The following is a 54,877-nucleotide window of genomic DNA, read 5'->3' on the forward strand; positions in this document are numbered from 1 at the left end:
AGGATGAGAGCGGCGCTGCGCATCTTCGTCATTTGGACTGTCTCCCGAATCCGGCAAAGCCGGCCTCGCCGGGCCCGGGCTCGCGGGGAGCCGGGCCGAACAGGAACGACTGCGGCGTGTTGTCCACACGGCGCAGGGTAACGGCCGCGCCCCGCGCGGCCTCGCTGACGTTGGCAGCCATGCCGGTGATCGCCGGCAGGGTCTCCCCGTCCAGCCGCGAGGCGGCCAGGGCGATATCGTTGAGGCTGCTGGTCGCGGCGGACAAGGCGCCGCCAGGCGCCGTCAACCGCGCCAGCGACTGCCGGGTCTGCAGCGCCAGGTCGCCCACTTCGCGCGCGGCGCGGTCCGCCTGGCGCGACGTGTTGCCCAGCGAGTCCATCAGCGGCCCCAGCTTGGCCATGGTCGGGCCAAGGTTGCGGCTGGCCTCTTTCAGGGACTGCGTGAGGTCGGTGGCGTTCTGCAGGCTGGCCGTCAGCGCCTGCACGTTCTGCTCGCTCAGGACGCGGCGCAGCTGCTCGGTGACCTCCTCCACGTTCGAGATGAGCTTGCCGCCGCGCTGCTCGATGCGGTCGAGAAAGCCGGGGCGCAGCGGAATGGCGGCGGGATGCGCCGCCGACGAGACCAGGCGCGTCATCGAGGTACCGTCGTCGCGCAATTCCACGTTGGACATGCCCGTCACGCCCTGCACGCCCAGTTCCGCCCAGGTCGATTCGGTGATCGGGGTGTTGGGGGCGACACCGATGCGGATGCGCACCTGCCCCGGCTTGTTCGGGTTCAGCGCCAGCGACTGCACCTTGCCGACGGGCACGCCTTGATAACGCACGGTCGATTGCGGGTTCAGGCCGCTGACGGCGGTGGCGGAGATGATTTCGTACGGTTGCAGCTGGGTCCGGTCCCGGCCGATCCAGACGGCCGCCAGGGCAGCGGCGGCCAGCAAGACCAGCGTGAAGATACCGGCCATGAGCGCATGACTACGGTTTTCCATGATGCAATCCCTTCGGCGCCAGATCCCCCAGGGCGCGCAGGCCGCGCTCGCCCAGGAAGAACGTGTGAATGAACGGGTGATCGACCTTCAGTACTTCCGGCACCGTGTCGCACACGATCACCCGCTTGTCGGCGAGCACGGCGACACGCGTGGCCAGGGCCAGGAGCGTGTCCAGGTCGTGCGTCACCATGACCACGGTAAACCCCAACTGCCGGTGCAGGCTGCGCACCAGGTCCACGAATTCGTCGGACCGCAACGGATCCAGGCCGGCCGTGGGTTCGTCCAGGAACAGCAATTCCGGGTCCAGGGACAGCGCGCGCGCCAGCGCCACGCGCTTGACCATGCCGCCGGACAGGTCCGACGGCCGCTTGTCGGCGTCGCGCTCGGACAGGCCCACCATGGCCAGCCGGCACATCACGACGTCACGCACCAGGTCTTCCGGCACCGTGCGCAATTCCCGCAAGGGCAACGCCACATTGTCGAATACGGACAGCGCGGAAAACAGCGCCCCCGCCTGGAACAGCATGCCCCAGCGATACGACAGGCGCCGCCGCTCGGCGGGGCTCAGATCGAACAGCGAATGGCCCAGCACCTTCACCGTGCCCGCCGCCGGCTGGTCCAGCCCGATGATCTGGCGCAGCAACACGGTCTTGCCCGTGCCCGACCCGCCCACCAGCACCAGGATTTCCCCCGGGAAAACCGTCAGGTCGAGATTGTCGTGCACGACGTGGTCGCCGAACGCGGTGCGCAGGCCGCGCACCGTGATGACGGGTTCGACGGTAACGCCGTCTTCCTCGAACAGCCGGTGCTGGGTTGCGCTGTTCATCAGATGCCCACCGAGCTGAAGATCACCGCATACAGCGCATCCAGCAGGATCACGCCGGTGATGGACGTAACGACGGACGTGGTGGTGCCGCGCCCCAGGCTCTCCGTATTGGGCTGGATGCACAGGCCGAAATGGCAGGCGATCAGCGCGATCAGGATGCCGAAGGTCACCCCCTTCATGATCCCGATCCAATAGTTGGTGAGCGAAATCGCGTCCGGCAGCGACTGCAGGAACCATTGCGCCGACACGCCCAATTGGACCTGCGCGGCCAGCATGCCGCCCAGGATCGCCATGGCGTCGGTCCACAGGACCAGCAGCGGCATGGTCACGGCCAGCGCGACCACGCGCGGCAGGATCAGGCGCTGGCCATGGGAGATGCCCATCACCAGCATCGCGTCGAGTTCCTGCGTCACGCGCATCACGCCGATCTGCGCCGTGATGGCCGAGCCCGAGCGGCCGGCGACCAGGATGGCGGCCAGCACGGGCCCCAGTTCGCGCACGATCGACACGCCCAGCAGGCGCACGATGAAGCGGTCCGCGCCGATCATCTGCAGCTGTTGCGCCGAAAGATAGGACAGGACCACGCCAATCAGGAAACCGACCAGCGCCGTGATGCCCAGCGCCTGCGCGCCGGTGCGGTAGACCTGAGCCGAGATTTCGCGCCACGGCCCCAGGCGCGGGCGCAGCAGCATGCCGCCCAGGTCCAGCACCAGTTGCCCCAGCATGATGAGGAGCGCCCGGCCATTGTCGGCCGCCCTGAAAACCGCGCTGCCCACCGCGCGCAGCCAGGCCCAGGGGTCGCCCCTGGGCGCCGCGGCCGGCGTTCCGCCCTTGTTCATCGCCAGCGCATTGAAGACGTCCTGCTGCCCCGGCGACCAGCGCACGCGCTCGGGCAGCCTTTCGCCCCAGGCCTGCCAGATCAGCAGGGCGCCGATCGTATCCAGCCGGCCGATCGCGTGCAGGTCCCAGCGCGCGCCATCATTGGCCGCCCGCGACAGGGCCTGGCGCCGGCGCTCTACCTCGCCGGGCTCGGCCAGCGCCAGCACGCTCCAGTCGCCGGCCACATGGCAAACGCCCCCTTCATGGCGAAAGGGCGCGGCGGCAGGTGCGGACGAAGCGGAATGCGGCATGCAGAGAGAGTACCAATGCAAAATGTATCGTCAATGATATACGCACGCGGGCCGCGGGCGCGGCCGCGTGCCCTACAATCGCCGCCATGCCCGACCAAGTCCGCCCAATCGACCTGCCCGCGCCGGAAGCCCTGGCCCGTGAACTGGCAGCGCGCCTGCCCGCCTTCCAAGACATCGCCTGGAGCGGCAGCACCGGGTCGACCAACGCCGATCTGCTGGCCCGCGCGCGCGCCGGCGCCATCGGCAAGCCCTGGCTGCTGGGCACGCACCTGCAGGAAACGGGGCGCGGACGCGCCGGCCGCCCCTGGCAGAACCGCTCGGGCTCCACCCTGATGTTCTCCTGTGCCTTCGACGTGCGGCTGCCCGCCGCCCAACTGCCCGCCCTGTCGCCGCTGGCCGGCGTCGCCGCGTGCGAAGCCTTGCGCGCCGTCGCCGGCCCGGACGCGGCCGGCCTGTGCATGAAATGGCCCAACGACGTGCAGTGGCACAACGCCAAGCTCGCGGGCGTACTGGTGGAAACCACCCGCAACCCCGGAGGCGGGGAAGCCGGCTACACCGTCGTCATCGGCATGGGCGTGAACCTGGCCGACGCCGACCGGCTTTCGCTCGCGCTGGGCCGCGAGGTCGCCGATTGGAGCCAGGTGCAAGCGCATTCCTCGCGCGCCGCCACCGCCGCCGACCTGGCCTGCGCGGCCGCCACGGCCTGGCATGAGGGGATCCAGACCCTGGAACGCGAAGGCTTCGGCGCGTTCAAGCGGCGTTTCGACCGGGTGGACGCCCTGGCCGGCCGCAAGGTCAACGTCCTGGACAAGGGCGCTATTCTTCTAAGCGGCACCGCTTGCGGCGTGGACGACCACGGCCGCCTGCTGGTGCAAACGCCCGAGGGCGCCAAGCCGATCCTGGTCGGTGAAATCTCGATTCGACGCCAAGCATGATTATTCTCATCGACTCCGGCAACAGCCGTCTCAAGGTGGGCTGGCTGGACGCCGCCAACCCCGACGCGCCGCGTGAACCGGCGGCGATCGCCTTCGAGGGCGTGGACCTGGACGCCCTGGACCGCTGGCTGGCCACGTTGTCGCCGCGGCCGGCGCGCGCGCTGGGCGTGAACGTTGCCGGCGAGGCCCGCGGCGCCGCCATCGCCGCCATCCTGAAAAAACACGGTTGCGCCGTCACGTGGTCGCCGTCCCAGCCGTCCACGCTGGGCCTGGTCAACGGCTACCGCGTGCCCACGCAATTGGGCGCCGACCGCTGGGCTTCGCTGCTGGGCGTGCTATCCCACCTGCCCGCCGCGCACCCGCCCTTCGTGCTGGCCAGCTTCGGCACCGCCACCACGATCGACACCGTGGGCCCCGACAATGTCTTTGCCGGCGGCCTGATCCTCCCGGGCCCGGCCATGATGCGCAGCGCGCTGGCGCACGGCACGGCCAACCTGCCGGTGGCCAACGGCCAGGTCGTGGCCTACCCCACGGACACGCACGAAGCCATTGCGTCGGGCATCGCCGCGGCGCAGGCCGGCGCCGTGGTCCGCCAATGGCTGGCGGGCCGCCAACGCTATGGCCAGACGCCGCAGATCTACGCGGCCGGCGGCGGCTGGCCCGAAGTGCACCAGGAAATCGAGCGCCTGCTCGCGGATGCAGGAGGCGCGTTCGGCGCCGCGCCCGTGCCGGTCTACCTGAACCACCCCGTCCTGGACGGACTGGCCGCGGTCGCGCGCGCCACCCTGGACGCCAACGCCTGAGCGAGGCCCGGCATGCGCGTGCTCTTCATCCTGATCCTGCTCGCGAACCTGGGCGTCTATGCGCTGGGCCAGGGCTGGCTGGGCCTGCGCCCCGAGGACGAAGGACGCGACACGCGCCGCTTCGCCCAGGAATTGAATCCGGGCGCCGTCACCCTGGTCCCCCGGGCCTCTCCCTAGGGCCGCGCTCCGGCATCCAGCCAGGGCGCCAGGGCGTCCAGCGTGCGCCGGGTGGCGCCCGCGTGCGCGCCGAACCAGGCCCGCGCGGCCTCGCCTCCCCGTTCCCGCCGCGCCTCGTCCGCCAGCAGCTCCATTGCGGTATCCACGGCCTGCCCCGCGTCGGGCACGCGTTGCGCGGCGCCCGCCTCGATGGCATCTTCGGCCGCCTGCTTGAAATTGAACGTGTGCGGCCCCACGATGACCGGCACCCCCGCCGCGCACGCCTCGATCAGATTCTGGCCGCCCAGCGGCGCGAAACTGCCCGCAACGATCGCGACCTCCGAGGCCGCGTAGTAGAACGCCATCTCACCCAGCGTATCGCCCAGCAGCACGACGGTGTCCGGAGAGGGATCCACGCCTTCGGAGCGCCGGGTGAACGCCAGTCCGGCGGCCGCTAACAGGCCGGCCGCCTCGTCAAAACGCTGGGGATGGCGTGGAATCAGGAGAAATAGCGGAGAACCATGCGTCCCTGAATTGCTCGCGTGACGCTTGATCGCGTCGATGAAACCGCTGTCCTCGCCCTCGCGCGTACTGGCCACGGCCACCACGCGCCGGCCCAGCCGCTCGCGCCAGGCCTGCCCGGCGCGCATCTGCGCCTCCGGCAAGGCCAGATCGAACTTGAGATTGCCCGTCACGGCCGGCGGACGCGCGCCCGCCTCGGTGAGCCGCGCGGCGTCCTCGGCGGTCTGCGCCAGCACCGCGTCCAGGCCGGCCAGGGCTTCGCGCATCACGCTGCCCATCCTGCCCGCCTGCCGCAGGGAAGAAGCCGAGAACCGGGCGCTTACCAGCGCCATGGGCACGCCCGCCGTCCGGGCTGCGGCGAGCAGATTCGGCCAGATCTCCCGCTCGATCAACAGCCCGCAACGGGGTTGGCGGCTCGTCATGAAGCGGCGCGTCGCGCCGGGGAAGTCGTAGGGCAGCCAGGCCTGGCACAGCTGTCCCCGCGCGATCGCGTCCTGGAACAGCCGCGCCCCCTCGGCCCGGCCGGTGGCCGTTACATGCGTCAACAGCACCGGCAAGCCGCGATCGAGCAGCGCCTGCAGCAAGGGTTGGGCGGCCCGGGTCTCGCCCAGGCTGACGGCGTGCACCCAGACGGGAGCCGCCTGGGGCGCGGCCGGATGAGAGGCCGGCAGGCGGCCGAAGCGCTCCGGGGAGAATATCTCCCATTGACCGCCCGCCCGCTTGGCGCGGCGGCCCATCCACAGCCAGATCAGCGGAGACAGGGCCCGGAGCGCCAGGGTGTAGACGCCGCGGTTCATGTCACTGGGCGGCCAGCGCCTGCTCCACCGACGCCATCACGGCCTCGCGCGAGGGCGAAGCGCCGCGGTCGCCCAGGCTGGCGGTGTAGTTCGAGCCGACCAGCGGCGTGCGCACCGGGGTCGATGCCCGGTAGATGCCGATGGTCGGGCGGCCCAATGCCGCGGACAGATGCGTGAGGCCGCTGTCCAGGCCCACCATCAGGCGCGAACCGGCCAACAGGCGCGCCACCGACGTCAGGTCCATGCGGGGCATCACCTCCGCCCCATCCATGCCGGCCACGAGCAGCCGGGCGCGCTGCGCCTCCTGTTCGTTGCCGCACAAAAGGCGCAAGGTGCAGCCCGCGTCGCGCAGCCGGCGGAACACCGCGCGCCAATCGTCCTCGGGCCAGAGTTTGTCGTCGCGGCTGGCAGAGGGCATGATGACCGCGTAGCCGTGATCCGTGTCCACATGATGCAGGCGAGGCGGCTCCGCCTGGCCGTTCTCATCCCCGGCCTCGCCCTCGCGCGCCTGCGCAACCTGGCGGGAAAAGCCCTGCAGGCCGAAATCGGGCTGGCCGGCGTACTGGTAGCCGAACGTCAGCGCCGCCAGCTTGCGCTGGCGGATGACTGCGGGCTGCCAGAACTCCACCCGATGGCGCACGTTATAGAACAGCGACGCCAGCGGTTCGCGCGCGGACCGCCAATCCAGCCCGTGCCGCACTCCCCGCGTCTGGCGGACCAGCCAAGCGGACTTCAGCAAGGCCTGCATATCCAGCACCACGTCGTACTGCTTGGACCTCAGCCGCTCCTTCAGCGCATGCCGCTCGGCCCGGACCTCGCTCGACCACCACGCCTTGCGCCAGCGCCGATGCGCCACCTTGATCACCTCATTGACCGCGGGGTGCCAGCTGGGAATCTCGGCGAACGCTTCTTCCGCTATCCAGTCGATCTCCGCGTCCGGGACATGGCGGGCGATGTCGGATATCGCCGGCAGCATATGGACGAGGTCGCCTAGGGACGAGGTGCGGACGATGAGGATTCGAGTGGGCATGTGCAGAGATTCTTGCTTGGCGCGACTCTTGGCCTGATAGTGGCAGACGCCGCTCAACGCAGCCCGAACTTTACAACAACATTGCGCGTTCCCGCGATCTGTCGCATGCCGCTCCGCGGGTCCTTCAAGCAGACGGTTATTGTCCGCAGAACGCTGTCAACGGCCCCTCTTCTTTTTCTTCAAAATCATCCATTTCGGCATGCGGAATAGTACAAGGCGGCGATAAAGGACGATGTAGGTGGTCGAAAACACCGCTGTGAAGAACATTAGCAGGTAGGGTTGCTGCCAAAACAGTACCGCCGGAATCACGGCTAGTGACGAAAGCAGCCACAAATATGGGGACGTCATGGCGTTGCGCTGCGTCTGATGGCGCGCCTCGCGGGACCCGATGGCCCATCGCACTAGACGCTTATAAATCAGCATATGAAGATGCACGCCGTCGGGTGCGCCAGGCGAACGCCCTCTCAGCCATTTTTTCCGATAAATAGAAAAGAGCGTTTCGAAAACGGGATATATGCACAGCAAGAGCGGAAACCAGGCCGACACCTCGGGGTGCCGCGCCAACATAAGCACCGACAACTCTCCGATAATAAATCCCAAGAAGTACGCGCCGCCGTCGCCCAGAAAAACATGTCCGTGCGGGTAGTTCCATACCAGGAACCCGACGATACCGCCGAGGGTACTTAATGCCACTATCAGCAAAAAACGATCGCCCAAATAAAACGATACGTATGCGAAGCCGGCGAGTATCATCGCAGAAACGACTGCGGCCAATCCGTTATACCCATCTATGATGTTTATCGCATTGGCCGCGCCACCGATTGCCACGGAAGTAAAGACCAGCGATACGAACCAGAACTGCAAGAACCAATCTATTCCGATAATATCTACTCGGGTTACTGCCGCACCCAAGAAATAATAAGCCGCTGCTCCAGATAGCATTGCCAATCCCAGGCGGACTAAAACCCTGACCTGCTTGGTTAGGTCTTCCGCAAATCCCCCTAAAAAGGCGGGCATGGCAGCCGCAAGCAAGAGCACCATATCCGGCAGCACGTCGGGTTCGCGTATCGCAACAAGCGCGCAGGTGACTCCACTCGCCATCAATAGAGACAATCCGCCGATACGAGGAACGGGAATGGAGTGATATTTCTGCACCCCATCCAAATCATGGTCAGCTGTCAGGCCGTCATGCCAGGACCGGTAGCGTACGATCAGCAAGGTGGAGATGAGCGAAACCAAGAACGCTACAAGAACGTACAGCATGGAAGGTGGGCCAGAAGGAGAAGTGGCGAGATTGTAGCGTCAGACGAAGTAAAGCAATGCAAACAAATGGCCGCTTCTGCAAGAAAAGGGAAACGGGGCTTGCAAAATAAAAAGGGCCTCCGTCCTTAACCGCCAACCGGCTAAACTCACGGACCTGCCTGCGACAGGAACGTTGACATCTCGGACTGGGCCGCATTTGAATATCTCGATACGCACTAAGACGCATTCTCAAAAAATGAAACTTTTAGCCCCGGCTATACAAGCAAATCTGTTGCAAATGCCCGAATGGCGGGCCTATGCCAGCGCTCTTCAAGCCGCATCGTTTCGTACGGATGAACTCCGTCTGATCGAGGCGGCCAGCCTTGCGGTCGACTTAAGCGCACAGGTTACGTCTGCAGCCACACGCGCCGCAGGCGCCGCTTTGCTTGCTGCTCGAGGCTTCGAACGAGCGCGCTCAGCGTTGTTGGCCGGCGAACACGTCAACGAAACGGAAGACCGGGCCGCTTGGCACACCATGCTGCGGGCGTCCGACCCTATTGAGTCGGTGGCGCGCGAACGCCAACGCGTGCGCGAGTTCGTAAGGCAAGCCGATATCAATGACGAGTGGAAATCTATCATCCACATCGGGATTGGCGGCAGCGATTGGGGTGTACGGCTGGTGACCGACGCTTGCGGCGGTAAAGGGGCACGTCGGACCTTGAGATTCGTCGCCAATATCGACGGGCATGCCCTTGAAGATGCAATTCTGGGCCTGGATGCACGAGACACCCTGATCGTTGTTACGTCTAAATCCTTCACGACGACGGAAACTCTAGCCAATCTGCGGCGCGCGATCTGTTGGCTCGAGCAGTCCGGCATCGAGCATCCCTACCAGCAGGTCGTCGCCATCACCGCTCGGCCGGCAGCGGCGCGCGCTTTGGGCGTACCTGCCGGTCAGGTCTTCGAGTTCTGGGACTGGGTGGGCGGACGCTACTCATTATGGTCGGCCGTCGGTCTGCCCATCGCAATGGCGGTAGGCATTGACGTCATCGAGGATATTCGCGCCGGTGCGGCAGCCATGGACGCGCACTTCGCCCAAGCCCCCATCGCCGAAAATGCCCCTGTCCAACTCGCGCTTGCGGGCGTGGGCAACCGTAGCTTGCTGGGTTACGGGTCACTCAGCATCGCCGCCTATGACGCTCGCCTGCAATTTCTGGCGCCCTATCTGCAGCAATTAGACATGGAGTCTCTCGGGAAGTCCGTGAACATGGGCGGCCAACCCGTGGGCGTGCCGACTGGCCCAGCCGTTTGGGGCATGCCCGGTACGGATGGCCAGCATACATTCTTCCAATGGTTGCACCAGGGCACGGATGGCGCCGCCGTGGACTTCATCATGTGCCGTGAAGCTGACCATCAATGGATAGAAGAACACGCCATGCTGCTGGCCAACTGCCTCGCCCAGCGGCAGACCTTGCTACAAGGCACTTCACTCGAAGCCGATCGGGAAAACATGCTGACCCAGGGTATGCCTACCGACAAAGCCGAGTGGCTGGCCCGCCATCGTAAGCATCAAGGCGGCCGCCCCTCCACTCTGATCGTGCTCCCCCGCCTGACCCCCTACGCGCTGGGCGCGCTGCTGGCACTCTACGAACACAAGATTTTCGTACAGGCCCTTATCTGGGGTATCAATCCGTTCGATCAGTGGGGCGTCGAGGCGGGCAAGAAGATGGCCGGCGGCATTCTTCAGGAACTTCACGGCTCTGCCCAATCCGCCGCCCACGACATTTCAACGCAGCATTGGATCTCGGTTTTGGCCCAAAAGCGCTAGCTAAGCCGTCGGCCATGCATCGTAGGAATAAAGCGATATAATATTGTTTCTATTTGTGTCTAACGACGGAGCCCGTATTCCCTATTGAAAATTTCCGTCGATTAAAAATATTAATCGATTGCATTAGAAGCTTTCTAGGCAGCGGCTAACTGACATCTCTTTGCTCTCGCACCCCATCATGGCCTTTCTGCCCTATATTCTTGTAATCCTCTTGGGCGTGATGCCGATTGCCACCATGACTATCGGCGGTGGCAGTGCATTGTTTTACTTGATCTTCTTGCTGTGCCTGGTTCGATGCTTCACTCGAACCGGGGGATGGCGAGCGACCTGGGATAGTCTGAAAGGCTACACGGGCGTCATAGCAGCTCTGCTCGTGCCTCTGTGCGCAATTGGACTCAGTCAGTATGCGCATGGCATCGCTCACGGCCCTTCCCTGGAACGAGGCCTGCGAATCAGCATAGGCTTTCCTATTATCTTGGGTGCATTGCTGAGTATTAACCCGACGTCGCTTCGGAACGTACTCTGGGGAATAGTCGCCGCGGGGTGGGCTTCAGCCGGAATAGTTTTCTGGCTGGTTTTCCCCACTTGGAGTCGTCCCAATACCCCTCAATACAATGCGGTCGGCTATAGCAATCTGATGATGCTTTGGCTCTTCATCGTCCTTTGCGGCATCGGATGGACGCTGTCCAAGCGGCCGAAATTCGAAAAGCACTTTAAAGCCCTGACCGTCGTTGTCGTTTTTACTGGTTTTGTATTGACACAGACGCGCACAGGATGGATGGCCATCCCCCTTTTCCTGTTTATCGGCATGTGGCTGTTCGGCCAACTACGACACCCTGCCCGCGCATTCGCCCTCTTGATAACAGGCGTTGCAGTCCTGGTCGCACTCGGATCCACCAACGAAGCCTTGCGCGGCCGTGTTGCGCAAGGCGTCAACGAATTTCAGGCATGCCAGGGCGCCAACGCGACGGCGGACACCTCCGTTTGCATCCGATTGCAGCTATGGCGGGCCACCAGCCAGATGATTGAAGCTGAACCGATCTTCGGCCTGGGAAGCCCAGCCAGATTCGGCCCGGAACTTCAGGCGCGAGTAGCCACCGGCGTCGTCTCTCCATTTGTTGCACAAGACTTCGGCGAACCCCACAACGACATGCTTCAGATGCTAAGCAGCTATGGACTGCTCGGTGGCCTCGCTCTTGCGCTTCTTTATATTGTTCCAGCCTCCGTTTTCTTACGAAGAATGGCCGCGACAAACTCGACACCGGTGCGTGTAGCAGCTGCCATGGGAACCGCTCTTACGCTGGGATTCGCGATATTCGGGCTGACGGAGCTTATGTTTCGTTCGATGCACAATGTCTCGTTATATGTAACGTTGCTGGCTTGGCTGCTCGCGTTGAGCCACCGAATGCGAGGCACATAAGGCTTCGAGGCGTGGCTGAAGACTCCTCGGGCCATCTTGCCCATGGCCAAAACGCATAACTGGAGCCACAATGGCCATATGACTCTCCCAAGGAGACAGCCATGCGCATTGCAGATGCCCAGTGGATTCCTTCTACCCAGCACCAGACTTGGGATGCGTTGACAGATCCGGCCGTGCTGCAGCGATGCATCCCCGGTTGCGTGGAAGTCGCCCGGCTCAGTCCGACCGAGTACGCGGTGAAGCTCCGTGCCAAGGTCGCCGGGATCGACACCGACTACGACGGCGAAATCCTGATGTCCGACGTGGATCCCCACAATAGCTGTACGCTGGCCTTCGAAGGCAAGGGCCGCGCCGCCTGCCTGGCCATCGGGACCGCGCAGATCAATCTCAGCACGAAGGACCAAGGCACGCGGGTCGCCTATACCGTTGCGTGCATGGCCGGCGGCAAGCTGGCCGAATGCGGCGAAAGCCTGCTGCTGAAAACAGGCGACAAGATCATCCAGAAGTTCTTCGCCGCCTTCATCGACCATATGGCCGGTCAGCCCCGGCTCGCGCCGCCTCCCCCGCCCCCCGAGCCGGAACCCCGCGGGCTGTCCAATTCGCGCTGGTCCTGGATCATGGTGATCCTGGTCATCGCGGTGTTCTGGGGCTATCACACCTTCTACAAGTGAAAACCCTGACTTGCCGGTGATATGCTCTGCGGCATGACGATGCCGCCCGACCCGCCCGCTTCCCCTGCTCCCCCCGCCCACTCGCGACGCGACCTCCTGATGGGGATGGCGGGGGTATCCGCCACCGTCGTCCTGGCCGCGCTCGACTCCACCATCATCAGCACCACCCTGCCGCGCGTGGCCGAGGCGCTCAACGGCATGGCGCTGTACGCGTGGGTCGGCACGGGCTATCTCCTGGCCACCGCGGCGTCCATCCTGGTTTTCGGGCGATTGGGGGACATGTTCGGACGCAAACCCCTGATGCTGCTGTCGGTGCTGATCATCGCGCTGGGCTCGATCGCCTGCGGCCTGTCGCAGACCATGGCCCAGTTGATCGTCTTCCGCTCGCTGCAGGGGATCGGCGGCGGCATGATGATCGCCACGGCTTTCGCCGCGCCCGCCGATCTGTTCCCCGACGCCAAGCAACGGGTGCGCTGGATGGCGCTGGTTTCGGCCGCCTTCGCCATGGCCAGCGGCATCGGCCCGGTCCTGGGCGGGGCGGCCACGCAGGCATTGGGGTGGCGCGCGGCCTTCTTCATCGCGCCGATTGCCGCCGCGGGCGCGTTTTTCCTGCTGGCCCGCTACTTTCCCCGCATCCGGCCCGTGCACGACGGCAGCCGCAAGATAGACTGGCTGGGCGCGATCCTGCTCGTCGTCGCCGTGGGCGCGCCGCTGGCCGCGCTGGAGCTGGCGTTTGCCAGCGGCGACCATGCGCACCCGTTGCTGGGCGCGCTGCTGGCGGTGATGGGCGTGGCGGCCATTGCCGTCCTGATTCCGATCGAACGCCGCGTGCGCTCGCCCATCTTTCCGTTGCGCGTGCTGGCCGCCCCGGAATCGCGGCTGCTGAATGTGGCGGCGATGATGGTGGGCGCGGTCATGTTCGTGCTGATCTTCTACAGCCCGCTGCTGCTGCAACAGGTATTGAACTACACGCCTAGCGAGGCCGGACTGTTGCTGACCCCGCTGGTCGCCGCGATATCGGTCGGCAGCATCATCAATGGCCGCCTGTTCCCCAAGCAGTCCGAACCCCAGCGCCTGATGGTGTTTGGCGGAGGGCTGCTGGCCGCCGGATCGCTGATGGTGCTGCTCATCTCGCCCGGTACCTCCGCCTGGTGGATCCTGGCGACGTTCTTCGTCAACGGCTGCGCGCTGGGCTTCCTGCTGCCGAACCTGACCCTCTTCATGCAAATGCTGAGCGAGCGGCGCGACGTGGGTGTGGCTTCTGCGCTGGTGCAGACCACCCGCGCCATCGGCAGCGCGCTGGGCACTGCGGTGGTCGGCATCATCATTTCGCACAGCACGGTACTAAACGGAGTGCGAGCCGGATTGATCCTGTGTATCGTCCTGTCACTGACCGGGGCCCTGCTGGCTCATCGGGTCAAGATGAAGAACCTTGCCACCAGCCGGAAATAAGGCACGACCGGGACCGAACATGCGTCAACGCAATCTGCTGGATCTGCTGCTCCTGGCCGCCGTCTGGGGCGGCTCCTTTCTCTTCATGCGGGTGGCGGTCGCGGACTTCGGTCCGGTGGCCCTGATCGAACTGCGCGTGAGCCTGGCCGCGCTGTTCCTGCTGCCCGCCGCCATGTGGCGCGGCAAGCTTCCGCTGATCGCCAAGCACTGGAAGGCGCTGCTGATGGTCGGCGTGCTGAACGCCGCGGTGCCGTTCCTGCTGTATGCCTACGCCGCGCAATCGCTGGGCGCGGGATTCCTGTCGGTCGCCAATGCCGTGACCCCGGTATGGGGCGCCGTCATCGGCTGGCTGTGGCTCAAGGACAGGCTGGCCTGGACGCGCTCGCTGGGCCTGATGATCGGCGTGATCGGCATCGTCGTTCTGGTATGGGACAAGCTGAATTTCAGCGACGGCGGCACGGGGCCCGCCGTGCTGGCCGCCGTGTCGGCGCCGGTGTTCTATGGCATCGCCGCCAACTGGACCAAGCGCTTCCTGAGCGGCGTGGACGCCCTGGCCAACGCGACCGGCAGCATGGTGGGCGCATCGCTCGTGCTGCTGCCGCTGGCGATCGCCTTCTGGCCCGACACCCCGGCCTCCGCGCAGGCCTGGATCTCCACCATCCTGCTTGCCGTGGTCTGCACGGGCGCCGCCTACATCATCTTCTTCCGCCTGATCGCGAACGTCGGGCCGACCGGCGCCGTCAGCGTCACCTTCCTGGTGCCGATTTTCGGCGTGGTGTGGGGAGCCTGGCTGCTGGACGAACGCATCACGCCGTCGATCGCGGCAGGCGCCGCGATCATCCTGATCGGCACGGCGCTGGCGCTGGGCCTGCTGAGGCGTCGCGCCTGAGGCACGGGCCGCTCAATACTTGTCCGACGTCCCGGTCAGCGCCACCCCGATGCGCAGCAACGTGTAGGACACGGCGTCGACCCAGCGCCGCAGCCATCCGCGGCGCTGGTATTCCAGCGGCCGGATGAAGCGCCCGCCCTCGCCGATGGCCGCCTCCAGCCGTTCCTGCAGATCCCAGGCGAAGGGCTGATCGTCCACCACGACGTTGGCCTCGCGCGCCAGCAGCAGGCTGAAGGGGTCCAGGTTGGACGAGCCCACGGTCGCGACGTTGTCGATGACGGCCACCTTCGCGTGCAGATAGCTGGGCATGTATTCGTAGATCTCGATGCCGTCGCGCAGCAGTTGATCGTAAAGCGAGCGCGTGGCGTGGTACTGCATGCGGTATTCCACCTTGCCCTGGAGCAGCAGGCGCACGCGCACGCCGCGCGCGGCGGCCTTCGCCAAGGCGCGGCGGAACTGGCGCCCCGGGAAGAAATACGCATTGGCGATCAGGATGTCGCGGCGCGCCTGCGTGATGCCGTAGAGATAGGCGCGCTCGAAGGTCTGGCGGAACCGCAGATTGTCGCGCAGCACCAGCGCGGCGCGCAGGTCGCCGCAAGGCGCGACCGAGGCGTGGCGCGGCTTCAACAGCCGCATGCGGTTCCAGTCCCGCGGATGCCGGCGCAGGCGCGCCCAGTTCAGGCGCACCCACAGCAGTTCCTGCGCATAGGCGGCTTCGGTCACTAGCGGCCCCTCCACCTGCACCGCGAAATCGAAGCGCGGCCCGGAAATGCCATCCGTAGGGTCCCGGTCGTCGTAGTCGTCGATGATGTTGATGCCGCCGATGAAGGCGATGCGCCCGTCCACCACCGTGACCTTGCGGTGCAGGCGCCGCAGGCGGCTGCGCGACGGGATGTAGCGGGCGAACCAGCGCGGCTCGGGCCTGAAGATGCGGCACTGCGCGCCGGCGTTGGTCAGCCGCGTGCGCAAGGGATCGACGAAGCCTGCGCTGCCGAAGCCGTCCAGTACGACGCGCACCTTGACGCCGCGCCGGGCGGCCGCCTCGAGGCGGTCCAGCACCTGGGAACCGGTGCGATCCGGAGTGAAAATGTAGGTTTCCAGATGCACGCTGACCTGGGCCGCGTCGATCGCGGCGCACAGCGCCGGGAAAAAGTCGGAACCGTTCTGCAGCAACCGGATGTCGTTGCCTTGCGTCCAGTCCAACTTGACCTGCTCGGCCCTCACGGCAGTTCCAGCTCGGCCAGCAAAGGAGAGTGATCGGAGAGCCTCGCCCATTCCCGACCGCGCAGCACGCGCGCGCTGCGCACGGCGAAACCGCGCTGATAGATGCGATCCAGGCGGAACCACGGAAACACGGCGGGGAAGGTGCGCGGAGGAGGCAGCAACAGGCGCGAACTGCCGTCCATGCCCAGCTGGTTGTTGCGTTCCATGACGGAAATGCCGCCATTGGGCAGCCCGCGCAGCGCGTTGCTCAGGCGCCTGACCGAATCGCGCAGGCGGGGCAGCTCGCCGCCATGGCTGCGCGGCGCGTGGGAGAACACTTCGTACAGACCCAGCTGCTGCACGAACAAGGGCGCCAGCCGGTCGCCCCAGTCATTGAAGTCGCCGGCGATCAGGATGGGCTCGCCGTCGGGCACCATGCGGCGGATGCGTTCGGTCAGCGCCAGGATCTGGCGGCTGCGGCTGCCCGCGAACAAGCCCAGGTGGACGACGAAGCAATGCACCGCGCGCCCGTCGAGCTCGATGCGCGCATGCAGCAGGCCGCGCTGCTCCAACCGATGGTCGGAGATGTCCTGGTTTTCGTGGTCAAGAATGGGGAAGCGCGACAACAGCGCGTTGCCGTGGTCCGTCTCGTGGCGGATGGCGTTGCGGCCATAGGCCACGTCCAAGCGCAAGGCGGCGGCAAGGGATTCGTGCTGGGCATCGAGCAGGGATTTCTGCTCGTTGCGGCCCTGGACCTCCTGCAGGAAGACCAGGTCCGGGCGCAGGCCGTAAAGGCCCAGGCGCAATTCATTCAGCGAGTCGCGCCGCCCCAATGCCGAGCGGCCCTTGTGAATGTTGTAGCTGACGACGCGGATGAGCGACATGGAAAATGGCGCCTTTCAAAACTGGGGAACCGCCGGCCGCAGCAAAAAAATAAACCCGGCCAGCGCCGCCCATAAGCAAGCGGCGTTTGCCAGATTACTCCAATTCAGAAGACAGTTGCTGCGCTTGCGACGCACAGCTGCCTTCCAGGAACAACTGCTTTCGTTCACTGCGCAATCGAGGCACGAACGCCGCAAGCGAACAATGCCCCCAAGCCGGGCCGCACGGATCCGGGCTCCGCCGGTCCGTAGCGGCGCCCCCCCTGGGGGAAGCGCCTCCGGCGTTTCAGGGGGGGTCTACTTCTCTACGTTGCGCAAGCGGATGTGCAGTTCGCGCAGCTGCTTCTCGTCGACCTCCGACGGCGCTTGCGTCAGCAGACACTGGGCGCGCTGGGTCTTGGGGAAGGCGATCACGTCGCGGATCGATTCGGCGCCGGTCATCATCGTCACGATGCGGTCCAGGCCGAAGGCGATGCCGCCATGCGGAGGCGCGCCGTACTGCAGCGCGTCCAGCAGGAAGCCGAACTTCTCGCGAGCTTCCTCGGCGCCGATCTTCAACGCGCGGAACACCTTGCTCTGCACTTCCTCGCGGTGGATACGGACCGAGCCGCCGCCGATTTCCCAGCCGTTCAGCACCATGTCGTAGGCCTTGGCGAACGCCTTGCTGGGATCGGATTCCAGGAAGTCCTCGTGGCCGTCCTTGGGGCTGGTGAACGGGTGGTGGGCGGCGGTGTAGCGGCCGTCTTCCTCGTCGTATTCGAACATCGGGAAGTCGACCACCCACAGCGGCTTCCAGCCGGCCGTGAACAGGCCCGTCTTCTTGCCGAATTCGCTGTGACCGATCTTCACGCGCAGCGCGCCGATGGCGTCGTTGACGACCTTCTCGCGGTCCGCGCCAAAGAAGATGATGTCGCCGTCCTGCGCGCCGGTGCGCTTGACCAGTTCAGCCAGCGCGGCGTCGTGCAGGTTCTTGACGATGGGCGATTGCAGGCCGTCGCGGCCCTTGGCCACGTCGTTGACCTTGATGTAGGCCAGGCCCTTGGCGCCGTAGATGCCGACGAACTGGGTGTAGCCGTCGATCTCGCTGCGCGACATCTCGGCACCGCCCGGCACGCGCAGGGCGACCACGCGGCTGCCCGGGGCCGTCGCTGCGGCGGCGAACACCTTGAAGTCCACGTCGCGCATGACGTCGGTCATGTCGGTGAACTCCAGATTCACGCGCAGGTCCGGCTTGTCGGAACCATAACGGCGCATGGCTTCGGTCCAGGGCATGATCGGGAACGGCGAAGGCAGCTCGACGTCCTGCACCACCTTGAAGACGTGGCGGATCATGCTTTCGAAGATTTCACGGATCTCGACTTCGTTCAGGAACGAGGTTTCGCAATCGATCTGGGTGAATTCCGGCTGGCGGTCGGCGCGCAGGTCTTCGTCGCGGAAGCACTTGGTGATCTGATAGTAGCGGTCGAAGCCCGACACCATCAGCATCTGCTTGAACAGCTGCGGCGACTGCGGCAGCGCGAAGAAATGGCCTGCGTTCACGCGCGAGGGAACCAGGTAGTCGCGCGCGCCTTCGGGCGTGCTCTTGGTCAGCATCGGGGTTTCGATATCGATGAAACCCAGCTGGTCCAGGAACTTGCGGACTTCGATCGACACGCGGTAGCGCAGCATCAGGTTGCGCTGCATCTGCGGACGGCGCAGGTCCAGGACGCGATGCGTCAGGCGGGTGGTTTCCGACAGGTTGTCGTCATCCAGCTGGAACGGCGGCGTGACCGACGCATTCAGAATCTCGACTTCCTTGCAAAGCACTTCGACTTCGCCCGAGGCCAGCTCGGTGTTGGCGGTGCCCGCCGGACGCTCGCGCACCAGGCCGGTGACGCGGATGCAGAATTCGTTGCGCAGGCGCTCCGCGGTGGCGAAGGCGGCGTTGTCGGGATCGAACACGATCTGGGCCAGGCCCGCGCGGTCGCGCAAGTCGATGAAGATGACCCCGCCGTGGTCGCGGCGGCGGTTCACCCAGCCGTACAGGGTGACAGTCTGGCCGAGATGGTCACGGCAAACCTGGCCGGTGTAGCAGGTACGCATGCGGGATGACTCCGTTTATGTGCTTGGTTGTAGCGTAAGGGTTACGAATCGGCGCGAGGCGTGTTCTGTTCGCCGGGCGCCGGGACGGGCGGCGCCGGCCGGCTCGCAGGCGCCGGGGCCTGGACCGGGGCGACGACGCCCATGGAAACGATGTACTTCAAGGCCGCGTCCACGCTCATCTGCAGGTCGATGGCGTCGGCGCGCGGCAACATAAGGAAAAAACCCGATGTGGGGTTCGGCGTTGTCGGCACGTACACGCTGATGTGGTCGCCGGGCAACCGGTCGGCCACTTCGCCGCTGGGCGTGCCGGTGACGAACGCGATGGTCCAGCTGCCCGCGCGCGGGTACTGCACCAGCACGGCTCGGCGGAAGGCCTGCCCGTTCGGGGCGAGCACGGTATCGCTGACCTGCTTGACCGAGTTGTAGATGGACCGCACCAGGGGGATGCGTCCCAGCAGGCTTTCCCACTGGTCCACCATCGTGCGGCCGATCAGGTTGGCGGCGAATATGCCCGTCAAAAGCACCACCGCCACGACCAGGACGAAGCGGAAACCGGGAATGTCGATGCCGAACAGCGATTCGGACGACAGGAAGCCGGGCACGAACCCTTCCAGGGTGGCGACCAGCAGGCCCAGTACCCACACCGTGATGACCAGGGGTACCCAGATCAGCAGGCCGGTGATGAAGTACTTCTTGATGACGCGCATACGCATCGGACGCGCTCTAGGAAGCGGGGCTGCCGGCGGCGGGTGCCGCGGGCGCCGCCGCAGCGGCGGGTGCCGCGGGCGCCGCCGCAGCGGCGGGCGCGGCGGCGCTTTCGGCAGGCGCCGGCGTGCCGGTCGAGGCGCCCTGGCCGGAGCCGCCGCCGTTGCCACGGAAGTCCGTGACATACCAGCCGGAGCCCTTGAGCTGGAATCCAGCCGCGGTCACCTGCTTGGAAAACGTGCTCTGGCCGCATTCGGGGCAAACCGAAAGCGGCGCATCGGAAATCTTCTGCAAGACGTCTTTGGCATGGCCGCAGGCGCTGCATTTGTAAGCGTAGATGGGCATCGAGGGCTCCCAGGCGCGGGCCCGGCATATCAAAAGCCGCCTGGCGCCGGACGGAATATCCGGGGTCGGATCAGGTCGCAAACCGGATCCGGGCCAAAGCGGCGGGTGGGCGAGGCCGGAAAAATACGGGGAAAGTCTTGAATTTTAGCGGTTTTTCATGAACCCTCGGTGTCCGCCCCTGGCTGCCCGCCCGGCGGACCTCCCGGGGGCCCCGCCGACCTATACGGGAAGCAGGAACATGACGGCCGCGACCAGGGTCGGCGCAAGGGCCGACAGGAACAGCCTCCCGGAAGAAATGCTGCCGTCCGGGAAGTGGTTCTTGAGGATGGCGAAACCCGCCGGATTGGGCGCGTTGGCGATGACGGTCAGACCGCCTCCGGTCACCGCCCCGGCCACCAGCATATAACGCCACGCCTCGTGGGTGCCTTCCACCAGCGAGCCCAGATAGGTCAGCGCGGCGTTATCGGTAATGGCCGTGAGCGCGGTGGCGCCCCAGAACAGGACGAAGGGTTCGAGGCCGCCCAGCAGATCCTGCAGCCACCATTTCTGCAGGCCCCCCAGCACCACCAGCCCGGCCAGGAAGAAGCCCACCATCAGCCCCTCTTTGATCATCAGGCGGCTCTGGTGGCGCTTGTAGGCTTCCGAAAAACCGATGAACATCATCAGCAGGCCCAGGAAGATGGCCGGATGGTGCGCGCTGAGCACCACGGCGACCAGGAAGCCCAGGTGCACCAGCATGACCAGCACGGGAACCGGGGGACGCGAATCCGCGCCTTCCGGCGCGTCCACGCCGCCGCCCGTGCCCACCGAACGCTCCATCAGCGCCTTGCGGCAGACCAGCGTCAACAAGCCGGCGTTCAGGCAGACGGCCACGGCCGCGCGCCAGCCGAAGTGCTGCATCATGAAGGTGGAATCCCAACCGAAGGTGGATGCCACCATCAGCACGGGCGGCGCCGCATAAGAGGTCAGCACACCGCCGATGGAGACGTTGACGAACAGCACGCCCAGCGTCAGGTATTTGAAGCCCGCGCGTCCGCTGGTGCGGAAATAGGCGTCGCGCAACAGGATGGCCGCCAGCGTCATGGCGGCCGGCTCCGTGATGAACGAGCCGCCCAGCGGAACCAGCGACATCACGACGAAGAAAGTGGCCAATTCGCGCGGCAGCGGCAGCGCGCGCGCCGCCAGGCGCACCAACAGCCCCACCAATTCCAGGATGGGCCGGCTGGCCGCCACCACCATGATGACGAAGACGAACAGCGGCTCGGTGAAGTTGCGCGTGTCCATGTACTCGATGGCATGCGACGGCCCGGACAGCGCCGCCATCGCCACGATCAGCACGAACGCCCATACGCCGAAAACGGCCTCGACCTCGGAGAACAGGTGCCAGAAACCCGCATGCGGCCCGCCGCGATGCGCGAGCCGCGCGAAGACGGGGACCGAGAATGTATGAAGAACCGCCACGGCGAACAGGAGGGTGGCGATGACTTCAAGTGTCTGGGGCATGTAAACGGCTTCCGGAAGAAAAGTTCAAACCGCGCGGACGCCGCCCAGCGGGGACCTGCGGACAAGGGTCGCAATATAGCGCAAGCCCTCCGCCGTGTAACGCAGGGTCAACACCAAGACCCCTGGGCTACCTCCTACGCGATCGGCGCCGGCGGTTCCCCGCCCTCTTGCGCCGCCTTCATTTCCATCAGCAGGCTATGCAGCATTTCGGTGGACAGTCCGTGCAGCACCAGCCGATATCCCGCGCGCAACGTCGACATCGGCACCAGCGGATGGTTGTTATTGACCAGGATCAGATGCTGCGGCGCGCCCAGCAGCTTGGCCGCGTAGATGCCGATGGTCTCGTCCAGCTGCAGCGAATTCGCCGCGCGCCAGAAATCGTTGTCGGTCAGCATCAGCTGGTACAACGGGGTGAACAGTTCGATGGCGCTTTGCAGGTCCAGGAAGTTCAGCTTGCGCTGGGGCATGTCCTCCAGCAGCAGTTCCGGATCGCGGATCATCGAGAAATCGACGCTTTCCGGCGCATGCATCTCCATGCCCGCATCGCGCAGCGCCTGGTTCAGGCGGATGACGAAGTTGAAGAGGTTCAGGTCGTGTTTGACGAAAAGCTCGTCCTTCAGGTCATCGATGTTGCGTGGCTCCAGCGGCGTGGTCGTGACCGGCACCGGCGAATTGGCCGCGATGAAGGACAGGATCTGCGCGCCCAGGTGGAAGTGGCGCAGGATCAGCCAGTTGGCCTCGGGCGACACGAAGCGCTTGAGTCCCCACGCCAGGATGCGGTGCAGCAGCCTGGAATGCGACCAGCGGCGCGGCAGGAAGGTCTTGATGACCTGGATCAGGATGATGAAGGCGCGCGCCAGCGGCCGCAGGAACGGCAGCAGGTACTGGCGCGAGGCGCAACTGGAATCCGTCAGCCACGCCTTCTTCACCTTATCGGGCAAGGGCGTGCTGCGGTCCAGGTAGAGCGCCAGCCAGGGGCTGGGGTCGGCGGGATCGTGCGCCTTGGCAAGGAATTCGGGCTCTTTGCTCATGAGGCGTCGCCTTCCATCACGTGGTGAAACTGCATCAGGTACAGCGCCGCCGTGCGGCGCGCGGTGTCGACGATGCGCCGTTCCGCGCGGCCGTCCTCGTCGCAGTCCAGCGCCAGCTCCACCGCCGACAACCAGCGCGCCAGGTGATGTTCGTCGTTGTGGCCGTGGTATTCCAGGAAGCGGAAAGCGTCGGGCGGCAGCTTCAGGCTGGCCCTGAGCAGCGGCAGCAACGCCGGCACGATGCGCTGGCCCGTGCCTTCGATGATGTAGATGGCGCCCAGCAGCCCGATGGGATCGCGCGTGGCGGCCAGGCCGTGCAGATAGGCATTCAGCGCTTCGCCGCCGGGGTTGCGGCGCAAGGCGTCGATGTCGGCCACCTCGCCGCCCGCATTGCGGTAGTCCTGGAACAGGATCTGGAAGTCGTTCTGCTCTTCGCCGGCATGCGTGTCGATCAGCGCGGCCAGCGGCGCGTACTGCTCCGACAGCGAGGCCGCGCCTTCGCGCATCCATTTGCTGCCCTCGCGCACCTGCGGGATCCAGTGCTCCATCCAGTTCAGATAGTCGGCCGTCTGGAATTGGCGGTTGCGCAGGCGCCGCACCACTGGCGTGCGCCACACGCGCGAACGGTAGTCGTGCCAGATGGCGGCCAGTTCGGTCAGCAGCTGGCCCAGGCCCTGCGGCGCCATGTCCGGATCGTGCGGCGGCGCGATCGCGTCGGCATCGCCGCTGTGCGCGTCGTCGCGCGGCGCGGCAATGGCCGTCGCCGCTGCGGCAGGCGCGCCCGCCGCGACCTGCGGGGCGTGGACGACCTCGGCTTCCAGCAGCATGTAGGCGGCCATGAAGCGGCCCGATTCCGGGATGTAGCAGAAGATCTGCTCGCCCGGCTTCACCTCCCGCGTTTCCAGGAATTCCGCCAGCATGATCAGGATGGACGCCGCGCCGGTATTGCCGCGCCAAGCCAGGTTGCTGAACCAGCGTTCGCGCGGGATCACCAGCCCGGCCTTCTCCATCAGGTCTTCCACCACCGGAATGAATTTCTCGGACGAGTAATGGCACAGGAAGTGGTCCACCTGGTCCGGGTCCAGCCAGCCATCGCGCACCAGCTTGGCGTATTCATGGATGCCGATGTCGAACAGGTGCGGCAACAGGCGGATGTCCTGGCGCAGCGACAGCGCGCCATCGGCCTCCGCCTCGTTCCAGGAGGGATAGTCCAGGTGGCCGCGGGCGCGATCGGCCGACAGGCCCAGTTGCATGCATACCGGATAGTCGCCCGAGAACGAACGCTGGTGCACCCATTTCAGGCGCAGGCGCACGCCCTGCGAAGCGCCCGGCAGCGGCTGCCCGGTATTGCCCAGCAGCACCGCTCCCGCGCCGTCCGACAGCATCCAGCGCAGGAAGTGCGCGTCGAAGTCGGCGTCGTAGCCTCGGGCCGCGAAACGCGAACGCTTGAACAGCCGCGAAGGCAGTTCGCTGGCCACGGCCAGCGCGCGCGCGTGGCCGCCCAGTTCCACGCCCTGCGCGGCCGTCTGGATGGCCGACACGCCGGCCGCGCAGATGCCGTGCACCGAGACGGTTTCCATGGGCTGCGCGGCCAGCTCGCCTTGGATCATGTTGGAAAACCCCGGCATCAGCGCGTCGCCGCCCGATGAGCCGCTGGCCAGCAGGGACACGTCGGACAGGTCGCTGTCGTGGCGCCGCAGGCAATCGCGGATGGCGTTGGCCGCCAGCTGCGCGTTGGTAAAGACCGTGGCGCCTTCGGCATCGATCGCGTAGTAGCGCTGCTTGATGCCGTTCTCGGCCAGGATGCGGCCCTTGATGCGGCCGGACATGCGGTTCAGCGGCGCGATGTAGCTGTCCATGGCGTCGTTGGACACGGGCTCGCCCGGCATGAAATAGCCGGCGCTTTCCAGATAGACACGATGAAACGCAATGGGCATGGGAGGCCTCTGGTTGATGTATGGATTGCGGCGCTAGCGGATGTGTTCGGGCGCCATGCACGGACGGCTGCGGAAGCGCGGCAGGAACGTCCCCAGCACGAAAACACGGAACATATAGGGCGCCAGCCCGCGTTCGTTCAATGCCGGATTCACGCGGCCGCGGTAGCGCTCGCGATGCAGGCGGGTCAGCTCGGCCCAATGCACGCGCGAATGCTCGTGGTGCGCGGTGTGCAGGCCGATGTTGAACAGCAGCGGATTGACCAGCCCTTCGAAATTGCGGGCGTAGTTCAGGCCGGCGACCGCCCGGGGGCCGCCATCGGTGTGCGCGTGCTGCAGGTAGTTCGTGGCCAGCAGCCAATGCAGTCCGTGCAGCTGCGGAATGATGACGAACACCAGGGCCTTCGTGGGATTCGCGGCCAGCAGGCCGCCCCACAGGCCCAGCCAGGCGCCGTACTGCGCCATGCAGTAGCGCCATGCGCCCGGCCAGTGGCGGCGCAGGCGGCCCAGCCATGCGAAGAACAAGGGGTACAGCACCCGGACGGCCTGCGCCGGGTGGATCAGGTACCCCCACAGATGGTTCGTATCGCCCCCGAAACGGTAGGTGCGCGCCACGTCCTGCGCGCCATGACGATAGCGGTGGTGGTTCGCCACGTGCGCCGGATAGAAGACGAAGGTGGGGTGCCCTTGCATCAGGGTGATCCAGAAATCGGTGGCGCGATTGGCCCAACGGCCCCGCCACATCCGAAGATGGGTGTGGTTGTGGTGGATGACGCCCACGCCCAGGGTCAGGAACAGCATCAGCCCGTACAGGGGCCACCAGAACCCATGCACCCATTGCCAGGCCGCCAGCGCGGGCAGGGCGGCCAGATAGGCCAGGCTCTGCCAGTCGCGCCGGTTGCGCAGCGCCGGCCGCCAGCGCGGCGCCTCAGGCCCGCCCGCCAAGCGACTCTCGCTGCCGGAAAGCATCCAGCTGGGGCGCGGCCGCCTCGGCCTTGAGCCGGGTGCGGAACAGGCGGTCCATGAAGGTGAACTGGAAACCGTAGTTGCCGTTGTAGCAGGCGTGGTGCAGATGATGCCGGCGGCTGGCGGCGAACCAGTGCGCGTAGGAAACGCGGGGAAAGAAATCGTAGTTGGCGTGCCCGATGCAATTGAAGAACAGGCTGAACAGCGGCACGGACGCCAGCGACCAGAAGCTGAAATCGTGCAGCACCATGGGCAGCAGGATCACGTTGCCCAGCATCAGGGCTTCGATGGGATGGAAGCTGTATGTGGAGAACGGCGTGGTCACGACGGACCGGTGGTGCGGGAGATGGAAGCGGCGCAACGGCTTCGTGTGCAGGAGCCGGTGGTTGATCCAGAAATGCACGTCGTTCCAAGCCACCAGCACCAGGATCTCGACCAGGATCTGCCGCCAGCCAGCATCCGGGTCCAGGTGCGCCCACCCCAGCTGCAGCAGGCCCCACGGGAAGATCATGCCGGTGCCGAACAGCAGGATGGACAAGCCGGATTGGGCGAATTCGCGCCGCAGCTGCCCGGGCGCGAGCGGACGGGGATCCAGCGTGCGCCCGATGCCCAGCGCGGGCAGGAGATAGTGCGTCAACAGCCAGGTGGCCGCGCCGAAGACCAGGTAAATGCCACCAAAGAACAGCAGGCCCGCCAGCATGACCTGCCAGGCGGACAAGGCTTCAAAAGCTTGGGCCATGAACGTTTTGTTTCACCCGAGGAATGGCCGCATCATAAGCAATCCGTCAGCTTCCGGGTGAGCCATTCATTACAAAATGAATCAGAACACCACAAAGCTGGCGGGTTGCTCACGAACGCCGCCGTCTACTGATAAGGATAGCGGCGGTTCAGGCCGCTCACCGCCGCGTCCATGCGCGCGGCCAGGGCCTCGCTGGCCCGCGGCATCGGCTGTCGCAGCTCCGCGCTCAGCAGGCCCTGGCGCCCCAGTTGCGCCTTCACGGGACCGGGATTGGGCTCGGCGAACGTCAGCTGGATCACCGGGACCAGCGCATGGAAGAGCTGCCGGGCCTGATCCAGCTGCTGGGCGCGCAGCGCCCGGTACATGGCCACGAACAGGTCCGGGCGGATATGCGCCGCCGCCGCGATCATGCCGGCGCCGCCCATGCTCATCACGGACAGCGATTGCAGGTCCTCGCCGGCCAGCACGTTCATATTGCCGTCGGCGATCAGCGCGACCGTCTTCTCCAGCGAGCCGCCGCAGTCCTTGATCGCCGCGATGTTCGGATGCGCCGCCAGCGCAAGCAGGGTCGAGGTGTCCAGCGTCGCGCCCGTGCGGTACGGGATGTCGTAGAGCACCAGGGGAAAGCGCGAGGCGTCGGCCAGGCAGCGGAAATAGGCGGCGGCGCCTTCCTGGCCGGGGCGCACGTAATACGGCGCGGGCGCCAGGATGCCGGCCAGCGGGCGCGTGCCGAACGCCGCCAGGCGCTGCAACACGTGTCCCTGGTGGTTGCCGGCCAGGCCCATGACGACGGGCAGCGGGCCCGCTTCCGTCAGCACGGCGTCAAGCACGGCCAGCTGTTCGGCGTCGTCCAGGGACGCGGCCTCGCCCGTGCTGCCGCACACGACCAGCCCGTCCACGCCGGCGGCCGCGTAATGGCGCACCAGGCGGCGCAAGGCACCGCCGTCCACGGCGCCGCCGGAAAACGGCGTGACGAGCGGCACCCAGACGCCCTGGATCGGAGATTGGTGAGATTGCATGAGAACACTCCTTCGGTGTAAGCGGACCGTGGTTGGACCGTACAGAAGTGCTCGGGATATCAGGGGGATGCGCGGACGGCGCCAAGCGCCGCCAGGAGGCCGCTGTTCCGTCGCCCATCTGACGGAACAGCATGCTCCGGTCAGATGAGCGGCTGTTTTTTGGATTTCAGGCCAGCGCAAGCCAGCACCACGCCCACGGCGCGGAACAGGAAAGCGGATTGGTAGGCCTGACGAATCATGGATTGGGAAATGCGGTTGGCGGCAAGCGCGAAAATCGCTGAAGCGGAAATCTACCGGGAGCCCGCGGCCGTGTCAACGGCGCCGGATCAGCCCAGGCTGGCCAAAAACACCGCGCACAGCGCTTCCATGCCCTTGCGGTCGTCTTCGTCGAAGCGGCCCGGCAGGGGGCTGTCCACATCCCAGACGCCGATCAGCGCGCCGTCCAGCACCAGCGGCACGACGATCTCGGAACGCGAGGCCGCGTCGCAGGCGATATGGCCGGGAAAGGCGTGCACGTCGGGCACCAGCTGCGTCTGGCGCTGGCTGGCGGCGGCGCCGCACACGCCGCGATGCAGCGGAATCCGCACGCAGGCAGGCTTGCCCTGGAATGGCCCCAGCACCAGTTCGGCGCCGTCGAAGAAATAGAAACCGGCCCAGTTCAGGTCGGGCAGGGCCTGATAGGCCAGCGCGCTCAGGTTGGCGGCATTGGCGATACGGTCTCGCTCGCCTTCCAGCAGGGCGCGCGCCTGGGCGGCCAGCTCGGCATACAGGGCGGTCTTGGAATCTGCGGTGATCGGGGCGGTTTCGAACATGGAAATGTAACTGTACAGGCGATTATCGGCACAGGTGATTTTAGGGGGTCCGCGCATTATGGGGGCCGGGCCGCCGCCGTGTGGGACAATACTTTTCGCCACATTTTTCAACCGGGCCTCCCGAAGGGAAAAAAACGCCCGACCTTTCCTACCCCTTCTTGATCAAGAAGCACTCCATGGACAAGCCTCTCGAACCTGCGTTTTCCTTCTCGGAACGCGCCCAGCAACTCACCAGCTCCGCCATCCGCGAGATCCTCAAGGTAACCGAGCGTCCCGAAGTCATTTCGTTCGCCGGCGGCCTGCCGGCGCCGGGCGGCTTCCCGGTAGAAGTGGTGCGAGAGGCATTCGACAAGGTATTGGCCACCAACGGCCGCGCCGCCTTGCAATACGGCCCGACCGAAGGCTACGCGCCGCTGCGCCAATGGGTCGCCGACGACCTGAACAGCGCGGGCGCGAACGTCACCGCCGACCAGATCCTGATCGTGTCGGGCTCGCAGCAGGCGCTCGACCTGCTGGGCAAGGTGCTGATCGACAAGGACAGCAAGGTGCTCGTCGAGGACCCCAGCTACCTGGGCGCCCTGCAATCGTTCAGCCTGTACCAGCCGACGTTCACGCCGGTGCCCACCGATGAGGGCGGCCTGATCCCGGAAGCCATCACTCCCGAACTGGCCGACGGCGCCCGCTTCCTGTATGCGCTGCCCAACTTCCAGAACCCCACCGGCCGCACGCTCAACCTGGAACGCCGTATCGCGCTGGTCAAGCGCGCGGCGGAACTGGACCTGACCATCGTCGAAGACGATCCCTACGGCGAACTGCGCTACGCCGGCGAGCCGCAACCCGGCCTGATCGCGCTGGCCGCCGAGCACGGCGCCAACGTCGTCCGCCTGGGCACGTTCTCGAAGGTGCTGGCCCCCGGCCTGCGCCTGGGCTACATCGCCGCCGCGCGCCCGCTGATCAACAAGCTGGTCCAGGCCAAGCAGGCCACCGACCTGCACACGCCCACCCTGACCCAGATGGCCGTGTACGAGATCGTCAAGGGCGGCTTCCTGAAAGAGCACCTGCCGAACGTGCGAGAAATCTACCGCGCGCAGGGCAGCTGCATGCTGGAGGCCATCACCCGCGAATTCCCGTCGACCGTCACGTGGACCAAGCCGGAAGGCGGCATGTTCATCTGGCTGACGCTGCCCGAGCACATCGACAGCACCAAGCTGCTGGAGAAGGCCATCGCGCAGAACGTGGCGTTCGTGCCGGGCGCGCCGTTCTACTGCGGCGCCGGCAAAGCCAACACGCTGCGCCTGAGCTTCGCCACCGTGCCGGAAGACAAGATCCGCACGGGCATCGCCATCCTCGGCAAATTGCTGAAAGAGGAGGCTTGAGCCTCCTTCCCCGAAGCGCCCGCGGCGCCTCCCCCCAAAGGGAGGCGCCGGCGACGGACCGGCGGAGCCGGATCCGTGTCGCCTCGCTTGGCGGCATTTGCCGCCAATGACGCGGGCGCTCGTGGCAGATCAAGCGGCGGTCAGGCTGGAGCCTGGCCGTTGTTGTTTTATGCTGTTGGTTTTCCCACCTCCGTTTCGCCGTGACAGTGAGCGCCCCCCAACAATCTCCCGTGGACCTCAGTGACATCGTCTTCACCGACTGGGTCGAACGCTGGCTGCCGAAATCGTGGCGGCCCTATGCCCGGCTTTGCCGCCTGGACCGCCCCATCGGCACCTGGCTGACCCTGCTGCCGGCAATCGCCGCGCTCGTCCAGGCCGCGGGCGGCCTGCCCGACTTGCAACGGCTGATCGTATTTTCGCTGGGCGCGCTGCTCATGCGGGGCATCGGTTGCACGGTGAACGACATGTGCGACCGCAACTTCGACAAGCATGTCGAGCGCACGCGCTTCCGCCCCTTGACCAGCGGCCAGCTCACGATGAAGCATGCCGTGTGGTTCCTGCTCGGGCAGTTGCTGGTCTGCGGTTCGCTGCTGTTCTTCCTTAACGAGATGAGCCGCTGGCTGGCGGTGGCGGTGCTGCCGTTCGTCTTCATCTATCCGCTGTGCAAGCGCGTCACCTATTGGCCGCAGGTCGTGCTGGGCATCTGCTTCAACTGGGGCATGCTGATGGCCTGGTCGGACACCCAGAACCACGTGCCGCTGGCCGCCATCGCGATGTGGGCGGGCGCCGTGCTGTGGCAGGTCGGCTATGACAGCATCTATGCCTACGTGGACGTCCGGGACGACCGCAGCCTGGGACTGCACTCCACCGCCATGCGTTTCGGCGACCAGGGCAAGCTCTGGATCGGCGGCTTCTACCTGGGCACCGTCGTGCTGTGGGCCTGGGGCGGCTACGCCATCGGCTTGTCGTGGGCGTACCAGGTCGGCATGGCCGCGGTGGCAGTGCACCTGGCATGGCAGTTGAAGGTTTTCGACATCCAGCGCCCGGATCGCAACTTCATGCTTTTCCGCGCCAATCTCTGGCTGGGCGCCTTGCTGGTGGCGGCCGCGCTGGCGGGCACGCTGATCCGTTGAAGCGCATTGCGTGGCGCGCGCACGCGGGCGATGATTGAATCTCCGACACATCTTACGGAGATCCGCATGCCCGCTTTGCTCAAATCCCTGGCCCTGGCCGCCGCGGCGGCGGCCGCCTTCGCTGCTGCCCCGGCCCAGGCCGCCAGCGACTGCTCGGCCCAGCGCGGCTGCGCCGCCAAGTTCTGCCACATCGAAAACGATATCGCCGCCGCCCAGGCGCAGAACAATACGCGCCGCGAAGCCGGCTTGCGCAAAGCCCTGGCGGAAGCCAAGGCGAACTGCAGCGACAGCCGCCTGCAATCGCAACGCGAGGCCGACGTGCGTGACAAGCAGGCCAAGGTGGCCGAGCGCGAAAGCGAGCTCAAGCAGGCCCGGGCCAAGGGCAAGCAGGACAAGATCGACAAGGCCCAGCGCAAGCTGGACGAAGCCAAGGCGGAATACGACGCCGCGCTGGCCGAACTGAACCGCTGATCCCCCCTTCCCCTTGCCGGCCTCGGCGTAGTTCCGGGGCCGCGCGCCCTTCGCTTCCCCCCCTTCTTCCTTCCAGGCTACCGCCTTCTGCGCGGAGGGCCGCCCATGGCGTCATCAAATGGAAATATCACCATCCATGGCACCATTTGGCAAAACCAAAAGTGATTAGCCCAGATTTTGGAAAGATGTTTTCAGGTAATAAGGGTTTATCCCAGGGTGTTTTGAGCACAGAATGCATCTCATCGGGACACAGCAAGCGAACCCCTGGCAATCACGCCAGCCGTTCGGCTCCCAAGCTCAAGACATCGGAGGTCTGCCATGAAAACCCTTGCTACCGCTTTGATGCTGTCCATGTCCGTTCTGGCCGCCGGCGCCCAAGCCGCCGAAGCCGACCAAGGCCCCACCCGCGCCCAGGTCCAGGCCGAACTGCAACAAGCCAAGGTTTCCGGCCAATACACGTTCGGCGAAGAAGGCTACCCCGCCCCCATCGCCCAGACGTCGAGCCTGACTTCGCAACAGGTCCAGGCCGAACTGGCCCAGGCCAAGAATGCCGGCGAAGTGACGTTCGGCAACCTGGACTACCCGCCCGTCGCCGCCGCCGAACACACCGCGTCGCTGACCCGCGCCCAGGTCCAGACCGAACTGGCGCAGGCCAAGTCGGAAGGCCTGGTCACCTTCGGCAACCTGGACTACCCGCCCCTGGGCAGCTGATCCCCCCCGTGGCCCCCAAGGCCATGACCAGCGCCCAAGCCCTCCGGTGCAAGCCGGAGGGCTTTCTTTTTTGACGATACGACAGCCAATTAAGTCGAATCAACGTTATCTAAAGCCGATTCGACGTTTTAATGGCTACACATCGACAGCACCCCGGCATAGGATGAGACCACTTACCTCTCTTCCTCCGCAGGAGCGTGCGCCATGTCCATCGCATCCCCCCGTCCCATTCTTCTTCTGGGCGCCGGAAAAATCGGTTTTGCCATCGCCTTGATGCTGGAACGCAGCGGCGATTACTCGGTGCTGGTTGCCGACCAGGATCCCGTCCGGCTGCGCGCCGTGGCCGAACTCGGCTGCGAAACCCGGCGGATTTCGGACGATGACGCGCTGGCACGCTGCATCGAAGGCCGCTATGCCGTCGTCAACGCACTGCCCTTTCACCGCGCCATCGCGGTTGCCGGGCTGTGCGCCAAGGCCGGCGTGCACTACTTCGACCTGACCGAGGACGTGGCCAGCACGCACGCCATCCAGTCGCTGGCGGAAGAGGCGCGCAGCGTCCTGATGCCGCAATGCGGCCTGGCGCCCGGCTTCATCGGCATCGTCGGCAACGCGCTGGCGCGCCGCTTCGATACGCTGCTGGATCTGCGCATGCGCGTCGGCGCCCTGCCGCGCTATCCCTCCAACAGCCTGCGCTACAACCTGACCTGGAGTACGGAAGGGCTCATCAACGAATACTGCAACCCCTGCGAGGCCATCGTCGATGGGCAGCTCACGAGCGTGCCCGCCCTGGAAGGCTACGAGACCTTCGCGCTGGACGGCGTGGAATACGAGGCCTTCAACACCTCGGGCGGGCTGGGCACCCTGCCCGCCACGCTGGTCGGCCGCGCGCGCAACGTGGACTACAAGTCCGTGCGCTACCCCGGGCACCGCGACATCATGAAGCTGCTGCTCAATGATCTGCGCCTGCGCGACCGCCGCGACCTGCTGAAGGAAATCTTCGAGGCCGCCATCCCCACGACCGAACAGGATGTGATCGTGATCCAGGCCTCGGCATCGGGCCGCCGCAATGGCCGGCTGGAAGAAGAGTCGTATCCGGTGCGCATCTTCGGCACGGACGTCGACGGCCATCGCCTCAGCGCGATCCAGCTGTCCACGGCCGCGGGCATCTGCGCCGCGCTCGACCTGGTGGCGCAGGGCGTCCTGCCGCAGCGGGGATTCGTGGGCCAGGAAGCCATCGATCTGGAGACCTTCGTGCACAACCGCTACGGCCGGGTCTATGCGGGCAAGCCGCTGGCCCTCGCCGGCAAGGCCATGGCCGCCGACCGCTAAGCGCCCGATCCGCCGCGCGCCTACGTCCAGCCTTCCAGGCGCAGCGTGGCGCGCACCAGGCGCTGTTCTTCCTGCTCGATATCGGACAGGCTCTGGCGCACGCTGTCCACGTGGTCCGCCGCCGCCTTGCGCGCCTGCTCGGGCTGGCGCGCCGTAACGGCGTTGAACAGCCGCGCATGCTGCCGGTCGATCTGCCGTTTCTCGGGCTCGCGGTGGTACAGATTGTTCACGCAGGCGAACACGGATCCCAGCAGCAGGTCCGTCAGCGATTGCAGCGTATGCACCAGCACCGGATTGTGCGAGGCCTCGCAGATGGCCAGATGGAAGGCATGATCCAGGTGCGCGTGTGTCGTCGTGTCGGTCGCCGCGTCCTGCGCCGCCACCATTTCGTCATAGCGGCGGCGGATCATGATGAAATCCGCCTCGGTGCCGCGAATGGCCGCCAGCCGCGCCGACTCGGCCTCCAGCAGGGACCGCACTTCCAGCAGGTCGTACAGCGTGCGCGGCTGCGAATTGAACAGATGCATCAGGGGCCCGGCGTCCACCTTGGAGATCTGCGCCACGAACGACCCCTTGCCCTGCGAGGTGTGGATGATCTCGCGGGCCCGCAGGAGCTTCAGTCCTTCGCGCAGCGCAGTGCGCGACACGCCCAGTTTTTCGGTAAGGCGCCGTTCGGACGGCAATGCCTGGCCCGCCTTGAGCACGCCGTCCAGGATCAGGCGCTCGATGCGCTCGGCGACCTCGTCCGCCACCTGGCGGGGTTTTTCTACTGTTTCCGCGTACATTCACCCTCCGGACCAGTGGTATGACCAAGCTTGGTTCAGACAGGAGCCAGCGGATCACGCCTCGGTAAGTAGCTGATATAAAACCATAAAAATCCAAGCTTTGCCCGGTACTACAAAAATAAACTGGTATGACCAGATGGTTTTGATATGGACATTGCGACGGCCGCGAACGATGATGTCACGACAGATCCGCCCGGCGCGCGGCGCCGGCCAGCTTCACTTACCGCTAGAGAACCGCATGACTCAACGCATCCAGCACCACGGCCTGCAAGTGGCGGCCAATCTCAATCAATTCATCGAACAGGAAGCGCTGCCGGGCACCGGCCTGGATGCCGACGGTTTCTGGCAAGGGTTCGCGGCCCTGGTGGATGACCTGGCCCCGAAGAATCGCGCGCTGCTGGCCGAACGTGACCGCCTGCAGGCCGAACTCGACGCATGGCATCGCGCCAATCCCGGCCCTATCGCGGATCCCGCCGCATATCGCAAATTCCTCGAAGGCATCGGCTACCTGCTGCCGCAGCCCGCAACCGTGCGCGCCACCACCGACAACGTCGATACCGAGATCTCGCAACAGGCAGGTCCGCAGCTGGTCGTGCCCATGTCCAATCCGCGCTACGCGCTGAATGCCGCCAACGCGCGCTGGGGCAGCCTGTACGACGCCCTCTACGGCACCGACGCCATCCCCGCCACGCCCGGCGACACCGGCGGCGGCTATAACCCGGAGCGCGGCGCCGCCGTCATCGCCCGCGCCCGCGCCTTCCTGGACTCCGCCGCCCCGCTGGCCCAGGGTTCCCACGCCGACGCCCGCGGCTACACCGTCGAGAACGGCGAGTTGCGCGTCGCGCTGGCCAATGGCTCGACCGGCCTGAAGTCCGTGACGCAATTCGCGGGCTACCAAGGGTCCGCCTCCGCGCCGTCGGCCATCCTGCTCAAGAACAACGGTTTGCATTTCGAGATCCAGATCGATCGCGCCCACGCCATCGGCGCCACCGACGCCGCCGGCGTGAAAGACGTGCTGGTCGAGGCCGCGCTGACCACCATCATGGATTGCGAAGACTCCGTCGCCGCCGTGGACGCCGCCGACAAGGTCCAGATCTATCGCAACTGGCTCGGCCTGATGAAGGGCGACCTGACCGAGGAAGTCACCAAGGGCGGCAAGACTTTTACCCGCAAGCTGAACGCGGACCGCCAGTACTCGCGCCCGGACGGCTCGGTGCTGACCCTGCACGGCCGTTCGCTCATGTTCGTGCGCAACGTGGGCCACCTGATGACCAACCCGGCCATCCTGGACCGCGACGGCAGGGAGATCCCCGAAGGCATCCTGGACGCCGTGGTCACCAGCCTGGCCGCGCTGCCGGACCGCGCACGCAAGCTGAATTCGCGCACCGGTTCCGTCTACATCGTGAAGCCCAAGATGCACGGCCCGGTCGAGGCCGCTTTCGCCAGCGAACTCTTCGACCGCGTGGAAGACCTGCTGAAGCTGCCGCGCAACACCCTGAAAATGGGCATCATGGACGAGGAGCGCCGCACCAGCATCAACCTCAAGGCCTGCATCGAAGCCGCCGCCTCCCGCGTGGCCTTCATCAACACGGGCTTCCTGGACCGCACCGGCGACGAAATGCACTCCAGCATGGAAGCAGGCCCCATGCTGCGCAAGGGCGACATGAAGTCCACCGCCTGGATCGCCGCCTACGAACGCAACAACGTGCTGGTCGGCCTGGACACGGGCCTGCGCGGCCGCGCCCAGATCGGCAAAGGCATGTGGGCCATGCCGGACATGATGGCCGCCATGCTGGAACAGAAGATCGCGCATCCCAAGGCCGGCGCCAATACCGCCTGGGTGCCCTCGCCCACGGCTGCCACGCTGCATGCCCTGCACTACCACCAGGTCGATGTGCAGGCCGTGCAGCAAGAGCTGGAACGCACCAGGCTGGACACCGTGCGCGACGATCTGCTGAACGGCCTGCTCACGGTGCCGGTCGGCGATCCGTCCAAATGGTCTGCCGCCGACATCCAGCAGGAACTGGACAACAACGTCCAGGGCATCCTGGGCTATGTCGTCCGCTGGATCGATCAGGGCGTGGGCTGCTCGAAGGTGCCCGATATCCATAACGTCGGCCTGATGGAAGACCGCGCCACGCTGCGCATCTCCAGCCAGCACATCGCCAACTGGCTGCGCCACGGCGTGACTAATCGCGAACAGGTCATGGAAACGTTCAAGCGCATGGCCAAGGTGGTCGACGGGCAGAACGCCGGCGACGCGCTCTACCGTCCGATGGCCGGCCACTTCGACACCTCGCTGGCGTTCAAGGCGGCGTGCGCGCTGGTGTTCGAAGGGCTGACGCAGCCCAACGGCTATACCGAGCCGCTGTTGCACAAGTACCGCCTCGAATTCAAGGCCGCGCAGGCCTGACGGCCAGCCCCGTGGCAACAGGACCGGACAGCATCGCTGTCCGGCCCTTTCTCTTGTGGATAGAAAAATATGGGCGAATTTCGCACGACCGTGCTAAATTTGCCCCATGACCGCCAAAACCGAAAAAAGCGAGCTGACCTTCGCGGCCATCGTGGACGCCGCGCTGGACATGGCCGCCGCGCAGGGCATGGAAAGCCTGTCGCTGGGCCAGGTCGCCAGGCGCCTGGGCATCAGCAAGAGCGGCGTGTTCTCGCGCGTCGGCTCGCTGGAAGCCTTGCAGCAGGCCGTGCTGGACGAATACGACCGCCGCTTCGTGGAAGCCGTGTTCACGCCGGCCATGGCTTTCCCCCGCGGCCTGCCGCGGCTGAACGCCCTGGTCTCGCTATGGATCGATCGCGCCAGCAACGTCGAAACGCTGACGGGATGCATCTACGTGGCCGGCGCCTTCGAATACGACGACGTCGAGTCGCCGCTGCGCTCGGTGCTGGAAAGCAATCTCCGGCGTTGGCGCGCCGCCATGGTGCGCACCGTGAATCAGGCGCTGGAGGCCGGGCACCTGAGGCCCGACACAGACCCCGAACAACTGGTATTCGAGGTCTACAGCCTGATGGTCGGCCTGATGCACGACGCCCGCTTCCTGCGCGACCCGAAGGCCCACGACCGCGTGCGGGCCGCCTATGAACGCCTGATTTCCACCTACCGCAGCTTCAAGTACATCGAGTAGCACCCGCCGCGTCCGCCACGCTAGCCTGGCGCGGGCGCATGATTATCGCCAAATTTCGCACGGTCGTGCGAAATAACTCAGGAGCCCGATCATGTGGATCGTCATCGCAATCATCGCCGTCTCGGCCGGGGCAAGAATCTGGCTGCAATGGCGCGCCCTGCTGCGCCAATTGCCGGACCGCGCCGAGCATCTGGTACTTTTCTAGATTGCCATGGCCATCCCGTTCTATATTTCCAGTTCGCCCTCCCCGAACGTTGTCATGCCGCGCTCCTGTCATCTATTGATCATCGACCCGCAGAATGACTTCTGCGACCTGCCGCAGGCCTACCTGCCGACGGACCCGCTCACGGGCAATCCCCACGCGCCCGCGTTGCCGGTGGCGGGCGCGCACGAAGACATGCAGCGGCTGGCGCGCTTCATCGACGCAGCGGCCTCCGCGTTGACCTCCATCACGGTCACGCTGGATTCGCACCACCGGCTGGACATCGCGCATCCGACTTTCTGGAGCACCGGCGACGGCCAGCCCGTGGCGCCGTTCACGCCGATCACCGCGGCGCAGGTGCGCGCGGGCGCGTTCCGGCCCCGGCACGCGGACGATCTGCCGCGCACCTTGTCCTACCTGGACGAACTGGAAGCGCGCGGCCGCTATACGCTGATGGTCTGGCCCGTGCATTGCGAGATCGGCACCTGGGGCCACAACGTGCACGCGGACGTGCGCGCCGCCTACAGCCGCTGGGAGGATGAACGCCAGCTCATCGTGCGCAAGGTGCCCAAGGGCACGAATCCGTGGACGGAGCACTACAGCGCGCTGATGGCCGAAGTGCCCGACGCCGACGATCCCCGCAGCCAGCTCAATCGCGGCCTGCTGGATTCGCTGGACCGCTCCGAGCTCATCCTCGTCGCCGGCGAAGCCGGCAGCCATTGCGTCAAGGCTACCGTCGAGCACCTGGCCGAGCACCTGCCCGGCCGAGATCTTTCGCGGCTGGTGCTGCTGACGGACTGCATGAGCCCCGTCGCCGGCTTCGCCGAAGCACAGGCGACGTTCCAGCAGCGCATGCGGGACCTCGGCGTGCAACAGCGGACCAGCATCGACATGGCGCGCGCGCTGCTCGCGGCCTGACGCGAGCCTGGCCTGGCGCGGCCCGGCCTGGCGCGGCCCGGCCTGATCACGGCCGGCAGGAGGGCGCGCGCAAACACAACGGCCGCCTGCGTTGCGCAGGGCGGCCGTGGACGTCAGGAAGGATCGGGCGCGGTCAGCCGGCCTGGTCGGCCTTCCCCTCGCATTGCACGTACAGGGCGCCAATGGCCTCGCACAAGGCGGCGGGCTGCTGGAACAGGCGCGACACCAGGATGCAGCCCTGCACGGTGGCGAACACCGCGCGGCCGGCAGCCTCGGGCGTGCCGGAGAATTTCATCGTGCCTTGGGCCGCGCCTTCGGCCAGCACCCGGGCCAGCCAGGCTTCGTGCGCCCGGAAAAACCCCTGCAGCGCGCCGCGCACCCTTTCAGGCAGGGAGTTGACCTCGGCGGCCAGCATGCCGCCCAGGCACAATTCGCCCGATCCGCAAGCGCGCGATTCCATCAGCGTCAGGTATTGGTCGAGCTGCGCCTGCGCGGGCTGGGAGGTATCGATGCCGCGGACGGCGCCCAGGGCGCGCGCGCTATAGGCTTCGACAGCCTCGTAGAGCAAGTCGTCCTTGCCCGGAAAGTAATAGTGGATGCTGGACGTCTTCACGCCCACATGCTCGGCCAGGTCGCGGTAGCTGAAGCCGTTGCATCCGCGCGTGCGGATCAGCTTCTCGGCATGGGCCAGAAGCAGTTCGCGGGTGGTATTGGGAGTGGGAGTGTCCATGGCTGAATATTACCTACTAATAGGTCGGTCCGTCATTGGTTTCAGCGGTCTGGCCGCTGCCATAACGCCCGCGCGGACCCCGGCCGGGAAAGTCCCGCCCCCGGGGCCCGCATGCGTCGGCATCATGCTCAGCCTTGCACGGGCGGATAGTCCAGTTCGCCGCTGTCGGTCAGGCCATGCGCACGGGCGGCGGCCAGTTCCTGTTGCACCTGGCCGCGCGTCTTGTCCGCGGCCGCGGCAAAGGTCGTGGCGGCATAGCCTTCTTCGCCGAACGCCAGCTCACCGTTGGCGCGGGCCGCCGCCAGTTCCTGCTGCACCTGGGCGCGGGTCACCGTGCTTTCCGTGTTCAGGGCAGGCGGATAGTCCAGCTCGCCGGCTTGGGCGGCGCCAATGAACGACGCGGACAGGATCAGGGCGGATACGAGGGTCTTCATGGTCAATCTCCAAAAAGGGTACGGCGTCAGGGCCGGGATAATTACGATCTACTATCTATGTGTAGATAGATTTACTGGGAAAAAACTCAGCCTTCCACGGGCGGATAAGCCAGTTCGGCGCTATCGGTCAGGCCTTGGGCACGGGCGTTGGCCAATTCCTGGCGCACCTGGGCACGGCTCTTGTCCGCGGTGGCTGCGAAGGTCGTGGCGGCGTAGCCTTCTTCGCCGAACGCCAGTTCACCGTTGGCGCGGGCCGCTGCCAGTTCCTGCTGCACCTGGGCGCGGGTCACCGTGCTTTCCGTGTTCAGGGCAGGCGGATAGTCCAGCTCACCGGCTTGGGCGGCGCCAATGAACGACGCGGACAGGATCAGGGCGGATACGAGGGTCTTCATGGTTGATCTCCAGATTGAGGATTCGTGTTGCTAGTCAAATAAACTATCTACTTGTAGGTAGATAACCGGGTAAATAAAAAAGGCGGACTACTGTATTTCTGGGCTCGGCGGCAGCGGGTTTGTTGGGTTTGCTGCGTCGATGGATGAATCTTACCTACTACTAGATAGACGAACCAAGCGATATTGTGAAACAAATTATTTCTTCCATCCTCGGACCGGCAGTTGCCAATGCGGCCGCTTCGGAGCAACGACCAGGCCGATGGGCTGGCCCACGCTCGGTCCGCGCACCGGCCTGCGCTCGATGCCGCCGATGCCGGCAAAGAGGCGTGCACCTCGAAGCGGCCGCCATACCCGCCACTGTCACCAAGCAGCAGTCGGGCTTAAGAACAAAAACGGTGGGTAAAGAAAAGCCCGCCTTTCCAAGAGAAAAGCGGGCTTCGACCAACAAGGCGTTGGCTTGGTGTTAGAACGGAATATCGTCGTCCATGTCCGCCAGGTTGGCGCCGCTGCTGGCCGGAGCCGCCGCGGGAGCCGGGCGCTGCTGGGGAGCCGGGCGTTGCGCCGGGGCGGCGCGCTGCTGGCGCGGCGCGTCGTCGTAGCCGCCGCCACCGCCGTAGCTGGCGCCACCGCCGCCGCCGTCTTCGCGGCCGCCCAGCATCTGCATCTGGTCGGCGACGATTTCGGTGCTGTAGCGGTCGGCGCCGGTGTCCTTGTCTTGCCACTTGCGCGTCTTGAGGCGGCCTTCGATGTAGACCGAGCGGCCCTTCTTCAGGTATTCGCCGGCGATTTCAGCCAGGCGGTTGTACATGACGACGCGGTGCCATTCCGTTTCTTCGCGGCGCTCGCCGGAAGCCTTGTCCTTCCAGGTGGAGGTGGTGGCAATGGACATATTGCAGATTGCCGCCCCGTCGGGGCTGTAGCGGACTTCCGGGTCGCGCCCCAGATTGCCCACGAGTATGACTTTGTTAACCGATGCCATGCCGTTGTCCCTCTGTTGTTGACAGCCTGCGCCTGTGCGTTGCCGCGAGCGCGCCGGCAACAACATAAAAGCGATGTTGAAGACCGGCTTCATGAAACTCGCCGGTCACCATCACGATGACCGGCGACGCCGGGTGAAGCCCTAGATTGGTGTCTATTATCGACGAAAAGAGGCCGTCGCGCCAAACGGAAATAGTGACAAAACCGCCCGCCCCTTCCCTTGATTTGACGGGTGTTGGCCGCCGTTCGAGGCGCGATCCGCGACATTTCCGCGCGGCGGCGGACAGGCGGCCGCGCCGATCAGGAAAGCGGCCGCAAGGCCCAGGTCACGGCCAACCAGACGGCGGACAAGGCCGCCGCGGCAAGAAACACGGCGGTGGACCCGGAATGCGCGGCCAGCCAGCCGCCGAGCGCCCCTCCGGTGAACAGGCCCGCGGCCTGGGCGGTGTTGTAGAAGCCCAGCGCCAACCCCTTGTAGGCCTGCGGCGCAACCCGGGACACCAACGATGGCTGCAAGGCCTCCAGCACGTTGAAGGCGACGAAAAAGCCCGTCAATGCGGCCGCCAGCGTGTAGAAGCCATGGCTGGCGGCGGGCAGCAGGGCGCACACCAGGATCAGGCCCGCAACGGCGGCGCGCAGCGCTCCGCGGTGGGCACGACGCTTTTCCGCGACGAACACCACCGGCACCATCAGCACGAACGACACCAGGATGACCGGAAGATAGACCTTCCAGAGTTCTCGCGCGTCCAGCCCGCCGATCTTCGCGAGCAGCGCCGGCACCACCACGAACAGCGATACCTGGATCAGGTGCAGCACGAAGACGCCGAAATTCAGGCGCAGCAGGTCGCTGTGGGTCAGGACCTCCCGAGGCTTGGCCGCCTGCATGGTGCGCGCCTGGGTACGCGGCACCACGGGCACGACCCAGCGCGCCACGGCCAGGCAGATGACTCCCAGGCAGGCGATGGTCCAGAACAGGCCCGACAGGCCCCACCACCCGACCAGCACGGGCGACAGCACGAGCGAGACGGCGAAGGACAGGCCGATCGATCCGCCCACCATGGCCATGGCGCGCGTGCGCACCTCGTCGCGGGTAGCGTCCGCCAGCCAGGCGGTGACCGCCGCGGAAATGGCGCCGGCGCCCTGGATGGCGCGGCCGATGGTGATCCAGTACACGTCCGAGGCCTGGGCGCAGACGATGCTGCCCGCGACGAACAGCAGCAGCCCGAACAGCACGACGGGGCGGCGTCCCCAGCGGTCGGACGCCAGGCCGAAGGGGATCTGCATGAACGCCTGGGTCAGGCCGTACATGCCCAGCGCCAGCCCGACCCGCGCGGGGTCGTCCCCGCCCGGCATGCCGCTGGCCGCCACGGCAAAAACGGGCAGCAACAGGAACAGCCCCAGCATCCGCGCGGCGAACAGGCCGGCCAGCGCCACGCTGGCGCGGCGCTCGGAAGGGGTCAATTTCAGTTTTTTATCGGCCGGCATGCGGAAATTTCAACAATGACAAGGGCTATTCGCGCGCGTGGTTGTCATACGCTCACGGTCTGATCTGGCGGTGCGGCGCCGGCCCCGGGCCAATCCGGGCGGAAGGACTGCCCCGAACGCGGGGGGATTCGGCGCGCTATAGTACCAAGTTGGCCTTTGAAACCGCTTAACGAGCCCGATGGACGCGATACGCATTCGGGGTGCCCGCACCCACAATCTCAAGAACGTCTCGCTGGACCTGCCCCGCCACAAACTGGTGGTCGTCACCGGCTTGTCCGGCTCGGGCAAGTCTTCGCTGGCATTCGACACCCTGTACGCGGAGGGCCAGCGGCGGTATGTGGAAAGCCTTTCCGCCTACGCCCGGCAATTCCTGCAACTGATGGACAAGCCGGACGTGGACCTGATCGAGGGCCTGTCGCCCGCCATCTCGATCGAGCAGAAGGCGGCCGGACACAACCCCCGCTCCACCGTCGGCACCATCACCGAGATCCACGACTACCTGCGCCTGCTGTATGCGCGGGTCGGCACGCCGTATTGTCCGGACCACGGCCTGCCCCTGCAGGCGCAAAGCGTCAGCCAGATGGTTGATTCGGTGCTCGCCTGGGCGCCCGAAACCCGCCTGGCCGTGCTGGCGCCGATCGCCCGGGGCAAGAAAGGCAGTTTCGAGGACGAATGCGCCAGCCTGCAGGCGCAGGGTTATGTGCGCCTGCGCGTCGACGGCCAGATGATGGAAATCGACGGCATGGCGCCGCTGAAGAAAACCGAGAAACACGACATCGACGTGGTGATCGACCGGCTGCGCATCAAGCCCGAAAGCAAGCAGCGCCTGGCGGAGAGCTTCGAAACGGCCTTGCAGCTGGCCGACGGGCGCGCGCTGGCGCTCGACATGGACGGCGGACGCGAGCAGGTGTTCTCCAGCCGCTACGCCTGCCCGGTGTGCAGCCACAGCCTGCCCGAGCTGGAGCCTCGCCTGTTCAGTTTCAACAACCCCATGGGCGCCTGCCCCAGTTGCGACGGCATCGGCCAGGTCGGGTTCTTCGATCCCAAGCGCGTGGTCGCCTTCCCGGAACTGAGCCTGGCGGCCGGCGCCATCCGCGGCTGGGACCGCCGCAATGCGTTCACCCATTCGCTCCTGACCAGCCTGGCGGCCCATTACGAATTCGACATCGAAACGCCCTTCGAGGAACTGCCCGAGACGCTGCGCGAGAAAGTGCTGTACGGCTCGGGCGAAGAGGAAATCTCCTTCCTCTACCTGAACGAAAAAGGCCGGAGCACGGTCAAGCGCCACACCTTCGAAGGCGTCATCCCGAACCTGGAGCGCCGCTGGCGCGAAACCGATTCGGCCACCGTGCGCGAAGAACTGGGCAAATACCGCAACATCAAGACCTGCCCCGATTGCGCAGGCTCGCGCCTGCGCCCGGAAGCGCGCAACGTGCTGATCGGCCAGGACCCCCGCGGCGGCGAGCGCCATGGCCAGGCCATCTACGAAGTCGAGGCGATGCCGCTATCGACCTGCCTTTCCTGGTTCCGCGACCTGAACCTGACCGGCGCCAAGCAGGAGATCGCGCAACGCATCGTGCGCGAGATCGAGGCGCGCCTGAGCTTCCTGAACAACGTGGGTCTGAACTATCTGTCGCTCGACCGCAGCGCCGACACGATCTCCGGCGGGGAAGCGCAGCGCATCCGCCTGGCCAGCCAGATCGGTTCGGGCCTGACGGGCGTGATGTACGTGCTGGACGAACCCTCCATCGGCCTGCACCAGCGCGACAACGACCGCCTGATCGGCACCCTGCAGCACCTGCGCGACCTCGGCAACAGCGTCATCGTGGTCGAACACGACGAAGACATGATCCGCATGGCCGACTGGGTCGTGGACATGGGGCCGGGCGCCGGCGAACACGGCGGCGAGGTCGTCGCGCAAGGCGATCCGGAAACCGTGCAACGCGATCCTGCCTCCCTGACGGGCCAGTACCTCAGCGGCGCGCGCTCCATCGCGATACCCGAGCGCCGCCCCGTGGACGACGAGCTGCCCTGGCTGGTGCTGTCGGGCGCCAGCGGCAACAACCTGAAGAACGTGGACCTGCGCATCCCCTCGGGCCGCCTGGTCTGCGTGACCGGCGTGTCGGGGTCGGGCAAGTCCACGCTGGTCAACGACACGCTGGCGGTCGCGGTATCGCGCCAGCTGCATCACGCGCAGAGCGAACCCGCGCCCTATGTCTCGATGCAGGGGCTGGAGAACTTCGACAAGATCATCAGCGTGGACCAGAGCCCCATCGGCCGCACGCCGCGCAGCAACCCCGCCACCTATACCGGCCTTTTCACGCCCATCCGCGAACTGTTCGCAGGCGTGCCGGAAGCGCGGACCCGCGGCTACGACCCGGGGCGCTTCAGCTTCAACGTGAAGGGCGGCCGCTGCGAAGCGTGCCAGGGCGACGGCGTGGTCAAGGTGGAAATGCACTTCCTGCCGGACATGTACGTGCCTTGCGACGTCTGCCACGGCAAGCGCTACAACCGGGAAACGCTGGAGATCCGCTACCGCGGCCGCAATATCAGCGAAGTGCTGGACCTGACGGTGGAACAGGCGCTGGAATACTTCGAATCGGTGCCGGCCATCGCGCGCAAGCTGCACACGCTGATCGACGTAGGCCTGTCCTATATCCGGCTCGGCCAGAGCGCTACCACGCTGTCGGGCGGGGAAGCGCAGCGCGTGAAGCTGTCGCAGGAACTGTCCCGCCGCAGCACGGGCCGCACGTTGTACATCCTGGATGAGCCCACGACGGGCTTGCATTTCCGCGATATCGAGCTACTGTTGCAGGTGCTGAACCAGCTGGTCGACAGCGGCAACACTGTCCTCATCATCGAACACAACCTGGACGTCATCAAGACGGCTGACTGGGTCGTCGACATGGGCCCCGAAGGCGGCGACGGCGGCGGCCGCGTGGTGGCCCAGGGCACGCCGGAAGACGTCGCGGCCACCGAGGACAGCCATACCGGACAGTACCTGGGCAAGCTGCTGCGCCGCGCTCCGGCGCAACAGGCCAAACACTCAATGCGTAAGGGATAGCGGCATGTACACCTTGATCATCGCCAACAAGAACTACTCTTCCTGGTCCATGCGTCCGTGGATCGCCCTGCGCGCCGCGGGCATCGCCTTCGAAGAGCAGAAGCTGGGCCTGACCACCGAAGCGTTCGCGCGCCGCCTGAGCGCCATTACGCCCGCCGGCCTCGTGCCCGTGCTGCTGGACGGCGACTTCGCCATCTGGGACTCCCTGGCCATCTGCGAATATGCGGCCGAACGCCACCCCGACGCCCGCCTGTGGCCCCAGGATGCCCGCGCGCGCGCCCGGGCGCGCTCCCTGGCCGCGCAGATGCACAGCGGTTTCGGCGCGATGCGCCAGGCGTTGCCCATGAACGTCGAAGCGCACCTTCCGGGCATCGACTTTCCCGAGCCCGCGCGCCAGGATATCTCGCGCATCCACGCCATCTGGCAAGACACCCGCGCCGAATTCGGCGGCGGCGGGCCGTTCCTGTTCGGAGCCTTCTCGATCGCCGACGCGTTCTTTGCGCCCGTGGTTTCGCGGTTCACGACCTACGGCATCAGCGCCGCGGGCCCGGTGCGCGACTACATGGATGCCGTGCTGGCCCTGCCGGCCATGCAATCGTGGATGCAGGACGCGCGTGCCGAAGCCACCTTCGTGCCCGAAGACGAGCCCTACCGCAAGCATCGCTGAAAACACCCCGGCCCGGCTCAGTCGCGCAGCCGCTCGGCCACGAATTCACGCAGCAGCGCCATCGCGGGCGCTTCGGTGCGACCCGTCAGGGTCACCAGCGCGAACAAGGCATGGCTGCGCAGCGGCGGATCGGCCGGGAGTTCCGTCAATTCCCCGGCCTCGATGCCGGCCTGCGCCGCTCCCACGATGCCCAGGAACACCGCGTCCGACACGCGCACGGCCTCGAGCAGGCTGCCGATCTCGTCGCAGCGCAGGCGCACCGAATTTTGCGGATCCGCCTCGACGCCGAAATGTTCGATCAGGATCCGTTCGGTGTCCGCCGCCAGGAAGGTGGACGCCAAGGGATAGGCCGCGATCTCCGCGAAGCGCGGCGGACGCGCCGCGCGGGCCAGCGGATGGCCCGGACGGCAGATGAAGCCGGCCCGCATCTGCGAGACGGGCTCAATGCGCAGATCGGCCGCCGGCACGATACCGCGGGTATCAACCACCAGCGCATCCAGCCGCCGCTGGCGCAACAGCGCCAGGTGCGCCTCCAGCGAACCGCGCATCACTTCCAGGCGCAATTGCGGATAGCGCCGCGCAACGTGCGCCAACAAGGGCGTCATGAGCATGGCGCCCGGCCCCGAACCCAGGCCGATGCTGATGGCCCCCCGGTCGCCCTGGGTCAGCAATTCGGCGCTGCGGCGCAATTCGGCCGACTCGAACAGGATGCGCCGGGCACGGCCGGCCACGGACAGGCCCAGCGGCGTCAGTTCGGTGCGCTTGCCCATGCGGTCCAGCAGCCTCGCCCCCAGGTCCTCTTCCAGTATGCGGATGCTGCGGCTGAGCGCCGACTGGGTCAGGTGCAGGCGCTCGGCCGCGCGGCTGAAAGAGCCCGCTTCGGCCACCGCCAGCAGATGTTCGAGCTGCTTGAGGTTCATGCCGGAGATTCCCACTCAAGTATGAGTTTTTTTTCTAGCTTCCAGAATAACAATTCGTTAGACAACTGGCGATGGCTGTCCCTAGCATGCCGTTCACGACACCGCATTCCAAAAAAGGGGAAACTCGTGAGCAAGCTTTTCGACCGTCTGCGCCTGGCCGGCTGTGCGCTGATGCTGGGCGCGGCGCTGTGGGGCCCGGCCGCCCTGGCCGCGGATTATCCGAACCGGCCCGTGATGATGATGGTGCCGTACCCGGCCGGCGGCGCATCCGACGCCATCGCCCGCGTGGTGGCCCCGCCCGCCTCCAAACAGCTGGGCCAGCCCGTGCTGGTCGAGAACCTGGGCGGCGTCAGCGGGGCGCTGGGCGCGCAGAAGGTGCTGGCGGCCAAATCCGATGGCTACTACCTGTTCCAGGGCTCACCCAACGAACTGATTCTGTCGCCTATCGCCAATCCGGCGGTGAAGCTCAAGAGCGAGGATTTCCGTCTGGTGCAGATGATCGGCATGGCCCCCATGGTCATCGTGGCGCGCAGCGATCTGCCGGCGGCGACCGCCGACGAACTGGTCGCGCTGGCGCGCTCGCGTTCCGCCTCGCAGCCGCTCACGTTCGGCAGCGTGGGAGTGGGATCCCTGTACCACGTCCTGGGCGAGCATCTGGCCCGCACCATCGGCGCCAATATGGTCCACGTGCCCTACAAGGGAGGCGCGCCGCTGATGCAGGACCTCGGCGGCGGACAGGTGGACATCGCCATCCTGCCCTTGTCGCAGCAGCAGGTGGCGCTGGCCGGGCAGGGCCGCGTCAAGCTCCTGGCCAGCCTGGACCCGCAGCGCAGCACGCTTCCGGCCCTCAAGGCCGTGCCTTCGGTCAATGAAGGCCAACTGCTCAAAGGCTTCAACTTCACCACCTGGACCGGTTATTTCGTCAAGCGCGACACACCGGAGACGGTGGTCGCGCAACTGCAGACGGCGCTCAACGCCGCCATGCAGGACCCCGCGGTGAAACAGAGCCTGGCGTACCAGAACATCGAAGTCTCGGCGCCGATGAGCGCCGAGCAGGCGGACGCCATGTACCGCGCCGAGACCGAGCGCTTCCGCGAAATCTCCAGCCACGTGAAGCTGGCCGGCAACCCCTGAACGCGACCCTACCCGAGGAGAGACCCGACATGCATCCGATCCTGCAGACCATGACCGCCCAGGCAGACGAATTCGTTTCGATCCGGCGGGATATCCACCGCAACCCCGAACTCGGCTTCCAGGAATTCCGCACCAGCGACCTGGTGGCGCAATGCCTGACGCAATGGGGCTACGAAGTAGAGCGCGGGCTGGGCGGGACCGGCGTGGTCGGGCAATTGCGCCGCGGCGCGGGCGCCAAGCGCCTGGGCCTGCGGGCCGACATGGACGCCCTGCCCATCCAGGAGGCCACGGGCCTGGAACACGCCAGCCGCAACGAAGGCGTCATGCACGCCTGCGGCCATGACGGCCATACCGCGATGCTGCTGGCCGCGGCCCATCAGCTGGCCCGGCATGGCGATTTCAGCGGCACCCTCAACCTGATCTTCCAGCCCGCCGAAGAAGGCCTGGGCGGGGCCAAGCGCATGATGGAGGATGGGCTGTTCCGCAAGTATCCGTGCGACGCCATCTTCGCCATGCACAACATGCCCGGCCATCCGCAAGGCCACCTGCTGCTGCGCGACGGCCCCGCCATGGCTTCGTCCGACAACGTCACCATCGTGCTGGAAGGCGTGGGCGGACACGGCGCGGTCCCGCACCGTGCCGCCGATCCCATCGTCGCCGGGTCGGCCATCGTCATGGGGCTGCAGAGCATCGTCGCCCGCAACGTCGATCCCCTGCACGCGGCGGTGATCACGGTCGGCGCGTTCAATGCCGGCAAGGCGAACAACGTCATTCCACAGACGGCGACGCTGAAGCTCAGCGTGCGCGCGTTGGACCGCCAGGTGCGGGACACGCTGCAGGCGCGCATCACCGAACTCGTCCACAGTCAGGCGGCCAGCTACCAGGTGCGGGCGGCCATCGAGTACAGCCGCGGCTATCCCGTGCTGGTGAACACCCGGGCCGAGACGGACTTCGCGCGTGAGGTGGCGATGGAGCTCGTGGGCGCCGACAAGGTCGATCCGCAGACCCGGCCGCTGACCGGCAGCGAGGATTTCGCCTTCATGCTGGAGGAAGTGCCGGGCTCGTATCTGCTCGTCGGCAATGGCGACGGCTCGCCCGACGGCTTCAACAGCGGCCATGGCGCCTGCATGGTGCACAACCCCGGCTATGACTTCAACGACCACAGCCTGCCCGTGGGCGCGGCGTACTGGGTCTTGCTGGCGCGGCGCTACCTGGCGGGCTGAGCCCGTGGCGGTTTCGCGCGGCCCTAGCTCATCTCGAACAGGCGCCGGTGTTCGCGGATGGCGTAGCGATCCGTCATGCCGGCGATATAGTCGGCGATTGCCCGGGCCTGCTCGTTGAACGACGGCCTGCGATAGTCGGGCGGCAGCAGCCGCGGATCGTCCAGGAATGCAACGAACAGTTCGCGCACGATGCGCCGCGCCTTGGTCGTCATGCGCAGGACGCGGTAATGGCGGTAGAGGTTGTCGAACAGGAACTTCTTCAGTTCGTCTGCCTCGCGCCGGATCTCGTCCGAAAAGCTCGCCAGCATCGGGGCGCGGCGCACGTCGTCCGCGGTAGCGGGCGCGAATTCGCGTATGCGCGCCAGCGAGGTCTGCGTCAGGTCGACGATCAGCGTATTGATCATCCGGCGGATGGTCTCGGCCACCGCGCGGCGCGGGGCCAGGCCGGGATAGCGTTCCAGCACGTAGGCGTGGTGCCGCTCGAAGATCGACACGTCCTTCAGCTGTTCCAGCGTGATCAGCCCGGAACGCAGGCCGTCGTCGATATCGTGGTTGTTGTAGGCGACTTCGTCCGCCAGATTGGCCAGCTGAGCCTCCAGCGACGGCTGCGTGCGGTTCAGGAAGCGTTCGCCTACCTCGCCCAGCTGGCGCGCATGCGTGGCCGAGCAGTGCTTCAGTATGCCCTCCCGCGTTTCGAAGCACAGGTTCAGGCCATTGAAGTCGGCGTAGCGTTCTTCAAGCTCGTCCACCACCCTCAGGCTTTGCAGGTTGTGCTCGAAGCCGCCGGCCTCCGGCGCCAGCTCGCGCATGCAGGCGTTCAACTCGTCCTGGCCCGCATGGCCGAACGGCGTATGCCCCAGGTCATGGGCCAGCGAGATGGCTTCGGTGAGGTCTTCGGAAAGGCCCAGGCTGCGCGCCAGCGTGCGCGCGATCTGGGCGACTTCCAGGCTGTGGGTGAGACGGGTCCGGAACAGGTCGCCTTCGTGGTTCACGAAGACCTGGGTCTTGTATTCCAGGCGCCGGAACGCGCCGGAATGGACGATGCGGTCGCGGTCCCGCTGAAACTCGGTCCGATTTTCCGGCGGCGGCTCGGCGTAGGTCCGCCCGCGCGATTGAGACGGGTGGGATGCATAGGAAGCCAACTCTTTCATCTGCAACACCGTCTCCCTTGCCTCTATTGGGTGGTGCGGGCCAGGACGGCGCGCACGGCATCGTCGGGGGCCGGCCGGGTGACGGCTTCGCCGATGCGGGTCATGAGCACGTAGCGGATCGAGCCGCCTTCCGTCTTCTTGTCCACTTGCATCAATTCCAGCCAGCGGTCCGCCCCCAGGTCCGGCGCCACGGCGGGACAGCCGATGGCGGACACCAGGGCGCGTACGCGGGCCACGTCATTGCGGTCGAAGCCGGCGACGTCGGCGGAGAGCTCGGCGGCCTGCACCATGCCGCAGCCCACCGCTTCGCCGTGCAGCCAGGCGCCGTAGCCCAGGCCGGATTCGATGGCATGGCCGAAAGTGTGGCCCAGGTTGAGGATGGCGCGCAGGCCGGATTCGCGCTCGTCCTTGCCCACCACCTGCGCCTTGAGTTCGCATGAGCGGCGGATGGCGTAGGCGATGGCCTCCGGATCCAGCGCCCGCAGCTTCTGGGCGTTTTCCTCGCACCAGGACCAGAACGCCGGGTCCAGGATCAGCCCGTACTTGATCACTTCGGCCAGTCCCGCGGAAACCTCGCGCGCCGGCAGCGTGCCCAGCACGTCGGTATCGATCTCGACCGCGATCGGCTGGTAGAACGCGCCGATCATGTTCTTGCCCAGCGGATGATTGACGGCGGTCTTGCCGCCCACCGAAGAGTCCACCTGGGCCAGCAGGGTCGTGGGCACCTGCAGGAAACGCACGCCGCGCATGTACACCGCGGCGGCGAACCCGGTCATGTCGCCGATCACGCCCCCGCCCAGCGCCACCAGCACGCAGCGGCGGTCCAGGCGTTGGGCCAGCAGCGCGTCGAAGATCAGGTTCAGCGACTGCCAGTCCTTGTAGGCCTCGCCGTCCGGCAGCTCGATGCGCAGCACCCGCTTGCCCGTGCGCGCCAGCGCGGCCTCGGCGCGTTCGCCGTACAGGGCGGCAATGGTGGGATTGGTCACCACGGCGATCGCGGTGGCGTCGGCGGGAATGCACTGGTCCAGGGCGTCCATGCGGCCCGGGCCGATATGGATGGGGTAGCTTCCGCCCGGGGTGTCGACGTGTACAACGTTCATATGCGCTTCTCAAAAGCTTGTAATTGCGGCAGCAGGGCCTTGACCAGGGTGTGGACGGGCATGGAGCCCGTTTCCACGACCATGTCGGCCACTTCCTTGTAGAGGGGCTCGCGCAGGGTCATCAGGTCGCGCAGGGTGCCGCGCGGATCCGCGGTAGCGAGCAGGGGTCGGTTGCGGTCGCGGCAAGTGCGGCGGAACAATTCGTCCACGCTGGCCCGCAGGTAAACGACGATGCCGCGCTCTCGCAGGCGCAGGCGGTTCTCCGCCGCGAGGATGGCGCCCCCGCCGGTGGCAAGAATTATGTTGCGCCGTTGGGTACACTCTTCCAAGGCGGCGGCTTCCCGGCGACGGAAACCGGCTTCGCCCTCGATTTCGAAGATTACCGGCACCCGCACGCCGCAACGCGCCTCGAGCTCATGATCCAGATCCACAAATTCGCGCCCCAGGGCACGCGCCAGGCCACGGCCGATGGTCGTTTTGCCCGCGCCCATCATGCCCACCAGGAAAACGGGCAGGTCATGCGGCAGCGACACGGCCCCGCCTGCGCATTCCGTGGCGCAAGGCGGATTGTCGGGCGTCTCGCAGGGGGACGCCGGGTCCGGGGCAGCCTCCGGACATGAAATAGCGGAAACGTTCATGCCGGCATTATCACATTTGCCGCCAGTTGCCCGCGCACCACACTGAACAACTTTGTTACAGATGCCGGTTCCCCGCGCTAAGTCCGGACCGGAGATACCCGTAAAATCGCCGCGATGAGCAAGCCCCAGAATTCCTCCAAAAAAGACAAGCCCTCCAAGAGTGGCTCCCCGATACTGCGATTCTTCGTAAAGACCGGCATTCTTTTCGCCGGCCTGTTCCTGTGCGGCGTACTGCTGGCCGGGATGGCGTTGGCGCTGGCCTGGCCCAACCTGCCGGACCTGAACGCCATGACGGACTACCGCCCCCGGGTGCCGCTGCGCGTCTATACGGCGGATCGCGTGCTGATCGGCGAATTCGGCGAAGAGCGCCGCAACGTGCTGCGTTTCAACGAGATCCCGGACGTCATGAAATCCGCGGTGCTGGCGGCCGAAGACGACCGCTTCTACCAGCACGGCGGGATCGACTGGATGGGCGTGGCGCGCGCGGGCCTGACCAACCTGATCAGCATGTCGAAGTCGCAGGGCGCCAGCACCATCACGATGCAGGTGGCGCGCAACTTCTACCTGTCGTCGGAAAAGACCTATTCGCGCAAGTTCTACGAACTGCTGCTGACCTTCAAGATCGAATCGGAGCTCACCAAGGACCAGATCCTCGAGCTCTACATGAACCAGATCTACCTGGGCCATCGCGCCTATGGCTTCGCCGCTGCGTCGCGCACCTATTTCGGCAAGCCCCTGTCCGAGGTCACCCCCGCGGAAGCCGCCATGCTGGCCGGCATCCCCAAGGCCCCCTCGCGCTTCAACCCGATCGCCAACCGGCCCCGCGCCGAGCTGCGCCAGCGCTACGTGCTGGGCCGCATGCACTCGCTGGGCTATCTGACCGACCCCGAATACCAGCAGGCGCTGGCCCAGCCCATCGTCATGAAGTCCGCGGAAGGCACGCCGGCCGGCGGCTACTCCATCCATGGCGAGTACGTGGCGGAACTGGCGCGCCAGCTGCTGTTCAACGTGTACCAGGACAACGTCTATTCGCGCGGCATCAATATCTATACCACCGTGCAGTCCAAGGACCAGGAAGCGGCCTATCGCGCCGTGCGCGAAGGCGTGCTGGAATACACGCGCCGCGCGCCCTACCCGGGCCCCGAAGAACAGCTGGACCTGCCCCCCGGCACCGAAAACAATCCCCAGGCGCTCGATGAGTTCCTGGACGGCGTGTTCGACAAGTTCAGCGACAGCGGCGACCTGCTGACCGCGCTGGTGTTGTCGGCCAGCCCCACGGAAGTGAAGCTGGCGCGCAGCTCGCGCGAGATCATCACGGTCACCGACAAGAAGGTGCTGAGCGTGGTCGCCCGCGCGCTGAACGACAAGGCCAAGCCCGAACAGCGCATCAAGCGCGGCTCGGTGGTCTATATCCGCAAGTTCGGCGACAACTGGGAAATCATCAACCTGCCTTCGGTGCAGGCTGCCTTCGTGGCGCTGTCGCCCCAGGATGGCGCCATCCGCGCCATGGTGGGCGGTTTCGACTTCTACCGCGGCAACTTCAACCGCGTGACGCAGGCCTGGCGCCAGCCGGGCTCGAACATCAAGCCGTTCATCTACGCCGCCTCGCTGGAACGCGGCCTGACGCCGGGCACGCAGATCTCCGACCAGCCGTTCGAACTGACGGCGGCGCAGACCGGCTCCAAAGCCTGGAACCCGAAGAACTACGGCAACCAGTACGAACCCATGCTGACGTTGCGCCAGGGCCTGTACAAGTCGAAGAACATGGTGTCGATCCGTATCCTGCAGGCCATCGGGCCGCAGTATGCGCAGGACTACCTGACCCGCTTCGGCTTCGACAAGGCCCGCCAACCGGCCGTGCTGCCGCTGGCGCTGGGCGCGGGCTCGGTCACCCCGCTGCAGCTGGCCGGCGCCTTCTCGGTATTCGCCAACGGCGGCTACCGCGTCACGCCCTACCTGATCGACCGCGTCACCGACAGCAGCGGCAAGGTCATCATGCAGTCCAAGCCGGTCGTGGCCGGCGACGCCGCGGCGCGCGCCATCGATCCTCGCACCGCCTGGGTCATGGATGACATCCTGCGCGGCGTGGCCACCTACGGCACCGCCGCCCGGGCGCGCGTGCTGCTCAAGCGCAACGACATCGCCGGCAAGACGGGCACCACCAACGAGTCCGTGGACGCCTGGTTCTCCGGTTACACCCCCTCGCTGGTCGCCACCGCGTGGCTGGGCTTCGATCAGCCCAAGTCGCTGGGTTCGCGCGAAACCGGCGGCGGCGTCGCCATGCCGATCTGGGTCGACTACATGCAGACGGCGCTCAAGGGCGTGCCCGAAGAGAAGCCCCGCCCCCGTCCCGACGGCCTGCTCGTGGAAAACGGCGAATTCTATTTCTCCGAATTCCCGCCGGGCCAAGCCGTCGCGCGGCTGGGCCTGCCCGAGGCCGACACGCTGGGCGAGTTCCTCAATGGCCTGACCGGCAGCACCAGCGAGGAAACCCGCATCAAGGTCGCCCCCGGCGTCGGCACGCAGAACAACGCCCCCTGGTCGCAGAAAATCCCCTTCTGACGCCCAGCCACGAAAGGCCGGCCCATTGGGCCGGCTTTTTTTTGCCCCGGTGCCGGCCCCAGGCGCTCGCAGGCGCAATAAAAACGCCCCCGGATGGGGGCGTCGGGCACGCGGCGTGCTCCGTGCGGCCTAAAGGCGTATCGTCACAGGAACGCCCGCCGCCGCGGAGCAGATCTGCGACAGGGCGTCCGGCAATTGCGGGCCGCCTCGGGTATCGTTCCAGTGCAAGCCATCGTAGCGGTAGTGAAACCCGCCGCTGCGCGCCGCGACCCACAGCTCCTGCATGGCCGCCTGGCTATTCACCACGACGTGGGTATTGTCTTCGAAGACCATGGTCAGCACATTGCCGCTGCGGCTGGTTTCGACATCGACGTCAAGCGAAGCCGCCCAGTCATCGGCCTGGCTTTCGATGCTGTCCAGCACCTGGTCGA

Annotated in this window: 51 protein-coding genes (2 of these 51 cut by a window edge); 21 read left to right on the plus strand and 30 right to left on the minus strand. The window is 66.1% G+C overall.

Going from position 1 to position 54,877, the window contains the following annotated elements:
- The 4 genes in view from ACN6PJ_RS08630 to ACN6PJ_RS08645 are tightly spaced (each overlapping or abutting the next) and all read right to left on the minus strand, a layout consistent with a single transcriptional unit that may run on beyond the window.
- A protein-coding gene (locus ACN6PJ_RS08630) for an ABC-type transport auxiliary lipoprotein family protein (RefSeq protein WP_427995450.1) crosses the window boundary here: on the minus strand, positions 1-32 show its start. The gene continues 571 nt to the left of window position 1, outside the view; only the first 32 of its 603 coding nucleotides appear in the window; the start codon lies at positions 30-32; its stop codon lies off the left edge, out of view.
- Positions 29-985 carry an MlaD family protein gene (locus ACN6PJ_RS08635; protein ID WP_427995451.1) on the minus strand — a complete coding sequence of 319 codons (957 nt, stop codon included), beginning with the start codon at positions 983-985 and terminating at the stop codon, positions 29-31. The genes ACN6PJ_RS08630 and ACN6PJ_RS08635 overlap by 4 nt, the downstream gene beginning before the upstream one ends.
- Entirely contained in the window at positions 972-1,811 is an 840-nt protein-coding gene (locus ACN6PJ_RS08640) for an ABC transporter ATP-binding protein (protein ID WP_427995452.1), read from the minus strand. The genes ACN6PJ_RS08635 and ACN6PJ_RS08640 overlap by 14 nt, the downstream gene beginning before the upstream one ends.
- Positions 1,811-2,941 (minus strand): MlaE family ABC transporter permease, encoded by a 1,131-nt coding sequence (locus ACN6PJ_RS08645; protein ID WP_427995453.1) that lies wholly within the window; start codon positions 2,939-2,941, stop codon positions 1,811-1,813. Before ACN6PJ_RS08645 ends, ACN6PJ_RS08640 begins: the two co-directional genes overlap by 1 nt.
- A gap of 86 nt (positions 2,942-3,027) precedes the next feature.
- Here ACN6PJ_RS08645 and ACN6PJ_RS08650 point away from each other — a divergent pair, with 86 nt between their 5' ends.
- The 3 genes from ACN6PJ_RS08650 to ACN6PJ_RS08660 are packed head-to-tail and all read left to right on the plus strand — an operon-like array spanning position 3,028 to position 4,856.
- Positions 3,028-3,876, plus strand: a complete 849-nt coding sequence (locus ACN6PJ_RS08650) for a biotin--[acetyl-CoA-carboxylase] ligase (RefSeq protein WP_427995454.1) — start codon at positions 3,028-3,030, stop codon at positions 3,874-3,876.
- Complete coding sequence (locus ACN6PJ_RS08655) at positions 3,873-4,679, plus strand: type III pantothenate kinase (RefSeq protein ID WP_427995455.1); 807 nt, start codon at positions 3,873-3,875, stop codon at positions 4,677-4,679. The genes ACN6PJ_RS08650 and ACN6PJ_RS08655 overlap by 4 nt, the downstream gene beginning before the upstream one ends.
- A 12-nt stretch (positions 4,680-4,691) precedes the next feature.
- Positions 4,692-4,856, plus strand: coding sequence for a hypothetical protein (locus tag ACN6PJ_RS08660; RefSeq protein ID WP_427995456.1), 165 nt, complete (start codon positions 4,692-4,694; stop codon positions 4,854-4,856).
- Here the strand turns inward: ACN6PJ_RS08660 and ACN6PJ_RS08665 are convergent.
- The 3 genes from ACN6PJ_RS08665 to ACN6PJ_RS08675 form a co-directional block, all read right to left on the minus strand.
- Positions 4,853-6,154 carry a 3-deoxy-D-manno-octulosonic acid transferase gene (locus ACN6PJ_RS08665; RefSeq protein ID WP_427995457.1) on the minus strand — a complete coding sequence of 434 codons (1,302 nt, stop codon included), beginning with the start codon at positions 6,152-6,154 and terminating at the stop codon, positions 4,853-4,855. The genes ACN6PJ_RS08660 and ACN6PJ_RS08665 overlap by 4 nt on opposite strands.
- Before the next feature lies 1 nt (position 6,155).
- Positions 6,156-7,184: a lipopolysaccharide heptosyltransferase I gene (gene waaC, locus ACN6PJ_RS08670; protein WP_427995458.1), complete on the minus strand. Its 1,029-nt coding sequence runs from the start codon at positions 7,182-7,184 to the stop codon at positions 6,156-6,158.
- 156 nt (positions 7,185-7,340) lie between these two features.
- The gene (locus ACN6PJ_RS08675) at positions 7,341-8,447 is read right to left on the minus strand and encodes an MraY family glycosyltransferase (RefSeq protein ID WP_427995459.1); all 1,107 of its coding nucleotides are present in this window, start codon (positions 8,445-8,447) and stop codon (positions 7,341-7,343) included.
- A 235-nt stretch (positions 8,448-8,682) separates the two neighbouring features.
- Between ACN6PJ_RS08675 and pgi the strand changes: the two genes are divergently transcribed.
- From pgi to ACN6PJ_RS08700, 5 genes are all read left to right on the plus strand, one after another.
- Positions 8,683-10,254 carry a glucose-6-phosphate isomerase gene (pgi, locus tag ACN6PJ_RS08680; RefSeq protein WP_427995539.1) on the plus strand — a complete coding sequence of 524 codons (1,572 nt, stop codon included), beginning with the start codon at positions 8,683-8,685 and terminating at the stop codon, positions 10,252-10,254.
- Positions 10,255-10,432: 178 nt separating this feature from the next.
- A complete protein-coding gene (locus tag ACN6PJ_RS08685) occupies positions 10,433-11,674 on the plus strand; it encodes an O-antigen ligase family protein (protein WP_427995460.1) in 1,242 nt (413 codons plus the stop codon).
- A 101-nt stretch (positions 11,675-11,775) separates the two neighbouring features.
- Positions 11,776-12,345 (plus strand): CoxG family protein, encoded by a 570-nt coding sequence (locus ACN6PJ_RS08690; RefSeq protein ID WP_427995461.1) that lies wholly within the window; start codon positions 11,776-11,778, stop codon positions 12,343-12,345.
- A gap of 99 nt (positions 12,346-12,444) precedes the next feature.
- Positions 12,445-13,797 (plus strand): MFS transporter, encoded by a 1,353-nt coding sequence (locus ACN6PJ_RS08695; RefSeq protein ID WP_427995540.1) that lies wholly within the window; start codon positions 12,445-12,447, stop codon positions 13,795-13,797.
- A 19-nt stretch (positions 13,798-13,816) separates the two neighbouring features.
- Positions 13,817-14,686: a DMT family transporter gene (locus ACN6PJ_RS08700; protein ID WP_427995462.1), complete on the plus strand. Its 870-nt coding sequence runs from the start codon at positions 13,817-13,819 to the stop codon at positions 14,684-14,686.
- A 12-nt stretch (positions 14,687-14,698) separates the two neighbouring features.
- On the opposite strand, the gene clsB is transcribed toward ACN6PJ_RS08700, so the two are convergent.
- The 12 genes from clsB to ACN6PJ_RS08760 form a co-directional block, all read right to left on the minus strand.
- Positions 14,699-15,910 (minus strand): cardiolipin synthase ClsB, encoded by a 1,212-nt coding sequence (gene clsB, locus ACN6PJ_RS08705; protein WP_427995463.1) that lies wholly within the window; start codon positions 15,908-15,910, stop codon positions 14,699-14,701.
- Positions 15,907-16,773 (minus strand): endonuclease/exonuclease/phosphatase family protein, encoded by an 867-nt coding sequence (locus ACN6PJ_RS08710; protein WP_427995464.1) that lies wholly within the window; start codon positions 16,771-16,773, stop codon positions 15,907-15,909. Before ACN6PJ_RS08710 ends, clsB begins: the two co-directional genes overlap by 4 nt.
- A 294-nt stretch (positions 16,774-17,067) precedes the next feature.
- Complete coding sequence (gene aspS / locus ACN6PJ_RS08715; RefSeq protein WP_427995465.1) at positions 17,068-18,852, minus strand: aspartate--tRNA ligase; 1,785 nt, start codon at positions 18,850-18,852, stop codon at positions 17,068-17,070.
- Between the two features lie 41 nt (positions 18,853-18,893).
- The gene (locus tag ACN6PJ_RS08720; RefSeq protein WP_427995541.1) at positions 18,894-19,559 is read right to left on the minus strand and encodes a DUF502 domain-containing protein; all 666 of its coding nucleotides are present in this window, start codon (positions 19,557-19,559) and stop codon (positions 18,894-18,896) included.
- A gap of 16 nt (positions 19,560-19,575) precedes the next feature.
- Positions 19,576-19,902 (minus strand): FmdB family zinc ribbon protein, encoded by a 327-nt coding sequence (locus ACN6PJ_RS08725; protein WP_427995466.1) that lies wholly within the window; start codon positions 19,900-19,902, stop codon positions 19,576-19,578.
- 219 nt (positions 19,903-20,121) lie between these two features.
- Positions 20,122-21,405, minus strand: a complete 1,284-nt coding sequence (locus ACN6PJ_RS08730) for a putative Na+/H+ antiporter (protein ID WP_427995467.1) — start codon at positions 21,403-21,405, stop codon at positions 20,122-20,124.
- A 134-nt stretch (positions 21,406-21,539) separates the two neighbouring features.
- Complete coding sequence (locus ACN6PJ_RS08735) at positions 21,540-22,436, minus strand: DUF6999 family protein (RefSeq protein ID WP_427995468.1); 897 nt, start codon at positions 22,434-22,436, stop codon at positions 21,540-21,542.
- Positions 22,433-24,373, minus strand: coding sequence for an iron-containing redox enzyme family protein (locus tag ACN6PJ_RS08740; RefSeq protein ID WP_427995469.1), 1,941 nt, complete (start codon positions 24,371-24,373; stop codon positions 22,433-22,435). The genes ACN6PJ_RS08735 and ACN6PJ_RS08740 overlap by 4 nt, the downstream gene beginning before the upstream one ends.
- 33 nt (positions 24,374-24,406) lie before the next feature.
- Positions 24,407-25,339, minus strand: a complete 933-nt coding sequence (locus ACN6PJ_RS08745; RefSeq protein ID WP_427995470.1) for a fatty acid desaturase — start codon at positions 25,337-25,339, stop codon at positions 24,407-24,409.
- On the minus strand, positions 25,299-26,075 hold the full coding sequence (locus ACN6PJ_RS08750; protein WP_427995471.1) for a sterol desaturase family protein: 777 nt from the start codon (positions 26,073-26,075) through the stop codon (positions 25,299-25,301). Before ACN6PJ_RS08750 ends, ACN6PJ_RS08745 begins: the two co-directional genes overlap by 41 nt.
- 125 nt (positions 26,076-26,200) lie before the next feature.
- Positions 26,201-27,094 (minus strand): 4-hydroxy-tetrahydrodipicolinate synthase, encoded by an 894-nt coding sequence (gene dapA, locus ACN6PJ_RS08755; RefSeq protein WP_427995472.1) that lies wholly within the window; start codon positions 27,092-27,094, stop codon positions 26,201-26,203.
- Between the two features lie 326 nt (positions 27,095-27,420).
- Positions 27,421-27,906: a GAF domain-containing protein gene (locus ACN6PJ_RS08760; protein WP_427995473.1), complete on the minus strand. Its 486-nt coding sequence runs from the start codon at positions 27,904-27,906 to the stop codon at positions 27,421-27,423.
- Positions 27,907-28,082: 176 nt separating this feature from the next.
- On the opposite strand from ACN6PJ_RS08760, the gene ACN6PJ_RS08765 reads away from it, so the two are divergent.
- The 5 genes from ACN6PJ_RS08765 (at position 28,083) to ACN6PJ_RS08785 (ending at position 32,926) form a co-directional block, all read left to right on the plus strand.
- Positions 28,083-29,282 (plus strand): PLP-dependent aminotransferase family protein, encoded by a 1,200-nt coding sequence (locus ACN6PJ_RS08765; protein ID WP_427995474.1) that lies wholly within the window; start codon positions 28,083-28,085, stop codon positions 29,280-29,282.
- Positions 29,283-29,488: 206 nt separating this feature from the next.
- The gene (ubiA, locus tag ACN6PJ_RS08770) at positions 29,489-30,415 is read left to right on the plus strand and encodes a 4-hydroxybenzoate octaprenyltransferase (protein WP_427995475.1); all 927 of its coding nucleotides are present in this window, start codon (positions 29,489-29,491) and stop codon (positions 30,413-30,415) included.
- A gap of 66 nt (positions 30,416-30,481) precedes the next feature.
- Entirely contained in the window at positions 30,482-30,886 is a 405-nt protein-coding gene (locus ACN6PJ_RS08775; protein ID WP_427995476.1) for a DUF1090 domain-containing protein, read from the plus strand.
- Positions 30,887-31,204: 318 nt separating this feature from the next.
- Positions 31,205-31,597 carry a DUF4148 domain-containing protein gene (locus ACN6PJ_RS08780; RefSeq protein WP_427995477.1) on the plus strand — a complete coding sequence of 131 codons (393 nt, stop codon included), beginning with the start codon at positions 31,205-31,207 and terminating at the stop codon, positions 31,595-31,597.
- Between the two features lie 204 nt (positions 31,598-31,801).
- Positions 31,802-32,926, plus strand: a complete 1,125-nt coding sequence (locus ACN6PJ_RS08785) for a saccharopine dehydrogenase C-terminal domain-containing protein (RefSeq protein WP_427995478.1) — start codon at positions 31,802-31,804, stop codon at positions 32,924-32,926.
- Between the two features lie 20 nt (positions 32,927-32,946).
- Here ACN6PJ_RS08785 and glcC read toward each other — a convergent pair whose 3' ends face one another.
- Complete coding sequence (gene glcC, locus ACN6PJ_RS08790; protein WP_427995479.1) at positions 32,947-33,711, minus strand: transcriptional regulator GlcC; 765 nt, start codon at positions 33,709-33,711, stop codon at positions 32,947-32,949.
- A 238-nt stretch (positions 33,712-33,949) separates the two neighbouring features.
- On the opposite strand from glcC, the gene ACN6PJ_RS08795 reads away from it, so the two are divergent.
- The 3 genes from ACN6PJ_RS08795 (at position 33,950) to ACN6PJ_RS08805 (ending at position 37,968) form a co-directional block, all read left to right on the plus strand.
- Positions 33,950-36,124, plus strand: a complete 2,175-nt coding sequence (locus ACN6PJ_RS08795; protein ID WP_427995480.1) for a malate synthase G — start codon at positions 33,950-33,952, stop codon at positions 36,122-36,124.
- A 106-nt stretch (positions 36,125-36,230) separates the two neighbouring features.
- Positions 36,231-36,848, plus strand: a complete 618-nt coding sequence (locus ACN6PJ_RS08800; RefSeq protein WP_427995481.1) for a TetR/AcrR family transcriptional regulator — start codon at positions 36,231-36,233, stop codon at positions 36,846-36,848.
- 259 nt (positions 36,849-37,107) lie between these two features.
- The gene (locus ACN6PJ_RS08805; RefSeq protein ID WP_427995482.1) at positions 37,108-37,968 is read left to right on the plus strand and encodes a cysteine hydrolase; all 861 of its coding nucleotides are present in this window, start codon (positions 37,108-37,110) and stop codon (positions 37,966-37,968) included.
- A gap of 133 nt (positions 37,969-38,101) precedes the next feature.
- Here ACN6PJ_RS08805 and ACN6PJ_RS08810 read toward each other — a convergent pair whose 3' ends face one another.
- The 5 genes from ACN6PJ_RS08810 to ACN6PJ_RS08830 all read right to left on the minus strand — a co-directional run bounded on the left by ACN6PJ_RS08810 (position 38,102) and on the right by ACN6PJ_RS08830 (position 41,987).
- Positions 38,102-38,698, minus strand: coding sequence for a TetR/AcrR family transcriptional regulator (locus ACN6PJ_RS08810; RefSeq protein WP_427995483.1), 597 nt, complete (start codon positions 38,696-38,698; stop codon positions 38,102-38,104).
- A 128-nt stretch (positions 38,699-38,826) separates the two neighbouring features.
- On the minus strand, positions 38,827-39,132 hold the full coding sequence (locus tag ACN6PJ_RS08815) for a DUF4148 domain-containing protein (protein WP_427995484.1): 306 nt from the start codon (positions 39,130-39,132) through the stop codon (positions 38,827-38,829).
- Positions 39,133-39,218: 86 nt separating this feature from the next.
- The gene (locus ACN6PJ_RS08820) at positions 39,219-39,524 is read right to left on the minus strand and encodes a DUF4148 domain-containing protein (protein WP_427995485.1); all 306 of its coding nucleotides are present in this window, start codon (positions 39,522-39,524) and stop codon (positions 39,219-39,221) included.
- 463 nt (positions 39,525-39,987) lie between these two features.
- Positions 39,988-40,503 carry a single-stranded DNA-binding protein gene (gene ssb, locus ACN6PJ_RS08825; RefSeq protein WP_043544512.1) on the minus strand — a complete coding sequence of 172 codons (516 nt, stop codon included), beginning with the start codon at positions 40,501-40,503 and terminating at the stop codon, positions 39,988-39,990.
- 299 nt (positions 40,504-40,802) lie between these two features.
- Positions 40,803-41,987 carry an MFS transporter gene (locus ACN6PJ_RS08830; protein WP_427995486.1) on the minus strand — a complete coding sequence of 395 codons (1,185 nt, stop codon included), beginning with the start codon at positions 41,985-41,987 and terminating at the stop codon, positions 40,803-40,805.
- 178 nt (positions 41,988-42,165) lie between these two features.
- On the opposite strand from ACN6PJ_RS08830, the gene uvrA reads away from it, so the two are divergent.
- Together uvrA and ACN6PJ_RS08840 are read left to right on the plus strand one after the other, a co-directional pair.
- Complete coding sequence (gene uvrA / locus ACN6PJ_RS08835) at positions 42,166-45,051, plus strand: excinuclease ABC subunit UvrA (RefSeq protein WP_427995487.1); 2,886 nt, start codon at positions 42,166-42,168, stop codon at positions 45,049-45,051.
- A 4-nt stretch (positions 45,052-45,055) separates the two neighbouring features.
- Positions 45,056-45,718 carry a glutathione S-transferase gene (locus ACN6PJ_RS08840; protein ID WP_427995488.1) on the plus strand — a complete coding sequence of 221 codons (663 nt, stop codon included), beginning with the start codon at positions 45,056-45,058 and terminating at the stop codon, positions 45,716-45,718.
- Positions 45,719-45,735: 17 nt separating this feature from the next.
- Here the strand turns inward: ACN6PJ_RS08840 and ACN6PJ_RS08845 are convergent, their stop codons facing one another.
- On the minus strand, positions 45,736-46,638 hold the full coding sequence (locus ACN6PJ_RS08845) for a LysR family transcriptional regulator (protein WP_427995489.1): 903 nt from the start codon (positions 46,636-46,638) through the stop codon (positions 45,736-45,738).
- A 171-nt stretch (positions 46,639-46,809) separates the two neighbouring features.
- Here ACN6PJ_RS08845 and ACN6PJ_RS08850 point away from each other — a divergent pair, with 171 nt between their 5' ends.
- Complete coding sequence (locus ACN6PJ_RS08850) at positions 46,810-47,772, plus strand: tripartite tricarboxylate transporter substrate binding protein (protein ID WP_427995542.1); 963 nt, start codon at positions 46,810-46,812, stop codon at positions 47,770-47,772.
- Positions 47,773-47,801: 29 nt separating this feature from the next.
- The gene (locus ACN6PJ_RS08855; RefSeq protein WP_427995490.1) at positions 47,802-48,995 is read left to right on the plus strand and encodes a M20 aminoacylase family protein; all 1,194 of its coding nucleotides are present in this window, start codon (positions 47,802-47,804) and stop codon (positions 48,993-48,995) included.
- 23 nt (positions 48,996-49,018) lie between these two features.
- On the opposite strand, the gene ACN6PJ_RS08860 is transcribed toward ACN6PJ_RS08855, so the two are convergent.
- The 3 genes from ACN6PJ_RS08860 to ACN6PJ_RS08870 are packed head-to-tail and all read right to left on the minus strand — an operon-like array spanning position 49,019 to position 51,884.
- A complete protein-coding gene (locus tag ACN6PJ_RS08860; RefSeq protein ID WP_427995491.1) occupies positions 49,019-50,146 on the minus strand; it encodes a deoxyguanosinetriphosphate triphosphohydrolase in 1,128 nt (375 codons plus the stop codon).
- Between the two features lie 23 nt (positions 50,147-50,169).
- Positions 50,170-51,246 carry a 3-dehydroquinate synthase gene (aroB, locus tag ACN6PJ_RS08865; protein ID WP_427995492.1) on the minus strand — a complete coding sequence of 359 codons (1,077 nt, stop codon included), beginning with the start codon at positions 51,244-51,246 and terminating at the stop codon, positions 50,170-50,172.
- The gene (locus tag ACN6PJ_RS08870; protein WP_427995493.1) at positions 51,243-51,884 is read right to left on the minus strand and encodes a shikimate kinase; all 642 of its coding nucleotides are present in this window, start codon (positions 51,882-51,884) and stop codon (positions 51,243-51,245) included. The genes aroB and ACN6PJ_RS08870 overlap by 4 nt, the downstream gene beginning before the upstream one ends.
- A 114-nt stretch (positions 51,885-51,998) precedes the next feature.
- On the opposite strand from ACN6PJ_RS08870, the gene ACN6PJ_RS08875 reads away from it, so the two are divergent.
- On the plus strand, positions 51,999-54,446 hold the full coding sequence (locus ACN6PJ_RS08875) for a penicillin-binding protein 1A (protein WP_427995494.1): 2,448 nt from the start codon (positions 51,999-52,001) through the stop codon (positions 54,444-54,446).
- Between the two features lie 129 nt (positions 54,447-54,575).
- On the opposite strand, the gene cyaY is transcribed toward ACN6PJ_RS08875, so the two are convergent.
- Positions 54,576-54,877: the 3' portion of an iron donor protein CyaY gene (gene cyaY, locus ACN6PJ_RS08880; RefSeq protein ID WP_043541608.1), read on the minus strand. It continues 28 nt past the right edge of the window; 302 of the gene's 330 nt are visible here — the last part of the coding sequence; the start codon falls outside the window, past its right edge — the gene reads right to left on this strand; it ends in the stop codon at positions 54,576-54,578.

It is taken from the genome of Achromobacter sp. (assembly GCF_050285585.1).
In the GTDB taxonomy this organism is placed as follows: Bacteria; Pseudomonadota; Gammaproteobacteria; order Burkholderiales; family Burkholderiaceae_B; genus Achromobacter.

What these genes read in the sequence shown, in the direction of transcription:
- ACN6PJ_RS08635 (WP_427995451.1), bottom strand. Translation starts at nt 985, where the DNA reads ATGGAAAACCGTAGTCATGCGCTCATGGCCGGTATCTTCACGCTGGTC.
- ACN6PJ_RS08640 (WP_427995452.1), bottom strand. Translation starts at nt 1,811, where the DNA reads ATGAACAGCGCAACCCAGCACCGGCTGTTCGAGGAAGACGGCGTTACC.
- ACN6PJ_RS08645 (WP_427995453.1), bottom strand. Translation starts at nt 2,941, where the DNA reads ATGCCGCATTCCGCTTCGTCCGCACCTGCCGCCGCGCCCTTTCGCCAT.
- ACN6PJ_RS08650 (WP_427995454.1), top strand. Translation starts at nt 3,028, where the DNA reads ATGCCCGACCAAGTCCGCCCAATCGACCTGCCCGCGCCGGAAGCCCTG.
- ACN6PJ_RS08655 (WP_427995455.1), top strand. Translation starts at nt 3,873, where the DNA reads ATGATTATTCTCATCGACTCCGGCAACAGCCGTCTCAAGGTGGGCTGG.
- ACN6PJ_RS08660 (WP_427995456.1), top strand. Translation starts at nt 4,692, where the DNA reads ATGCGCGTGCTCTTCATCCTGATCCTGCTCGCGAACCTGGGCGTCTAT.
- ACN6PJ_RS08665 (WP_427995457.1), bottom strand. Translation starts at nt 6,154, where the DNA reads ATGAACCGCGGCGTCTACACCCTGGCGCTCCGGGCCCTGTCTCCGCTG.
- waaC (WP_427995458.1), bottom strand. Translation starts at nt 7,184, where the DNA reads ATGCCCACTCGAATCCTCATCGTCCGCACCTCGTCCCTAGGCGACCTC.
- ACN6PJ_RS08675 (WP_427995459.1), bottom strand. Translation starts at nt 8,447, where the DNA reads ATGCTGTACGTTCTTGTAGCGTTCTTGGTTTCGCTCATCTCCACCTTG.
- pgi (WP_427995539.1), top strand. Translation starts at nt 8,683, where the DNA reads ATGAAACTTTTAGCCCCGGCTATACAAGCAAATCTGTTGCAAATGCCC.
- ACN6PJ_RS08685 (WP_427995460.1), top strand. Translation starts at nt 10,433, where the DNA reads ATGGCCTTTCTGCCCTATATTCTTGTAATCCTCTTGGGCGTGATGCCG.
- ACN6PJ_RS08690 (WP_427995461.1), top strand. Translation starts at nt 11,776, where the DNA reads ATGCGCATTGCAGATGCCCAGTGGATTCCTTCTACCCAGCACCAGACT.
- ACN6PJ_RS08695 (WP_427995540.1), top strand. Translation starts at nt 12,445, where the DNA reads ATGGGGATGGCGGGGGTATCCGCCACCGTCGTCCTGGCCGCGCTCGAC.
- ACN6PJ_RS08700 (WP_427995462.1), top strand. Translation starts at nt 13,817, where the DNA reads ATGCGTCAACGCAATCTGCTGGATCTGCTGCTCCTGGCCGCCGTCTGG.
- ACN6PJ_RS08710 (WP_427995464.1), bottom strand. Translation starts at nt 16,773, where the DNA reads ATGTCGCTCATCCGCGTCGTCAGCTACAACATTCACAAGGGCCGCTCG.
- aspS (WP_427995465.1), bottom strand. Translation starts at nt 18,852, where the DNA reads ATGCGTACCTGCTACACCGGCCAGGTTTGCCGTGACCATCTCGGCCAG.
- ACN6PJ_RS08720 (WP_427995541.1), bottom strand. Translation starts at nt 19,559, where the DNA reads ATGCGCGTCATCAAGAAGTACTTCATCACCGGCCTGCTGATCTGGGTA.
- ACN6PJ_RS08725 (WP_427995466.1), bottom strand. Translation starts at nt 19,902, where the DNA reads ATGCCCATCTACGCTTACAAATGCAGCGCCTGCGGCCATGCCAAAGAC.
- ACN6PJ_RS08730 (WP_427995467.1), bottom strand. Translation starts at nt 21,405, where the DNA reads ATGCCCCAGACACTTGAAGTCATCGCCACCCTCCTGTTCGCCGTGGCG.
- ACN6PJ_RS08735 (WP_427995468.1), bottom strand. Translation starts at nt 22,436, where the DNA reads ATGAGCAAAGAGCCCGAATTCCTTGCCAAGGCGCACGATCCCGCCGAC.
- ACN6PJ_RS08740 (WP_427995469.1), bottom strand. Translation starts at nt 24,373, where the DNA reads ATGCCCATTGCGTTTCATCGTGTCTATCTGGAAAGCGCCGGCTATTTC.
- ACN6PJ_RS08745 (WP_427995470.1), bottom strand. Translation starts at nt 25,339, where the DNA reads ATGCTTTCCGGCAGCGAGAGTCGCTTGGCGGGCGGGCCTGAGGCGCCG.
- ACN6PJ_RS08750 (WP_427995471.1), bottom strand. Translation starts at nt 26,075, where the DNA reads ATGGCCCAAGCTTTTGAAGCCTTGTCCGCCTGGCAGGTCATGCTGGCG.
- dapA (WP_427995472.1), bottom strand. Translation starts at nt 27,094, where the DNA reads ATGCAATCTCACCAATCTCCGATCCAGGGCGTCTGGGTGCCGCTCGTC.
- ACN6PJ_RS08760 (WP_427995473.1), bottom strand. Translation starts at nt 27,906, where the DNA reads ATGTTCGAAACCGCCCCGATCACCGCAGATTCCAAGACCGCCCTGTAT.
- ACN6PJ_RS08765 (WP_427995474.1), top strand. Translation starts at nt 28,083, where the DNA reads ATGGACAAGCCTCTCGAACCTGCGTTTTCCTTCTCGGAACGCGCCCAG.
- ACN6PJ_RS08775 (WP_427995476.1), top strand. Translation starts at nt 30,482, where the DNA reads ATGCCCGCTTTGCTCAAATCCCTGGCCCTGGCCGCCGCGGCGGCGGCC.
- ACN6PJ_RS08780 (WP_427995477.1), top strand. Translation starts at nt 31,205, where the DNA reads ATGAAAACCCTTGCTACCGCTTTGATGCTGTCCATGTCCGTTCTGGCC.
- ACN6PJ_RS08785 (WP_427995478.1), top strand. Translation starts at nt 31,802, where the DNA reads ATGTCCATCGCATCCCCCCGTCCCATTCTTCTTCTGGGCGCCGGAAAA.
- glcC (WP_427995479.1), bottom strand. Translation starts at nt 33,711, where the DNA reads ATGTACGCGGAAACAGTAGAAAAACCCCGCCAGGTGGCGGACGAGGTC.
- ACN6PJ_RS08795 (WP_427995480.1), top strand. Translation starts at nt 33,950, where the DNA reads ATGACTCAACGCATCCAGCACCACGGCCTGCAAGTGGCGGCCAATCTC.
- ACN6PJ_RS08800 (WP_427995481.1), top strand. Translation starts at nt 36,231, where the DNA reads ATGACCGCCAAAACCGAAAAAAGCGAGCTGACCTTCGCGGCCATCGTG.
- ACN6PJ_RS08805 (WP_427995482.1), top strand. Translation starts at nt 37,108, where the DNA reads ATGCCGCGCTCCTGTCATCTATTGATCATCGACCCGCAGAATGACTTC.
- ACN6PJ_RS08810 (WP_427995483.1), bottom strand. Translation starts at nt 38,698, where the DNA reads ATGGACACTCCCACTCCCAATACCACCCGCGAACTGCTTCTGGCCCAT.
- ACN6PJ_RS08815 (WP_427995484.1), bottom strand. Translation starts at nt 39,132, where the DNA reads ATGAAGACCCTCGTATCCGCCCTGATCCTGTCCGCGTCGTTCATTGGC.
- ACN6PJ_RS08820 (WP_427995485.1), bottom strand. Translation starts at nt 39,524, where the DNA reads ATGAAGACCCTCGTATCCGCCCTGATCCTGTCCGCGTCGTTCATTGGC.
- ssb (WP_043544512.1), bottom strand. Translation starts at nt 40,503, where the DNA reads ATGGCATCGGTTAACAAAGTCATACTCGTGGGCAATCTGGGGCGCGAC.
- ACN6PJ_RS08830 (WP_427995486.1), bottom strand. Translation starts at nt 41,987, where the DNA reads ATGCCGGCCGATAAAAAACTGAAATTGACCCCTTCCGAGCGCCGCGCC.
- uvrA (WP_427995487.1), top strand. Translation starts at nt 42,166, where the DNA reads ATGGACGCGATACGCATTCGGGGTGCCCGCACCCACAATCTCAAGAAC.
- ACN6PJ_RS08840 (WP_427995488.1), top strand. Translation starts at nt 45,056, where the DNA reads ATGTACACCTTGATCATCGCCAACAAGAACTACTCTTCCTGGTCCATG.
- ACN6PJ_RS08845 (WP_427995489.1), bottom strand. Translation starts at nt 46,638, where the DNA reads ATGAACCTCAAGCAGCTCGAACATCTGCTGGCGGTGGCCGAAGCGGGC.
- ACN6PJ_RS08850 (WP_427995542.1), top strand. Translation starts at nt 46,810, where the DNA reads ATGCTGGGCGCGGCGCTGTGGGGCCCGGCCGCCCTGGCCGCGGATTAT.
- ACN6PJ_RS08855 (WP_427995490.1), top strand. Translation starts at nt 47,802, where the DNA reads ATGCATCCGATCCTGCAGACCATGACCGCCCAGGCAGACGAATTCGTT.
- ACN6PJ_RS08860 (WP_427995491.1), bottom strand. Translation starts at nt 50,146, where the DNA reads ATGAAAGAGTTGGCTTCCTATGCATCCCACCCGTCTCAATCGCGCGGG.
- aroB (WP_427995492.1), bottom strand. Translation starts at nt 51,246, where the DNA reads ATGAACGTTGTACACGTCGACACCCCGGGCGGAAGCTACCCCATCCAT.
- ACN6PJ_RS08870 (WP_427995493.1), bottom strand. Translation starts at nt 51,884, where the DNA reads ATGAACGTTTCCGCTATTTCATGTCCGGAGGCTGCCCCGGACCCGGCG.
- ACN6PJ_RS08875 (WP_427995494.1), top strand. Translation starts at nt 51,999, where the DNA reads ATGAGCAAGCCCCAGAATTCCTCCAAAAAAGACAAGCCCTCCAAGAGT.